A 56174-nucleotide genomic window follows, 5' to 3' on the forward strand; every position below is an offset into this window, starting at 1 on the left:
AATTTGGGCACGATCGGTTTCTTGATGAACAAAAACCGCCAGCCAGAAAAACTGCTGAACCGGATCACCCGGTCCAAGGCGCACACGATCGCCCCCTTGGCAATGGAAGCGGTGACGCAGGACGGCAAAATACATCGCTTCTGCGCGATCAACGAAGTTTCACTGCTGCGCGAGACACGTCAGACCGCGCGGATCGAGGTTATGGTGGACGACAAGGTGCGTATAAAGGAACTGGTGTGCGACGGCGTTCTACTATCGACCCCTGCCGGTTCGACGGCCTACAATCTTTCCGCCGACGGACCGATTCTGCCGCTCGATTCTCAGCTACTTGCCCTTACCCCAATCTCGGCTTTCCGGCCGCGGCGGTGGAAAGGCGCTATTCTTCCTGATCGCAGCCGCGTCACATTCCGTGTGATGGATGCCGACAAGCGCCCTGTTTCAGCCGTGGCCGACCAGCGCGAAATCCGAAACGTAGCTGAAGTCCGGTTGGAAATTGCCCGGGACAACCTTCTTACCTTGTTGTTCGACCCAGGTCATGCACTCGACGAACGCATCGTTTCGGAGCAGTTCGTGGTGTGATTGCAACGGTGCTGCAGAAGCTATCCAAGTTTTTGTAAAACCCCGCTTGCAAAACGGGAATCGCCCCCATATACGCGCGGCCTGCCCCCGCCCAATACCGCTTGGGGGCTGCTCCCCGATAGCTCAGCGGTAGAGTAGGTGACTGTTAATCACTTGGTCGTTGGTTCGAATCCAACTCGGGGAGCCATTTTCCACTAGTTTCTGTTGTTTTTTAGTGTGATAGCCTTGCGCTCGTCACTCGCCCCACATTACGCCCCACAACCCGTAAAGTGGTTGCCGGATGGGCCAAATACGCTTTCCATGGCATCTCGGTTTTCTATCGCTGCTTAAAAATCTTTATGGGTTGGCTACATACCTAGCCGTATCTCTATGCGGTCAAGCCGGTCGTGTGTATTGTCCTTGAAATCGTTGAGGATTTCAGCATTTCCGTTTGCAGTTTCCCTGTCGGAATCCGCATTAGTAAATGCCGTTTCGATGTTAGTGGCATTCAGGGCGGTTTGGGCTTCAAGTTCCTCAACCCGACTGGCCAACGCTTCTAAGCGCTGTCCAAGATCGCTTCCATCCACTGCATCGTCGGCAATATCTATGACCTCGTCGCGAGTGACTACGCCGCCACCTCCGCAACTGCCGAGAAGCAGCGCCATCGCTAGACCTATTTCAATGCGAGCATGTAGCGTTAGATTCATTTCTGCCTCCTTGTGCGAAGGCCTTAGAATCCCATGGTATGGGTTAGGTCAAGCGAAGGTCAATTTACATTACAAGCATAGGCACTTTGGCATGCATCGATCAGATCCCGTTCGCTCCAACGGCAAATTCCATCCAGACATCCGCCACCTCGCGCACTGACATATCCTCAGTAACAACGGGCGGATCGGACAGCTGGAGCGCATCGCGCAACACAGCGGGCATCTCGGGCAGTCGTAGTGTTCCCTCCAGCATCGCAGCATATGCCCCGCCCGGTTCGGTATTTTCTGCTCGGTCGATTATCGCGGCGGTTCTCGTGCGGTGTTTGGCCAGCATGTCGCGCAGATCGTCGGGCAACTCATATTCCCGCCGTGCCATCGATCCAATGGGCAACAACGCCCCGTAAATCCGATCCATGCGGCTATCGATGCTTTTGCGTGCCATGTGTCAGCCCCGCCCCTTGTTCTGTGCGATCAGCAACGCTTCGATCTCGTCCAGGCGGGCGCGCATCTCATCGATCCCTGCCGCCTCTTTGAGCGACTTCACCGCTAGGGCCAGTCTGTTGCTTTCGGTCGGTGTGAGTTCGCCCTGACTGAGCGCATCGGCAATGCCGTTCGGTTCGGCTGGCACATCGATCACACGTTCGGACGGCAAGAAACGGGCGAGCACGAATGTTGCCGCCTTCAAATCGCCTTGCTCCAGCTTCCTCTCTAGCGCCACGAGCGCCTTATTTGTGAGATTGCCTAGCTGCGCCAGAACCTCGCGATTGAACCGATGCGATGCGCCTTTCGGCTTGCCGGGATTGCCGCACCCGAACGTACCGTCCGCATTGCGCCAAGACTCCGATTTTGCCCGTTCTGTTTCGGCAGTCTGTGTCATTGTCTCATTATCCAAATTTCGTGCGACCTCAGACCCACACTATGCGCGCACCGCGTGCGGGATGGGTCAACCAGCAAGCCAGCTTCTGTGTGTCGATCATGCGGCCCGGTGCCCGTGGGAATGCGTTGTGCTCGCGCAACTGGTACGCCCGCCCACGGGTGATATTCAGCGCCGCATAGGCCTCGCCCACTGGCAGCGTAGGCGAGGTCCGCAAATACACCGTCTCGGGCAGATCAAGCCGCCGTGGCATCGGTGCGCCCCATCACCATGTCGAGTGCCTCTTGCGCGCTCAGATCGAACAGCGCCGCCATGAAGGCGACCATGTCCTTGGCCACACTCTCCATAACGCCGATTGCGGCCAGCCGCTTCAAGTGATCGGCGCGATAGCGCGCAGCTTCGGCCATTACCGCATCCATATTCGGGCCAGTCGCAAGCACAGTACCGAGATCGGGAACTGCGGGATTGGTCGCGGCGGCGTTGAACCGCTCCGCCCAATTCAAAAGCCAATACCGCTCGACTGCCTGCTCCCAGATCGGCTCAGGGAACGGCACGCTATTGCCCCGCGCGACCACTGCCGTGAGTGCCGCTAGGTCCGCGCGTTTGATCCAGTCGTCTTGCCCTGCTTCGGACAGGCTGCGCGCACCGTTCACATAGTCGAGCGCAAGCAGCGTATCGACGGTTAAAGCCGGTTCCATCAATGCGGCATCGGCTGCATGGGTCTCGGATTTCGCGAGCCGCATCGCGTCGATCGCGCGGCCCACAGCTGGGGCGACGGCACCTGCGAACGTGCGACGACGAATCTCCGGGATTTTGTCGTGTTGGTACTCGTCGAATAAGGACGAGTCGCGCTCGACCAGATGATCTAGGGTGTTGCGCAATTCAGGCGAGTTTGCGCCGGTCATTTCATCGTGTGAGACGAACCCAACCGACCCGACCGAATAGCGGGGACCATAGGGTGTGTTCTGCTTGGCAATAGATTTCATGTCGTGGCGCTCCTGTCCGTAGTTATCCACAGGGTGAGTCCACTCGGATTCCTCGTCAAGCAGAATCTGCAATATGAGACAAAGTATTTAACACCTCTACTACTTACCAATATGTAAGTTTTTAGGCGATGCTATGGAGCATATGAGTCATTACGTTATTTATCTGACTCGCATTATGGACGTCATTAAATAGCGGCTGGCCCGTTATTTAATGTCGCCGGTCCAAAAAGGGCGTAACGCTCTCCAAACGGAACGAACGGAACATTTTTTCATATGTTTTCCCTTAGAGTCAGGGTGCACCCCTAAACAAGGCCGGGGCGTGGCGAATTTTCCGTCCCGTTCGTTCCGTTCTCGGGCTTCCACCGCAGTCCGGTGATCCAAGCCCCGTCATTGTGCTTGCTGCCAAACCCCTGTCCCCGGATACGCTTCCCGAACTGCACCTTCCCGACGATGTTGCGAACGCCTGAGCGCCGCGCCCAGTTCTCAAAATTCAGATACAGTTCGGCCAGCGTGATCTCGCCCGCCGGGTCCATCTCGCATCGTTCCGCGACGAACGACCGAACCTGATCGGCCTCGCGCCGCCATTCCTCCCGCGCCGTGATGGACGATGCTGGCAATGTGAAGCCGTGCTGCGTTGCGTAAGCGTAGTGTTGAAGCGCGAGATTCAGGATACCGGGCAGTTCGACAATCAGCTTGTCGGCCAGCTGCTCGTCCTGCTCGTGGTCGGCAAATTGGCGATTGAAAGGAACGATCACCGCCCGACGATACAGCCCGTCCGAAAAGTCGCGAGTGTGGGGCATGTGGTTCGTCCCGAACCAGCACGTAGCGAACGCTCGCATATCGAACGGGTCGCGGTTCTTTCGCTCCACGGTGCTGATCTCGCCCGATACGATCGCCTTCAATTCATCGTCAGCAATCACCTTCCCCTCCGGCAGTTCGCTTACGATGTTGGCCAGCTTCATATGCAGATGCGCGCGCTGCCATTTGCTATCGAATTGCGACGGCTTCACGCCCGCCACGTTCTCGCGCCCGACAAGGGCTTCGATCACCCGCAACAGGACAGACTTGCCGTTCGCGCCGTTGCCTATCAGCAGGACGAATTTCTCGTGCCTGGCATGTGCCATGAGAGAGTAACCTATCAGCTGGAGCACGGCGCGAATTTTGTCTGGCGCGTCGTGATCGTCGCGAAACACAGCCCACAGAAATGTCACGAAGCCGGGGGCCTGAGCCGCCGGATCGTACGGTACGGGGATAAGCGTAGTCCGATAATGCTCCCGCCGGTGCGGTCGCTGCATCCACCCCTGATCGGTCAATTCGAGTTCGCCGCTGAGCGTATTCACGACCTCGGGACAGCCGATGTTGAATTGGTGATCGGGCAGGTACGTCTGTTTGCGGATTAGCCCCGTGACGCTTTCGACCAGCGCGTTCGTGATTTTCTCATTGCTAGCACTGAGCGTGGCGATCACCTCTTGCGACACGGCGATGTCCTCGCGCCTTCGCCATACCGTGCCGTCCCATCGCCACAAATGGGACTCGGCAAACAGGATGTTCTCAGGACCGATTGCTTTGATGGTGTTGCGGGCATGGGCGAGATGATCGTCCCCGCGCCGCCTACTCTTTGCCGCCTCACTTCGCAGCGCACCAATCGACATACCCGTCACATTCTTCATGTAGTTCAGGACGGACTCGCATTCGATGGCGGACAGAGTGCCTGCCAGAGCCGCGATATCGCATAAGCGCGCAGATCGTTCGGGCTCCGTCGCCGGAGCCGTGAGCACCGCCGCTTGCAAGGTTGCCACCGTGATCTCGGGTGGCAATTGCGAGACTTGGGGCGCGGGCGCACCTTGCGCACCTTGAATTTGAGTGGTATTCATTTACCGTTCCACTTTGACCCGACCCGTTGCGCAGCGACCCGCGCGACGGGTCATTTTTTATCCAGCGTTGGCGCGTTCCCGAGTGGCAAGCCAATGGTCCACCTCGTCTGCACGCCAACGGGCGCAGCCGGGAGACAGCTTGATAGGTGCGGGGAATTGTGGATCGCTGCGAACGTAACGCCACACTGTGGCGCGTGAAATTGTCAGCTTTTCTGCGACCTGATCGACAGTCTGAAGCATTTTCGTAACCTCGGGACAAATGGCGCACGTGCACCGATTTTGCCGCACCGGTCCGAATGACCGCTAGGGGTTGTAGGTACCCCCGGTTACTCGCGCTAACTGCATAAGTCTGAATCCGAATTGGCTCTAAGGCAAGTGCAAATCGTCGCATTCTTACTTAGGTATAATCGGCCCGGGGTTTGGCACTCTCTATTGAGCGGGGTTCATCGACGGCAAACCACGGCTTCATCGCTTTAGAAGGGTATGTCGTCCACTTCTAAGTCAACATCGAGAGATTGTTCGAAAGTACCTTCTGAGGTCACGACTTCAACTTTGACCCAACCAGACATTCGGTAGGAGTCTTGCAGCTCCTCCCCCGTGAACTTGCTCCATACTTCCTTTTTTCCTCGCACCCTCACCTGTGCCCACATGCCAGGAGCGATGCGAGCGACCGGACTCTTTATGAAATGCCGGACGGAACTGCCCTCGCCTGTCTGAACTGCGGCGCATTCCACACCTTCTAGTTCGTATGTCCAATTAGGTCCGGTTTTAAGATAGATGGCCTCGATTTCCGGGGACTTCCGCTTCGTTTCATTTTTTAACTCAAAAGTTAGGTCGACTTCAGCGTCCGCTCGATATGACCCTTTGATTAAATTCCCGGTCATTCTCGCCAAAGTGATCGAGAAAGACTTAAATTTACGGCTTTCGGCTTCTTTCCGTAGCCACTCAAATTCGTGAGTGAGACTTTCTTTTAACGACTGGATCGACTTGCCATAAACAATATGACGATGATGCTTTAGATCGAAAGGTATGTCGTTTGCATCCTGCGTTAGGAGCGTCACCAGCTTACCCAGTGCGTGAGCGTACCCGACCTCATAGAAGACGTTGGGGTTCCTATCCGTCATGTCAGCAATTATGAAATCGGCGTCCTTTATTTGCCGATAAATTCGCTCAAGCATCGTCTCGGAATATCTTTGCTCATCGACCCTTTCCGCGACGACACCACACTCAGTTGCGGTTTCTTGGATGCCCAACTTGTAGATGTCGGAGAATTCTTTGGAAAACGGCATCAGAACGAAAGCAAAGGGCTTAGGCAAATTTCACCTCACTCAACATTTGTACTGGCAGGCTTATGCCTTGATGGGTGCGATAACTAGTACGTTATCCGCCGTCGCGCGACCCATGCACCAGTCCGACCACGCTTGCATAATAGGACGGCGCTCGTCCAACGCATCGCCGCGATCGTAGGCTTGTTCGGTTTTCGACCCGACCTTGTGAGCAAGTGCCGTTTCGACCAAATCGCGAGGAAACTTGCCCTTCGCCCATGTCTTGAACGATGCGCGCAGCCCATGCGGCACGGCTGGCGATCCCGAGTCCCTGTCGACAAAGCCCGTTTCGTCCTTTTCGTGGATCGTTCGCATCGCCTTGCCGATTGCAGCGTTCGTAAGTTCCTTGTCGCGCGGCGAAGGAAATAACAGGTCAACACCTTCGCGCCGTTCCAGCCCGTCGATCAATGCCAATGCCTCATCGGACAGCGGGATGCGGTGCTCGCGCCGATCCTTTGCCCTGCCCTTCATGCGAGCCGCAGGGATGGTCCAGACCCGCGCGTCGCAGTCAATCTCGCCCCATCTCGCACCCGCTACGTTGTCGACCCGCACGGCAGTCAATGCGAGGAAGCGAAGCGCGACAGCGGCCATCCCGTCCTGCTTGCCCACAGCATCAAACCATGCGGCCATGCGGTCGACAGCGACATGGGGACGGCTTGTGACAGTTGCGCCGCCCTGATCGTCGATCCACTGTTTGAGTGCGCCCTTGGACGCGGGATTAGCGGCGTCCTGCCGATGTCCTGCATCGATCGCCCATGCGAGCACGGATTCGATGCGACCGCGCACCTTTACCGCCGTTGCGTTCTTGTCCTGCCAGATCGGCTCCAGAACCCGCTTGATATCCGGCAACCCGATCTCGTCGACCAGCATCTTACCGATTACGGGGACGGCATAGGTTTCCAGCGTGGTCCGCCATTCCGCGCGCTGCCAATCGTGGCGCAGCTTCGCCATGCGCCCCGTACCCATGTATTTCTCGACCGCCTGAGCGAATGTCAGATCGCGCATTTGCTTTGCGATCAGCGCCGCGCGGGCTTCACGCTTTTCGGCAACAGGATCGCGGCCCTCAGTTCTGATCGCATCGATTGCAGCCCGCGCCTTCTTATGCGCGTCGGCGAGCGTGACGGCGGGATAACTGCCCAAGCCCATGTCTCGGCGCTTCGATCCTACCTTCGCCCGCAATATCCATGATCGTCCGCCGCTTGCCGTGGTTTGCAAACATAATCCTGGCACCGTGCCGACCGGATGTAGGTGTTTGGACTGTTTTCCCTCGGGATGCGACAAACGGGACACTTCAAGGGCGGCGAGCGGTTTTGCTATGATAGGCATCTGCCCCACATAACGCCCCACAAAATAATTGCGACTGATTTCTAAAGTCTAACCACGATTGCGACAGGTTTTTGAGTCGGTCGATTAACGAACGAATTGCGTAAAACTCTGCTTAAATAGCTGTTTTCAATCCACAAAATATCCGGTGCCGACCTTCAACCGGGAACCATCCTCGGGGTCGACAAAGGGCCGGGGGGGTCATTTGACACAGCCTGAAACTCGCCCATGCCTCAAACTCGGGGAGCCATTTTCCTTACATCGCGAACAGCAGTCTCGAGCCCACCCACGCGGTGAGCAGTGCCGTGCCCCAGCGTATCCATCGTTGAGGGATAAATTTGAGCGCCAGCAAGCTTCCGAGCTGACCGCCTATTGCGACCGCGACAATAAGCGGAAGACCTATATCGACTGCCGCCAGAAAACGCCCCTCGCCGCCTTTGATGATCTGACCCGCCAAACCGAATAGCGAGTTGATCAGAATGAACAGGCTGGTGGTTGCAGCGATGGCTCTTGCGCCATCCCAGCGGCAAAGATGGAGGATCGGCGCAAGGAAAATGCCACCACCGATACCGACCAATCCGGCGAGATATCCAAGCGGAGCGGCCACGACGGGCATATAGCGTGACCAGCGATGTGGCTCACCCTCGGCCTTGCCTATTGGCAAAAGCATCGTGGCGGCAGTCAACACCAAGCTCAGCCCCAAAAGTGTGAGGAAGGTACTTTCTCCTATCGGGGTCAGACCACCAAAGAATGCAGCCGGCGCCGCGATAGCAGTTAATGTCAGCGCCCCTTTCCAGGGCGTGATGCCTGCGCGAGCGAAACGGATAGTGCTGCCAGCGACGACCACGATATTGCAGGATAGCGCGATCAGCGGGAGGATGCGAAAGTCCAAGCCCGACAAGGCCAGCAACGCATTATAGGTTGAGCCTCCACCGAAGCCGACGCTCGCGTAGAGTAACGCGGTGACGAAAAAGGCGGCAATGAGCCAGATCATGCTCATGCCGCCTCTATCGTTACATGTGCCGCGTCAAGCGACGCGTCTCAGGCATTGGCGCGGATGGCACCGTGGCAATGCTTGTACTTGTTGCCCGATCCGCAGGGGCACGGCTCGTTGCGGCTGACATTCATATTTGCATACGGGTTTTCGGTGGCGGAACCTCCGGGCCCAACTGCTGCGCGTGCACTTCCCGCGAGAGCGCCGAACAGGGCCGCACGCTGTTCCGAGCCATCGCCATCGTTCGAATCTTCGAGCCCTGTCAGAGGGTCGATATGGCCTGTCAGGAAATCGGGCAAATCTGGCAAGTCCACACGTGGAAGCGGAGCAGGTTCAGCCAATTGGACGGTCAGCAATTTGGCAGTTACATCTTCGCGCAGCTTGTCGAGCATGCTTTCGAATAGCGCGAACGCTTCTTGCTTGTACTCGTTCAGCGGCTGCTTTTGAGCATGGGCGCGCAGACCCACGACCTGACGCAGAGCGTCGAGCGTCGCGAGATGCTCTTTCCACTGGTGATCGAGTTCCTGGAGGAGCAGGCTCTTTTCGACCCGGCGCCAGATCGAAGGATCGGCCTTGGCGATCTTCTCATCCATTCGCCGATCCGCTTCCTCGCGGATGCGCTCCTCGATCAATTCGGGTTCGATATGATTTTCTTCGAGCCAGTCATCCATGGGGAATGACATGCCGAACACGTCTTCGACCTTGGTCTTGAGGCCATCCATGTCCCATTGCTCGGGATAGGATCCCGGCGGGCAATGTTCGCCTACGATCGCGTTGATCGCATCGTGGCGCATGTCCACCACGACATCGTCCACTGCTTCGCTGTCCATGATTTCGGCGCGCTGCTCGTAGATGACCTTGCGCTGGTCGTTCATCACGTCATCGTATTGGACGACCTGCTTGCGGATTTCGTAATTGCGCGCCTCGACCTTTTTCTGGGCGGTTTCGATGGCCTTGGAAAGCCACTTCGAGCCAATCGCTTCACCGTCTTCAAGGTTCGAATTCATCATACGAGCGAAGAGCGTATCGGGGCCAAAGATGCGCAGCAGGTCGTCTTCCAGGCAGAGATAGAACCGGCTGAGGCCTGGATCGCCCTGACGGCCAGAACGTCCACGGAGCTGGTTATCGATGCGGCGACTTTCATGGCGCTCTGTCGCAAGGACGAACAGGCCGCCGGCTTCGAGAACCCGTTCCCGCTCCGCAGCAACTTCTGCCTTAATCCGATCCACTTCCTGCTGACGCTTCGGGTTATCCTCCGCAAGTTCGGAAAGTTCATCGTCGATCCGGAATTCGACATTTCCCCCCAGCTGAATGTCGGTCCCGCGACCGGCCATGTTTGTCGCAATGGTCACCGCCCCGATGCGGCCAGCCTGCGCCACGATGTGCGCTTCGCGTTCGTGCTGGCGGGCGTTCAGGATTTCGTGCTTCACTCCCTCCTTGTCGAGGAAGCTGGAGAGCAGTTCGGACTTCTCGATCGACACCGTACCGACCAGCACTGGCTGTCCGATCTCGTTCTTTTCCTTGATTGCCTTGGCAATCGCCTGGAACTTGTCCTGCGTGTTCTTGTAGAACTCGTCTTCTTCGTCGATGCGCTGGACGGGGACATTGGTCGGGATCTCGACCACGTTCATCTTGTAGATGTCCCAGAATTCCGCCGCTTCAGTGGCTGCCGTACCGGTCATGCCGGAAAGCTTGGGATACATGCGGAAGTAGTTCTGGAACGTGATCGAGGCGAGAGTCTGGTTCTCCGGCTCGATCTTCACATCTTCCTTCGCTTCAACCGCCTGATGCAGACCGTTCGACCACCGGCGGCCCTCCATCATACGGCCGGTAAATTCGTCGATGATGACAACCTTGCCTTCTTCGCCCATGGTACCGTCGGGCTGCATCTTCTTGTCATACTTGACGATGTAGTCGGTATCGCGCTTGAACATGATGTTCGCTTTCAGCGCCTGGTCGAGGTGGTGAACCACCTGTGTATTCTCTACATCGTAGAGGTTGTCGGTTTCGAGAAGGCCGGCTTCCGTCAGCATCTCCTCGATCGCATCGGTACCTTCTTCGGTCCAAGTGATGTTCTTCGTTTTCTCGTCCGCATCGTACCACTCGGGTTCGATCTTCTTCACGATCTCGTCGATCGACACGTAGAGGTCCGATTTGTCCTCCGTCGGACCAGAGATGATCAGCGGAGTCCGCGCTTCGTCGATGAGGATCGAATCCACCTCGTCGACGATGGCGAAATTGAACGGGCGCTGCACCATCTGGCCGCGATCATGCTTCATGTTGTCGCGCAAATAATCGAAACCGAATTCGTTATTGGTCCCGTATGTAATGTCGGCGCCATAGGCATCGCGGCGCTGCATTTCTCCGAGATTGGGGACGATGACACCTACCGTCAGCCCGAGGAAGTTGTGCAACTGGCCCATCCATTCCGCATCGCGGCGGGCGAGATAGTCGTTCACGGTGACGACGTGGACGCCTTTGCCTTCGATGGCATTCAGATAGGTTGCGAGCGTTGCGACAAGAGTCTTGCCCTCGCCCGTGCGCATCTCGGCAATTTCGCCGCGATGAAGCACAACGCCGCCGACCATCTGCACATCGAAATGGCGCATGCCGAGTACGCGAACCGAGGCTTCCCTCACAGTGGCGAAGGCTTCCGGTAGAACGTCGTCCAGCGTCTTGCCGTCCGCCAGTTGCTGGCGGAACTTGTCCGTCTGCGCGCGCAGTTCATCGTCGCTAAACTCCTGTATCTGGGGTTCAAGCGCGTTGATCTGGTCGACGATCTTGCGGATGGAACTGACGTAACGGTCGTTGGACGAGCCGAAAACGGACTTCATGAGCGTATTGAACATGGGTGGGCGAAGACCTTGAATATCTGGGGGATCGTATGCGGAATACCCGCGCACACTCTCGGTGCCGGGCAAGCGTATCTGAATGTGCCGGAAGGGCTATTCGAAAGCGCGGTCGGCGCCCAACATTACCGAAGGAATGTAGACGGTGACGGGTTCCTGCTTCTTGCAGGGCGTCACCTTCTCGCCGCGCAGCTTTTGCTTGCGCTGCTTGTCAGCACAGACGTTCTGCGCGTCGCGGGTTTCAGTTTCTCGGGAGTCCGACGGCTGCTCAACACCCACACCCACAGCGCTATTCACCGCGGCCTGAACAGGCGCGCCAATAGCGGCGAGACCGGTCAGAAGAGCAATCAGGGCGAGTAGTTGGCGCAGCATAATTGCCCCAAGTGATAGCGCACTAATACTAAGGATTAAAGAGCAAAGGCCGTTTTTTCCGCGGCGAGCGGTGCTTGCGGCGCGGCGCGGCGCGGTATAGCGCGCTGTGCATGGATCTGCCCCCCTCCCCTCTCGCCCGCCCCTTTCCCGACCTTCCCGAGATCGACGGCGTGACGCTCCGCGCGGCGCGGGCTCGGTACAAGAACTGGGATCGGTCCGATCTGACTTTTGCCGAACTGGCGGAAGGTACCAGCGTTGCCGGAGTTTTCACCAAATCGGCATGCGCTTCGAGCGAGGTCGAGATGGGCCGCGAGCAGGCCAAGCTTGGCAGGGCGCGCGCACTAATCGTCAATGCAGGCAACTCCAATGCCTTTACCGGTATCCGCGGACGTGAGGCGGTGGAGCAGATCATGGCGCAAGTCGCCGACGCGCTGGAGTGCGAGCCGAGCGAGGTGTTCGTCTCTTCCACCGGCGTCATTGGCGTCCCCCTCCCCAAGGGCAAGGCGCGAGACGGAGTGGCCGCAGTTCTTGAGGCTGAACCCTGCAGTTGGGAAGAAGCCGCAGGGGCCATCGGCACCACCGACACATTCTTGAAAGGATCGACCGCTGCGGCGATGCTGGGGGACCAGCGGGTCGAACTTGCCGGAATCATCAAGGGTAGCGGAATGATCGCGCCCGATATGGCGACCATGCTCGGGTATATTTTCACCGATGCTGCGGTGGAGCCGGTATTCCTGCAGGAAATGCTGTCCAAGGCGAATGAGGAAACCTTTTCCTGTATTACCGTCGATGGCGATACTTCGACGAGTGATACGGTACTCGCCTTCGCCACCGGAAAGGCAGGAAATACAGCGCTTTCCTCTTGGGAGGACGCCGGGGCCGACGCTTTCTATGCCGCCTTGCTCGACCTTTGCCGGGATCTCGCGCGGCTCGTGGTTCGCGACGGGGAAGGCGCGCAGAAGTTCATCGAGATCGCCGTGACCGGCGCGGCTAGCGGCGCGAGCGCGCGGCGCGTCGGGCTCGCGATCGCCAACTCACCGCTAGTGAAGACAGCAATCGCTGGCGGAGATGCCAATTGGGGGCGCGTGGTTATGGCAGTCGGAAAGGCGGGCGAGCCCGCCGACCGGGACCGGCTTTCGATCGGCTTCGGCGGCACCTGGGCAGCGAAGGACGGCCAGCCGCTGGCAGATTACGACGAGGTTCCCGTGGCTGCACATCTCGAAGGCCACGAAATCCGCATCGACGTGGACCTGGGGATTGGCGAAGGCCGTGCCACCGTCTGGACCTGCGATCTGACGCACGGATATATCTCGATCAACGCGGACTATCGTTCGTGAGCAAACTCGACGACGAAATCCTTGCGCTGGTGAAGCGTGTGACCGAGCAGGCGATCCTGCCGCGTTTCCGCAATCTTGCGGAGGGGGAAGTCGAGGACAAGGGCGGCGACGACCCCGTCACGATTGCGGACAAGGAATCGGAATCGCTCCTCCGCGAAGGGCTGTCCCGATTGGACGACGCGATCGGTTTTGTGGGCGAGGAAGCGGCCCATGCCAATCCGACTGTTCTCGAGCGGCTCGATTCTGCCTGCTGGATCGTCGACCCGATCGACGGAACGCGCAATTTTGCCAGCGGCAAGCCGCCCTTCGGGATCATCATCGCGCGTGCCGAAGGCGGCTTGGCCCAGTCGGGCTGGATCTACGATTGCCTGTCGGGCCGCTTCTGCGTTGCGCACAGAGGGGAAGGCGCGAGGGTCGACAGCGAGCAAATCGTTTCCCACGGTTCGGGCAGGAACCCGCCCGTCGCGGCCATTTCGCTGGTCTTCATGGAAGAAGCACGCCGGCAGGCCACCCGCCGGCATATCTCGCCGAATTACGAACTGGTCGACATTCCCTACTGCGCCGCCGAGCAATATCCACGGATCGCGCTGGGTGAAAACGATGTCTCGATCTTTGAGCGCACACTTGCCTGGGACCATGCCGCAGGAGCTTTGTGGCTGGAGGAAGCGGGCGGCAAGGTCGCGCGGCCCGATGGCACACCGTACCGGGTTGACGAATGGAATCGCAAGGGCCTGCTCGGCGCCGCTACGCCTGCACTCTGGGACGAACTGGCTGCGCGCTACGCTGAAATGTGACCTTCTTCTGACAGGGCGGCAGAACCGGTGGCCGGGCGAAACTCTTTTCAATAGCCAGCCAGCGTCCTAACCTACGTTGAAATGACACGAAAGGTCATCCCGTGACCCTTGGCGATGCGATGAATCCCGGCACCGGAACTACCGGTGACGAAACTCCGGTGCGCGATCTGCCCGCTGCGCCGGAAGCGGCAGAGGATCGCTATGTAAACAGGGAGCTGAGCTGGCTCAGCTTCAACCGCCGCGTTCTGGCCGAAAGCGAGAATGCCGATTATCCCCTGCTCGAACGGCTGCGCTTCCTTTCCATTTCCGGGAGCAATCTCGACGAATTCACCACGGTGCGTATCGCGGGTCTGGAGGGACAGCTCCAGCGCGGTATCGAGACTACCGGGATCGATGGCCGCAGCCCCCGGCAGCAGCTCGATGCCATTCGCGAACAGGTCCTCGAACTGGAACACCGCCAGCAGGAAAGCCTAGAGATCCTGCGCGGGCTCTTGGCCGAGGCAGGCATCGTCGTTGCGCTGGTCGAAGAGCTTCCCAAGGGGCAGCAGCAATGGCTGGAAGAATATTTCGAGACAGATATCCTCCCCCTGATCACACCGCAGGCGATCGACCCTTCCCACCCCTTTCCCTTCGTTGCCAGCGGCGGCATGGGCGTCCTCTTCCGCCTGAAGCGCGGCAAGCGGAAGGGCGAACTCGTTGAGATGGTCCTGATCCCGAGCGGAGTGCCGCGCTATGTGCGCGTGCCGGGCGAACAGGCGATATATGTCGCGATCGAGCAGCTCGTCACGCGGTTTGCCGACAGGATGTTCCCCGGCTTCAAGATCCTGGGTGACGGAATTTTCCGGGTGCTGCGCGACAGCGATATCGAGGTGGAGGACGAGGCCGAAGACCTGGTCCGTTTCTACCGCACCGCCATACAGCGACGGCGGCGCGGCCGCGCCGTCCTGCTAGAAATGGATGACGAGTGCGATGCGGCGGCCGAGGCGCTCCTGCGCGATCAGTTCGACGTCGATGCAGCCATGATCGTCAAGACAGGCGGCATGCTGGGCCTGCGCGATCTCGACGCGATCTGCGGGGAGCCGCGTCCCGATCTCAAGTTCTCTCCTTTTTCACCGCGCTATCCCGAACGCGTTCTGGCGCATGACGGCGATGTCTTCACCGCGATCCGCGAGAAGGATATGGTCATCCACCACCCATACGAAAGTTTCGAGGTGGTGGTCGATTTCCTGCATCAGGCCGCGGTCGATCCCAATGTCGTGTCGATCAAGCAGACTCTCTACCGCGCGGGCGACCAATCACCCGTGATCGCCGCGCTGGTCGAGGCGGCGCAGAACGGCAAGGCGGTGACGGCGGTGGTCGAACTAAAGGCGCGCTTCGACGAGGAGCGTAACATCCGCTGGGCCAATGAGCTGGAACGCGCAGGCGTGCAGGTTATCTACGGCTTCACCGAGTGGAAGACCCACGCGAAGGTCAGCCTCGTCGTTCGGCGGGAAGAGGATGGCTACCGCACCTATTGCCACTTCGGCACCGGGAACTATCACCCCGTAAACGCCAAGATCTACACCGATCTGAGCTATTTCACCGCCGATCCGGCACTGGGGCGCGATGCCGCCAAGATGTTCAACTTCATCACCGGCTACATCGAACCCGACGACCTGGAGCATCTTGCCATTTCGCCTATCGGTCTGAGCGAGCGGCTATACGATCTGATCGATGTGGAGATTTCCAATGCCAAGGCGGGCAAGCCTTCAGGCATATGGGTCAAGCTGAATTCCATCACCAATCGGGCCATGATCGACAAGCTCTATGAAGCCAGTCAGGCCGGCGTTGAGGTCCGCATGGTGGTCCGGGGCATCTGCTCGCTGCGGGCCGGAATTCCCGGCCTGAGCGAGAACATCAGCGTGAAATCGGTCATCGGCCGCTTTCTGGAGCATGCCCGCACGTGGGCCTTCGCCAATGGCAAGGAACTACCGAGCCGACAGGCCAAGGTTCTTCTCACCAGCGCCGATGCAATGAGCCGCAATCTTGAACGTCGCGTCGAGGTGCTAGTCCCCGTCACGAACAAGACGGTCCACGATCAATTGCTCAAGCAGGTCATGCTGGCAAACATCCTCGATACCGAACAAAGCTGGCGGCTCGATCCGGACGGTCAGTATCGCCGGATGCGCAAGGGCCAAGGCGGCTTCAACTGCCACGAATACTTCATGTCCAATCCTTCCCTGTCGGGGCGCGGATCGGCGCTCGAAAGTCACGACGTACCCCATCTGACCCTGCCGAGGCGTGAAGCGTGAACAAGTCCAAGACCCGCAGCCCCAAGTGGCAGCGCCGCCTGATCCATCCGCCCCGTGCGGTCATCGACATCGGGTCGAACACCGTCCGCCTCGTGATGTACGAAGGGACCGGACGCGCGCCGGAAACGGTCTGGAATGAAAAGGTAGCGGCACGTCTGGGGCGCGATCTTTCCGAGACCGGCCGCATACCTGACGAAGCGAGCGAAGAGGCACTCGCCGCGCTTGGTCGCTACGCATTGCTGATCCGCGATCGCGGTATCGAGGACGTGCAGACCGTCGCGACGGCGGCAGCGCGAGATGCGGACAATGGCAAGGAATTTCTCGCGAAAGTTGCCGAGCTTGGATTGGCACCACGCATGCTCAGCGGCGAGGAAGAGGCCTGCGCGTCCGCCTATGGAGCCATTGGCGCGTTTCCGGGCGCGGAGGGCATCGTGGCCGACCTCGGCGGCGGTAGTCTCGAACTCGTATCCATCGGCAAGGGCGAATGCCACGATGCAGTGAGCCTGCCATTCGGCACTCTGCGGCTGCCCGCGTTCCGCGCAGCCGAGCGTGATCTGACAGGAACTGTCCATGCAAAATTGGACAAGGTCGGCTGGGCGAAAACCCATTCCGGCCCGCTCTATATGATCGGCGGCACTTGGCGGGCTCTTGCCCACTACGCGATGCAGGCGGCCGATTATCCGCTGACCGACCCTCACGGTTTCTGCCTTTCGGTCGACGATGCGAGACGGCATGCGCAGCAATTGTGCAGCGCGGACCCCGCAACGCTCGAAGCCATTTCCGGTATCAGCGAAATGCGTGCTTCCTATCTTCCCGACGCGGCCGCCTTGCTGTTGCCGCTGCTGGACGAATTGCAGCCGACTGAGCTCATTTTCTCCAGTTGGGGAATCAGGGAAGGCCTGCTCTATTCCCGGCTCAGCGAACTCCAGCGTTCGCTCGATCCTCTGCTGTCGGGCGTCCATGCCTTTGCCGAACCGCGCGATGCGCCGGTAACCGATGCGGCGCGGGTTGCGGGCTGGACGGTCGAACTTGCCAACGGCAAGGGTAAACGCAACGAGCGCCTTCGCTTGGCTGCAGCCCAGCTTGCCGCGGCCCTCCAGCGGGTCGAGCCCAATCTTCGCATCAATCACGCAACCGAATGGGCTCTCGACAAGCGGTGGATCGAGTGTGCTGCGCGAGATCGCGCGATGATTTGTGCCGCACTGTTCGCCAGTCTCGGGCGCACCGAGCTTCCGGCCAAATTGCGTGAACTCGCCGGCGACGAGGACCTGCGCGAGGGGTTGACCTGGGGGCTGAGCTTCCGCCTTGCCCGCCGTCTCGGTGCAGGATCGCGCAATTCACTCGGCAACAGCAGGCTGAGGCTGAAGAAAAAGTCGCTCGTGCTATACCTCGACGAAAGTCGTGCCGCGCTGGCCACTTGGCCGCTAACCAACGAACTCGAGATTCTTGCCGAGTGGATGGATCGCAAACCGAAGATCAAGATCGGCGACTATGATTTCGAGGACGAACTCGAAAGCGAGGAGTGACGGTCAGCCCGCGGTGGCCGGGGCGGCTAGCGGGAAGAAGGGAATTCGCACTTCGAACGGTTCACCGTCTTCGCGGTGGAATGTGTAGAAACCTTCCATCGAACCGAACGGCGTATCGAGTGGACAGCCCGACACGTAATCATGGCTGTCGCCCGGTTTTAGGACGGGCTGTTCACCGACCACGCCATCGCCGTCGACGTGCGCGACCATTCCCGCACCGTCGGTAATCCGCCAGTGTCTGGTCATCAGTTGAACCCGTTCATGCGAGGCGTTCTCGATGCGGATATGGTATACCCAGAACCACTTTTCCGCTTCGGGCTGCGATTGTTCGGGCAGGAAGTTCACCGCGACTCGCACGGTGATGCCATCGGTCATGGCGTTATGCTGGAAGAGTTCCTTGATCACCGCTTCAACCTAATGCCTCCAATCCTGCGCGCAAGAGGACTGCATAGCTTATCCGAACGTATTAAAACCGGTTAACCATGCTGCATCAGTGAATCCTAAGAAGCGCGGTCCATACGGCATCGTGGGAAAGGGGACGCGAAATGTTCTTCGCCTTCGTAAACCGGATAATCGCTGATATTGACGGTGAGGGACGCATCGAACTGATGCTCGCCGCACAGGTCGTGCTTGCCGCCATCGCCCTCTAGGGCGCGAGTCGTAAAGCTCAGGGTTTTCCACCGCTCAGGTAGCTTTCGAGCTGAACGAGCCGCTCCTTGCCGAACCACATTTCCTCTCCGACGAAGAACGTCGGTATCCCGAACGCTCCGCGTTCGACGGCGCGGGAAGTGTTCTCGGCCAACCGCTGCTTCACTGTGTCTGTCTGAGTACGTTCGAGCAGGCCCCGTGCGTCGAAACCTCCATTAGTCAATTCATCCCCAACCGCCGCGACATCCGTGCAATCTATGTTTCTTTCCCAGATGGCGGGCAGCAAGGTGTTGACCAAGGATTGCCGATGTATTTCGTCATCCGAAGCAATCAGCAAACGTTGCACGAGGATTGAGTTGAAGGGCAAGGCAGGATGCATGGAGAATTGGCTCAGTCCGTGCCGATCGAGAAAGCGCGTGAACTCAAGCGCGGCATATTCGACTTTGCCCTTAACCCCCGCATCACGAACCATCGGCGGGGAATTGCCGGTAAGTTTATGCATCCCCCCAAGGAACACCGGCGTGACCAAGAGATTTGCGCCAGTGCGCGCCACGATCTCTTGCAGGGGATACCAGGCGAGATACCCGTTAGGGGCAGCGAAATCGAAGATGAATTCGACAGCCTGGGACATCAGAAACTCTCCTTCCACGGCCTGAGGTCGAGTTCGTGTGTCCACGCATCCCGAGGCTGCTTCCACAGCCGCACGTATTCCGCGGCAATATGCGTTGGCGTCAACAGGCTCTCCTCCGCCAGACGATCTTCCCAGTCCGGATAGAGACCCCGGATGAAGTTCCCGTCCACTGCCCCATCGAGCACGACATGGGCGACGTGGATACCTTGCGGCCCAAGCTCGCGCGCCATTGATTGGGCAAGCGCACGAAGCGCATGTTTCGCGCCCGCGAAAGCCGAAAAGCCCGCCGCGCCGCGCAGGCTGGCCGTTGCGCCGGTGAACAAGATGGTGCCGCGCTGCCTTGGCACCATGGCGCGTGCCGCCTCGCGGCCGGCAAGGAAGCCCGAGAAAGCCGCCATTTCCCAAACTTTTCGATATACCTGAGCACTGGTCTCGCGAATGCCGAACTGCACATTCGCACCGATATTGAACACGACCACCTCTAGCGGGCCGATCTCGCTCTCTATTCGCTCGAACAAGGCCAGCGTCTCGTCTTCGTCGCGCGCATCGACGCCGAAACCGTGGGCCGTGCCGCCTTCAGATTTGATCTCTGCCACCAGAGCTTGAAGCTGGTCTTCATGTCGTGCGCGTCGGGTTGCGCACACGGTCAAGCCCTCGCCAGCAAACGCCTTTGCTATAGACGCGCCTAGGCCGTCACCTGCTCCGACAACAAGGGCTACGCTGCTGCTCACAGGCCAGCCGCCTTCAGCGCCCGGTCGAGATCCTCGCGCAGATCTTCGACATCCTCGAGCCCCACGTTGATACGAAGCAAGCCTTCCGTGACGCCCATCTCGGCCCGCGCCTCTTCGGTCATGGCAGCATGGGTCGTGCTGGCGGGATGGCACATCAGGCTTCGCGCATCGCCGATATTATTCGACAGATCGACCAGTTCGAGCGCGTCGAGAAGAGCGAAGGCACGTTCGCGGCTTTCTACGTCGAGCGCGAAGATCGGGCCGGTGGCGGACATTTGCGCCATCGCCAGCGAATGCTGCGGATGGCTGGGCAGGCCGGGATGGAGAATTCGCGGGACGCGCGGCTCGATGAAGCGACCGAGCTCTACCGCGTTCTCGCTCTGCTTCTGCGCCCGCAGGCCGAGGGTTTCGAGCCCTTTGAGGACCACCCAGGCATTGAACGGCGAGATATTCGGTCCGGTGTTGCGCTGGAAGGGCAGCAGGACCTCGTCGATCCATTCCTGAGAACCGCAGACGGCCCCGGCGAGCACCCTGCCCTGACCGTCCATCAGCTTGGTTGCGGAATAAGCCACCACGTCGGCCCCGAAATCCATCGGCCGTTGCAGCGCACTGGTGGCGAAGGCGTTGTCGACAACGCTTATGATGCCGCGTGATTTGGCGAGGCCGCAGACATGCGCCATGTCGACCACATCCAGCGTGGGATTGGCGGGAGTCTCGAAGAAAAATACCTTGGTGTTCGGGCGGATCGCCGCATCCCAGGCATCATTGTCTGCGCTGTCGACCACGGTGGTCTCGATGCCGAAGCGCGGCAGCAACTGGTCGAGCAGCCAGCGACATGAACCGAATGCCGCGCGTGCACCGACCACATGGTCGCCAACGGACAGCTGGCACAGCAGCGCGGTGGTCATGGCGGCCATCCCGCTCGCCTGAGCGCGGCAGGCCTCTGCGCCTTCCATCAGCGCGATCCGTTCCTCCAGCATCGCCACGGTCGGATTCTGAAGCCGCGAATAGGTCATCCCCTCGGCCTCGCCAGCGAAGCGATCAGCGACCGTCTGCGCATCGTCATAGGTATAGCCCGAAGTGAGGAACAGCGCCTCGCTCGTTTCTCCGTGCTCGCTGCGCCAGGTTCCGCCACGTACGGCCTGCGTTGCGGGGCGCCAGTTGCGGGTGATCGAGCGGTCGGTTCCGGTGGTCTTTTTCATGCGCGGCGGGATAGCACGGACCCGGAGCGCGGCAAGCAAAGGCTGTTGTCAGCCTCGATATGCTCGCTTAATCGCTACAGCCGATGAGCCGCGCGCCCGATCAACCGATTGACCCGATCCGGTGGTGCGCCGCGCTGACCCTCGCCTTCTGGGCGCTGGTCCTGTGGAATCTGGCGATTCCCAGCGGGCCATATTTCGACGAGATACATTACTTGCCCGCTGCGCGGGACCTGCTCGACCTTTCGACCTTCTCGAACCGGGAGCACCCCCTGTTCGGCAAGGAGATAATCGCGGTCGGCATGGCGATCTTCGGCGACAATCCCTGGGGCTGGCGTTTTCTTCCCTCGGCGGCGGGTGCATTGGCGCTGTTTGCCATCATGCGAACTGTCTGGTTCGGCACGCTGGACCGGTTTGCAACTATCGCAGCGGGAATATTGGTGGCGAGTGGATTCCACCTGTTCGTCCATTCCCGCATCGCAATGCTCGATATTTTCATGATCGCGGGACTGGCGGTGGCGGCCTGGCAATTTGCAGCGGCAATGCGCGAGCCTGAAACGGGCCGCAGACGCCTGATCGCCACCGGAATTGCCTTGGGCCTGGCCATGGCTTCGAAGTGGAATGCCCTGGTTATCGCGGCGCTGCCGGGTCTCGCCTTCCTCGTGCTGCGCTGGTTTGCCGGTCGTCGCCGTTTGCTGCTGAGCCGGCGCGGCATGCCGGTCCCGGGAATAACATTGGCAGAGGCATCCGTCTGGCTCGGCGTGCTGCCCCTCGCCGTTTATGCAGCGACCTTCCTGCCCGGCTATTTCTACTCGATAAACCCGATGAGCGAGGGGATCGTGGCGCATCACCGATTAATGCTCGATCTGCAAACGCAGGTTCTTCAGCCCCACCCCTACCAATCGACATGGCCGGAGTGGGTGATGAACTGGCGCGCGATCTGGTACCTTTACGAACCCGTGGACGGGGCACAGCGCGGGGTGATCCTTATCGGCAATCCGTTGACCATGCTGCTCGGCCTGCCTGCGCTTCTGTGGTGCATGTGGCAGGGAATTGCAGCCAGAAGGCCGATGCACGCAGCCGCGGCGCTGCTCTATGCAGTCAGCCTCGGCTTCTGGATGGTCGCCGCCAAACCGGTGCAGTTCTATTACCACTATTTCCTGCCAAGCACCGTGATGCTGGTAGGTCTGGCACTGACCCTGAGCGATTTGCGCGAAGCTGGCTGGAGGCGCGTTGCCACCGGCGTGCTCGTGGCAAGCGTACTCCTGTTCGCGTATTTCTACGAAGTGCTGGCGGCAGAGTCTCTCGCGCGGACGAACAGTTTTCTCACCTGGGCCTGGCTGAGCGGCTGGGTATAGGCCGTCAATATCGTCCCCAGACGAAGCGGCTCGATAGCGCGTAGTTCCATACCGATCCGATCACGATCCCGACCAGCGCGGCAAGAAGCGAGTGGAGGCCGCGGGCATAAAGCAGGCTTGCCACAGCTACATTTGCCAGCGCACCGACCGAGCATGCCGCGACGAAACTGGCCCAGCCGCGCAGCATGTCGCGCGCGCTTTCCAGCCGCCGGTCGCGATAGGTCAGGAAGTTGTTGAGCCAGAAATTGAAGGTCATCGCCCCCAGTGTCGCCATGGCCTGGCTCCACGCGAACTGTGCCCCTGCGACTAACAGGCACAGGTAAAGGATGACGAGGTGTACCAGCACCCCCAGAGCCCCGACTGTCCCGAACAGGGCGAACCGGGTGGGAATGATACGCCCGAACGTCTTGTCGTAGAGACCGGCGAGGAAATCGAGCGCGATGGCGCGATCGAGCTTGCTTTCGCCCGCGCGGCGCGGCGCAAAATTCATCGGAAAGTCGCGCACCTCGAGCGGCCGGTCCGACGTCGCCAGCAGATCGAGGAGTATCTTGAACCCGATGCCCGAAAGCTTCGGCACGAGTGCCAGCGCAGTATCCGTCCTCAAGAGGAAATAGCCACTCATCGGATCCGATAGCTCCACGCCGGTCAGCTTCCTTGCCAACCTATTGGCGATGCCCGACAGCTTTTCCCGCTCGGGGCTTGCCCAGTCCTTCGTACTCGCGCCTTCCGCGAAACGGCTTGCGACCGAGACATCGACTTCGCCGGACTTCACCGCCTCCAGCATCGGCGCGAGCAGCGCGGGATCATGCTGGTGGTCCGCATCCATGACGGCAACGAAGGGCGCGGCGGTGGCGCAGAACCCTTCGATGGCGGCGCTTGAAAGACCGCGCCTGCCGATCCGCTGGATCACGCGGATTCGATTGTCGCTGCGCGCAAGACGGCGTGCCTCCTCGGCCGTCCCGTCTGCCGAATTGTCGTCGACGATGAGCACTTCCCAGCCGTGGGCGCCGAGTGCATTTTCGATCCGTTCAACCAACGGAGCAAGGTTGTCCCGCTCGTTCAGGGTGGGAAGGATGATCGCAAGGTCGAGCGCCATGTTCGCGGACTGGCGCGGATCACCCGGGAATTCAAGACACTGCGGCAAGCGCCCCAAGGACAGCATCACCGATCTCACCGGTAGAAGCGGTTCCCCCCAGGTCCGCGCCGCGCACATCGCTGGCCACCACCTGCGCCACGGCACGTTCGATCCGGCCCGCATCGCTCTCCCGCCCGAGCGAGTGGCGCAGCAGCATGGCCAGACTGAGGATCGCAGCGACGGGGTTGGCCTTTCCTTCCCCGGCAATATCAGGCGCACTGCCGTGAATTGGCTCATAAAGGCCGAACGTGCCGAATTCGGTCCGCCGTTCGCCGAGACTGGCACTGGCGAGCAGGCCGATGGAGCCGACACATGCGCTCGCCTGGTCGGAAAGGATGTCGCCGAAAAGGTTTCCGGTCAGGATCACGTCGAACTGGCCGGGACTGCGCACCATCTGCATGGCGGCATTGTCGACATACATGTGATCGAGCTGGACGTCGGGGTATTCGCGCGCGACCTCGATCACCGTCTCGCGCCAGATGCGGCTGGTTTCCAGCACGTTCGCCTTGTCCACGCTGGTCAGGCGCTTCCGCCGCTTCTGCGCGGCCTGGAATCCGATATGGGCGATGCGCCGCACCTCGGTTTCGTTGTAAGACATGGCGTCCCACCCCTCGCGTCCGCCCTCGCCGGCACGCTCGCCCTTCTCGCCGAAATAGACATCGCCGTTCAGTTCGCGCACCACGAGCAGGTCGATCCCGCGTGCCACTTCGGGTTTGAGCGATGACATATCCTCGAGCCCGGGATAGCCCGCCGCAGGCCGCAAATTGGCGAACAGCCCCAGTTCGCTGCGCAGGCTCAGGATCGCCTGTTCAGGCCGGTGCTCGCGCGGCAATTCGTCGCACGCGGGATCGCCTACCGCACCGAACAGCGCCGCATCGGCGGCGCGGGCCATCTCCAGCGTCTCCTGCGGCAGCGGCATACCGTGCCGGCGGTAGGCAATGCCTCCGACATCGCCCTCGAACAGGGAAAGCTGCGGCAGGGAAAGCGCCTCGAGTACGCGCTTCGCCTCGGCGATAACTTCGGGGCCGATCCCGTCGCCGGGAAAAATCGCAATCTTCATTCAGGCCATCCGTTCGAGCCGCTGCATCAGGAGAGACCTAGCGGCTAGAACGTCGGCGCGGGTGTCGGCAAGCAGATAGCGGGCGATCGGGGCCTCGCTGGCGCGCAGAATTTCCAGAGCTTGCTCAAGCCCCGCTATCTCCGGCTTTGCGCCGCCATATCCCATTTCGCGCAGCAACAGCACTTCGTAAGATGCGAGCGCCGGTGCCCAGCCCCGCGCCGACGGGGCATTGCAGATCGCGTCGAGCAGCGCGGAGACGGCCCGGTACAGGCTGGGATACGGATTGCGTTCCGGAAGGGCGCTTGCAGTGAGCGCACAGGTCCACGCAATGGCGGCAGCAGGCAGCGGCTCGGTCAGCCAGGGTCCGCGGCTCTGCGAAAGTTCCAGCCGGGCGAAGGGTAGTTGGCTGTCAGATTTGGCGCGTATCTCGGCTTCGACCAGATTGCCGGGAATGACGACCGGGCGCAGCTGCCGCCCGCGGCCGCCCGCGACATAGGCTGCCACCATCCCGCTTTCCTCGGTGAAAAGTCGCGCGATAATCGCCGTCTCACCGTGAGGGCGGGCAGCTATCAATATGGCGGGTGCGCGTAAGTGCATGGCCTTGCCCTAGCGAAAGCCGGTGCGCGGCGGAACGGTCAGTTTGACTGCGCTTCCTTCGACGCCATTACCGCCATCGGCTCCGGGCGCCCCATCGACCAGTTCTGCTGCATCCGGACTTGCGGGTTGGGCGCGCACCAGATCTCTCCGGTTGCGGTAATGGCCGTCACCCAGAGCAGGTTATGCTCTTGCCCGTAATCGATAACGGCAAGCGCATATCCGTCACCGCGTCCAAGGACATGGAGCGGAATGGGAGGGTTGAGCTGAGTAAGCATGAGCGACGCCTTTCAAAGCTGCGACGCTCGAATGGGGAACGGGTTCCCCATTCATCATCAGGCCTTCTGCTTGGCTTCCAGCGCAGCAACGCGAACGGCGAGATCCTCTGCCTGTTCGCGCGCCTTGGCCGCCATCGTCTTGACCGCGTCGAATTCTTCGCGGGTGACGAAATCCATCCCGCCGAACGCCTCCTTCGCCCGTTCGCGCGCGGTTTCACGTGCTTCGCGGGTCATGCCGGCAAGCGTACCGGCCGCCGAATTGGCGAGTTTCACGAAATCGGCGATCATGGGGTTCTGGCTCTGCATGGGAGCTATCTAGGCGCGCTGGGATGGTACTTCAATTGCCGATCCGCACCCGCTCGACCGCGTCGCCGCGGCCCGCGTCTTCCGCGTCGGGATTGAGCCGCAGGAATTCGTAATTGAGCAGCGCGGCGAAGCTGACCCAGGCAAGATAGGGCAGCAGGAGTAGCGCGGCGAGTTTTCTCACCTTCCAGAACTGCGCGATCACTGCCAGCAGGGTCAGCACGATCAGCACAATGACGACCAGTGCGATGGTGATCTGCTGCATGGAAAAGAACACGGGCGTCCATGCGAGGTTGAACACGAAATGGACCGCAAACATCCACAGCGCTGCCGTGCGTCCGCGCGCGCCCCATGCAGAAGCGATAATGGCGACCGAGAGGCCGATCATCACGTAGAGGATCGTCCAGACGATACCGAACCACTTGGGCTCGGGAAAGATCGAGGGCTTCTCTAGCGCCTGGAACCACGCGCTATCCGAGCCAGTCCCGAGCTGCCCCGCAAGGAAACCGAGCAGCACGCATAGCGGCACGGCAAAAAGCGCCCAGCGAATGAAACTGGCGCGGAGCTGTCCGCGCGAAGCCAGCATGTTCATTGCGTAAAGTCCCTCAAGCGCCCCGAATCGTTATGCTTCCTTGTGACGCCGCGCGGCGTTCTGCGCAATCGCGCTCGATCGGCCTGCACTCCGTTACACCTCAGACCTTCACGATGCCCTTGGCAACGAGGCTGCGGACCGTGTCTTCCAGCGTCTGTTGTGCGGGGATGAAGGTGAAACCCAGCTTCTCTTCGGTGTGCCTTCCCGACACGTCGCGGACATTGCCGAGCTCGCCCTTGATCTGGCGCATCTCGGACATGAAGTGGGCGAGGAATTTCGCCAGCCAATCCGGCATTCGGCGTGTCGGAACCTTGCCGGCGTATTCCGGCACACGTGCGCGGATCGTATCGGCCATCTCGCTGATCCACATGAATTTCTGCGAGGTCGGGAAGCGTTCGCCGCGGACGGTGTCGGCGGGAGCTTCGAGCGCGCGAATGTGCGCCTCGGCAACGTCGCGCACGTCGGTGATGCAGATGCCCATGTTCGGGATCAGCGGGATCGAGCCGTCGACGATCTTCTTCACCATTTCGACGCTGGTGGACATGTCGTCGTCATAGACCGGACCGAAGACGGCGACCGGGTTGATCGAGCAATATGCCATGTCCGGCGCGTTCATCGCCACCCAGTCGCGCGCGGCGCGTTCGGCGACGGTCTTGGACTGGATATAGGGAGGCGGCTTCTTCGTCAGGTCGGTCCAGTCGGTGTAGTCGAAATGGTTCTTGTGTGGTTGCCCATAGGCGATAGCCGCTGCAGAACTGGTGTGAATGAAGCGCTTGATACCGGCACTGAACGCATGCTCTAGCGCTCGAAGCGTTCCATCCCGGGCCGGAATGATGAGATCGTCCGCGTTCTTCGGAACGTCGAGCGGGAACGGTGATGCCACATGCATTACCGCATCGCATCCGGCATTCGCCTCTGCCCAGCCATCATCCGAAAGAAGGTCGGCGGAAAAGACTTTCAGCCGTTCTCCCGCATCGGGCCAACGCCTGCGCAGTTTCGCTTCGCTCTTCGCGGCATCCCGCACCGTGGTATGGACGGTGTATTCTCTGGCGAGGAGCTGGTCGATGATCTCCCCGCCAATGTAGCCGGTGCCGCCGGTTACCAGTATCGTGCCTGTCATGCTGCGCTCCCACCTGTGTTTGGCGGTAGCCTAGACATCTAGCGCATCAGGACAAGTTCTTCGGCCATGGTCGGGTGGATCGCGGTGGTGGCATCGAAATCGGCCTTGGTCAGCCCGGCCTTCACCGCGATTGCGGCGGCCTGCATCATCTCCGGCGCTTCCGGCGCGATCATGTGGATGCCGACGATCTTTCCGCTGTCGCCATCGCAAACCATCTTCATCAGGCTGCGTTCGTTGCGGCCCGCCAAGACGTTCTTCATCGGGCGGAAGTCGGACAGGTAGACCTTCACGCTGCCGAGCTTGTTCTTGGCTTCGCCCTCGGTCATGCCGACTGCCGCGATCGGCGGGTGGCTGAAGACTGCGCTGGGGATGCAGCTATGGTCGACCGCGACCGGACCGCCCTTGCCGAATACCGTATCGGCGAAGGCCTGCCCCTCGCGGATGGCGACGGGGGTGAGCTGCACGCGGTCGGTCACGTCGCCGACGGCATAGATGTGATCGACGCTGGTCTTCGAGAAGCGGTCCACCTTGATTTCGCCATTCTCACCCATATCGACCCCGGCCTTCTTGAGGCCGAGATTTTCGGTGTTGGGAATGCGCCCGACGGCAAACAACACGAGGTCGGCTTTCTCCTCGCCGCAATCCGACAGCTTCACGAAGTAGCCGCCATCCTTGCACGGCTTGATGTATTCGAAAGTCGTGTTGAAGCGGAACTTGATCCCCTTGGTCGTCGAGATCTGGAGCAGCCGGTCGCGGACCGCCTCGTCATAGCTGCGCAAGAGGCGGTCGCCGCGATTCACCACGTGAACATCGCAGCCGAATTCGTTGAAAATCCCTGCGAACTCATTTGCGATGTAACCACCACCCGCGATGATGATCTTCTTCGGAAGTTCGTCGAGATGGAATGCTTCGTTGGAACTGATCGCGTGTTCCGCGCCCTGGCATTCGGGCATGCGCGGACGCGCGCCCGTGGCGATCAGGATGGTCTTCGCGGTGACCTTCTTACCGCTGGCGAGTGTCACTTCATGCGGACCGGTGATTTCCGCACGTTCCTTGAAGATGGTGACATCGTGATTTTCGAGCGTGTCGGTGTAAGCCGCCTCGATCCGCGTCACATCATCGAGGACGTTGTCTCGCAGCACCTTCCAGTCGAACTTCTTCTCGCCGATTTCCCAGCCGAAACGGCGGCAATCCTCGAGGTCCTCGGCAAAATGCGCGCCGTAGACGAGCATCTTCTTCGGCACGCAGCCGCGGATGACGCAGGTCCCGCCGACACGGTGTTCCTCTGCAATCGCGACCTTCGCACCATGGGCCGCCGAGACGCGGCTCGCGCGCACGCCGCCGGACCCGGCACCGATGGTGAAAAGATCGTAATCGAATTTGTCAGCCATACGGCGCTCCTGTCAGCGTGAGCGCGCGATATGGCGAGTAGGAGTTACAAGGGCAACCGCTTGCAGGATCAGCCCTGGCTGCGGCGCCGGTTGCGACTGCGGTTGCGGTTGCCGCCGGCACGGGCGCCCTGCGGCTTGCCCTCGCCCTGGCCAGCGCCCGCACCTGCAGGCCGGCCCTTGCGCGCCGGGTGCTTCTGCTTGGGCTTCCTGGCCGCCGCATCGCCCGTGGGACGGACCCGGGGACGTGCCAGCTTGGGCTTCTGTTCGCGCTTGGTCGGACCAACGCCTTCCACCACGGCGCGGAAATTGTCGGGAAGCGGCAGACGTTCGAATTCCGCGTCGGTCTTCTTGCGAATATCCTTGAGGTAATCGCGTTCGTCCTCGGCGCAGAAGGCAATGGCCACCCCGTCACGGCCCGCACGCGCGGTGCGCCCGATGCGGTGAACATACTGTTCGGGCACGTTCGGCAGCTCGTAATTGAGCACGTGGCTGACGCCGGGGATGTCGATCCCGCGCGCCGCGACGTCGGTCGCGACCAGGATCGGGGTCTTCGCCCGCTTGAACTCGTCCAGCGCGCGCTCGCGCTGCGGCTGGCTCTTGTTGCCGTGGATGGCGTTGGCGGGGATGCCGCTCTGGCTGAGCTTCTTCACGATCCGGTCGCAGCCATGCTTGGTCCGCGCGAAGATGAGCACACGCTCGAACTTGCCGGGGACTGCATGGCGTTCGGACAGCATCATCTCGAGCAGCGTCTGCTTCTCGTCCTGCTGGACCATGAAGAGATACTGGTCGATCCGCTCGGCCGTGGTGCTTTCAGGGGTAACGCTGACCTTGACCGGGTTCCGGCAATATTTGCCGACCAGTTCCTGGATCTGCTTGGGCATGGTGGCGCTGAAGAACAGCGTCTGGCGGTTGTCCGGTACGAGTTCGCTGATCCGGCGCAGGGCGTGGATGAAGCCGAGGTCGAGCATCTGGTCCGCTTCGTCGAGGACGAGGATTTCGACCTTGTCGAGCGTGAACGCCTTCTGGTCGATCAGGTCGAGCAGGCGGCCCGGCGTGGCGACGAGGATGTCGGTGCCGCGATGCAGCTTGTTACGGTCCTTGTTGACCGAAGTACCGCCGACGATGCTGTGCACCTTCAGACCGGCAAGTGCGCCATAGTCCTTGGCGGCTTCGGCAATCTGCCCGGCCAGTTCGCGCGTCGGTGCAAGCACCAGCATGCGGCAGGATTTGAACGGTGTCTGGTTTTCGGCATCGCGCAACCGGTCGATGCTCGGGAGCATGAACGCGGCGGTCTTGCCGGTACCCGTCTGGGCGATGCCCATCAGGTCGCGCCCTTCGAGAACGGGAGGAATGGCCTGCGCCTGGATCGGCGTCGGCGTGGTATAGCCCTTCATGTCGAGGGCCTGGAGCACGGGCTGCGAAAGTCCGAGATCGGTAAACTGTGTCATGTTTGAGTGTTTAGCTCGCATAATATGCGGCGCGCAGAGTCACAGCTCGCGCGGCGCGGGTGTCAAACGACCCGCGTGAAAAGGGAAGTCTTTGGAAAATTGACCGAGGCGCGGCCGGGGCGATGGATGTCTGCCAATCGCCACTTCACGCTGGCTAGCGCGCTTCGATGGCCGTCATGTGGATGCTGCAGTGCAAAAAGTCAATCCTCGGATCAGTCGGCAGTCACTTATCGAACTTACGCGTGTCAGACCAGTAACCCAATTGAGCAATAAGATTTCTGTTCTCGAGGAGCAAAATGGTCTGGATGGTCTCTGACGAAGCTTCGATATTCACGAATACATTGAAGACGCTGTCAAGAAGGCCGTCCTCGCAATGACCCAGTTCGATCGCGTCACCCTTGAGCATGTCGCTACATTGCCACGGACCCAATTCGCGCCAATACATACCGCCGTATGCTTCCCGAGCCTTGGGACTGTCACCGATCATCGAGAAGCCCTCGACATTCAGCAGCCGATACAAGGCTTCCGTTACATCCTTGGGCCCGTCGAACGTTTGCGTGCCCACCGTATTCGCAAGTGCCAGGCTGATCGTAGGATGCGCAGATTTGCGGGCCTCTACCAACTCGCCCTTAGCAATGGCCGCAAAAAAACGACCGGGAACATCAAGGGATAAATATGCTGGCGGCGAGCATGCTGAAAGGCCGCTCGACGCAAGTGCCGTTACCACAGCACTTGCAGCGAAAAGTTCTCTTCGAGAAACAGTCATTTGATTTAACTAGCCTAAAGTCGCCGCTTTCAACAGCCCCTCCGTACTCGCGTCGAACTCATCCCCGCCCTGTTCGATCGCTTTCGCCATCTGCTTGCCCAGTTCGACGCCGAACTGGTCGAAGGGGTTGATCCCCATCAGTACGGCATTGGCGAAGGTGCGGTGTTCGTGGAAGGCGATCAGTGCGCCCAGCGTGGCGGCATCGAGATCGTCGCACAGGATCGTGGCGGAGGGTCGATCGCCCGGATAATTGCGCGCCGGGTCCTCTCCCTTCTTGCCCGCCATCAACGCCGCTCCTTGCGCGAAGCAGTTCATCAGCAGGATGCGGTGATGCGCCGGGTCCAGAGCGTCGCCCGGGGCGATGCTGGCGATGAAATCGACCGGGATCAAATGCGTGCCCTGATGCAGGAGCTGGAACACGGCATGCTGCGCATCGGTGCCCACTCCGCCCCATGTGACCGGCGCGGTCGGGCCGTCGACCGGCTGCATGTCCGCAGTCACGCGTTTGCCGTTGCTCTCCATCTCCAGCTGCTGGAGATAGTTCGGAAACAGGCCCAGCCGCTCGTCATAGGCGAAGACCGCGCGCGTCTGGCACCCGCGCACCCGGGTGTAGTAGAGATCGGCGAAGGCCGCGCGCAGGACGAGGTTTTCGGCCACCTCCGCGTCGCGGAAATGCGCATCGACCGCTGCTGCACCGGCCAGCATTTCGCGGAAATCGTCCATCCCCACCGCCATGGCGATGGGAAAGCCGATGCTGGACCAGATCGAATACCGCCCGCCGACGCTTTCCTGGAAGGGCAGGATGCGCGTCTCGTCGACGCCCCATTCCACCGCGCCTTCGGGATTGGCAGTGAGCGCCACCACCCGGCCGCCCGGATCGGAGACGCCGTTGTCGGCCAGCCATTTGAGCGCGCTTTGCGCATTGGTCATCGTCTCGATGGTGGTGAAGGTCTTGCTTGCCACCGCGATCAGCGTCTTGGCCGGATCGCATTTCGCAAAGGCCGCTTCCAGCGCCACGCCATCGATGTTGGACACGACATGCACGTCGCAGCGGGCAAAGTCGCGGCTCAGCGCGTCGACACCCAGCGCCGGCCCCAGCGCGCTGCCGCCAATGCCGATATGGATCAGATGCTCGATCTCGCCGAGCGTGCCCTGGTGGATCGCTTCGACCAGCATACCCATGCGGTCGATCAGCGCGGCGGCTTCTTCCACCTTCGCCGCGTCACCCACGCCGCGCAGGGTGGCATGGTCGGCGGCGCGGCCTTCGGTCGGATTGACCACCTCGCCCGCGAACAGCTTGCGCCGCTGGCCTGCAAAATCCATCGCCTCGGCCAGTTCGGCGAATTTCGCCAGAACCGCGCGGTCGAGATGGGTCTTCGACCAGTCGAACAGGATGCCGCCCGGTGCCATCAGGTCCTCTGCGGTATCGCCGGCCAGTTCGATCCTGCCCGAAAGCATCACCACCCGCTCCGCCCCGCCCGGCTCGTCCGTGCCCTCGCCGCCATCGCGCTCGGCGCTGAACAGCTCAAGCAAGGTAGGCTGCGGCAGGCTGGCGAGATCGGTCCAGATAGCGGCGGCAGATTTGTTCATGACGGGCAAAAATCCTTTGATGGTCGCGCCTGTGCGACTAGGGCTTTCGGCGATGAATGAGAACCCCCGCCATATACAGCCGGATCCCGATATCGATCCGGCGGAAACCGCCGCAACCGACACACCGCAGGAAGAGCAGGAAAGCTGGGGCGATTTCCTCAAGTTCGTCCTGAAGCTGGTGGCCGTGGTGCTGATCTTCCGCAGCTTCTTCTTCTCGCCCTTCACCATCCCCAGCGAAAGCATGCTGCCCGGCCTGCGCAACGGCGATTATCTCGTCGCGGCGAAATGGTCCTATGGCTATTCCAGCCTGTCCCTGCCGTTCGAGGCGCCGCTGATCCCGGGACGCATCTTCGCCGACCTGCCCGAGCGGGGCGACGTGGTGATCTTCAAGCATCCGGTCGACGGCACCGACTACGTGAAACGCGCGATCGGCCTGCCGGGCGATACCGTCGCCGTACGGGGCGGAACGGTCTATCTCAACGGTGAACCCCTGCCGCAGGAGCGCGGCGGTTATGTCGACATCCCGATGAGCGCGAATACCAGCTGCCGCTCCGACGGCGGCACGATCGTCGGCGAAAGCACCTGCCGCTATCGCCAGGTCATCGAGACGCTGCCCTCCGGCAAGAGCTATGCCACGATCGATTTCGGACGTTCCATGCAGGACGATTTCGAACCGGTCGTGGTGCCGCAGGGCAAGATCTTCGTAATGGGCGACAATCGCGACAATTCGCTCGACAGCCGCTTCCCGGCGACACCCGGGGGAGGCGTGGGACTTGTCGATGCGGACATGCTGGTGGCGCGCGCCAGTATGGTTCTCTGGTCGACCGATGGCAGCGCCGAGTGGCTGCTGCCCTGGACGTGGTTCACCGCGGCCCGCTGGGACCGGATCGGCAGCGACATATGACCGGTCTCAAGCCCGAAACGCGCGGCTGGCTGGAGGCGACCGGATTCACGGTCGGCGACGATGCCCTCTGGCTGGCCGCCCTCACCCATGGCAGCATGGGCGAGAAGGACGATTACGAGCGGCTCGAATTCCTCGGTGACCGCGTGCTTGGCCTGTCCATCGCGCACTGGCTTTACGAACGGAGCGAAGCGCCCGAGGGCAAGCTGGCCCAGCGACTCAATGCCATCGTCAGCCGCGAGATGTGCGCCACCGTGGCCCGCGGGATCGGCCTGTCCGAACATATGCGCATTTCGAAGCAGGCCCGCGCGGATGGCGGTACGGATAGCGACAATATCCTGGGCGACGTGATGGAATCGCTGCTCGGCGCGCAGTTTCTCGACAATGGCTTTGCCGCGGCGCGCGATCTGGTCCACCAGCTCTGGCGCCCGGCGCTGGAAAGCGGCGCAGGCGAAAGCAAGCACCCCAAGAGCGCCTTGCAGGAATGGGCCGCGGGCAACCGCCGCAAGCCGCCAGAATACGAAGTGGTCGAACGGTCGGGCCCCGATCACGCGGCGCAGTTCACGGTCCGGGTAAAGGTCCACAAGGTCGGCGAAGCCACCGCCACCGCCAACAGCAAGGGCGAAGCCGAAAAGGCCGCAGCCAAGGAATTCATGGAGAAGTTCGGATGACCGAACAGAAAACACACTGCGGCCTCGTCGCCGTGATCGGCGCCCCCAACGCGGGCAAGTCCACGCTGGTGAACCAGCTGGTCGGCCAGAAGGTCGCCATCACATCCGCCAAGGCGCAGACCACCCGCGCCCGCATGCTGGGCATTGCCCTGCACGGCGATACGCAGATGATCCTCGTCGACACGCCCGGAATCTTCGCTCCCAAGCGCCGGCTCGACCGCGCGATGGTCAGCGCCGCATGGGAAGGCGCGGAAAGTGCCGATGCCGTGCTGTTGCTGGTCGATCCGATCAAGCAGCGGCGGCACGAGCTGGAACCTCTGGTCGAGGCTCTGAAGGACCGGCCAGAGCGCAAGATCCTCGTGCTCAACAAGGTGGACATAGCGAAGAAGGAGCCCTTGCTCGCGCTGGCGCAGGAGCTGGGCGAGAAGATTGAGTTCTCGGAAGTCTATTTCGTCTCCGCGCTCACCGGCGACGGCGTGCCCGAGATGAAGCAGGCGCTTGCCGATCTGATGCCGGAAGGTCCGTGGATGTATCCCGAAGACCAGGTCTCCGACGTCAGCGAACGGCTGCTGGCCACCGAGATCACCCGCGAGCAGCTCTACCAGCAGCTGCACGAGGAACTGCCCTACGACAGCGCCGTGCGGCCCGAGAAATACATCCAGCGCAAGGACGGCAGCGTCGAAATCCACCAGCAGATCGTCGTGATGCGCGACAATCAGCGGATGATCGTGCTCGGCAAGGGCGGCAGCCGCATCAAGTCGATCGGCCAGGCCGCACGCGAGGAGCTGAGCGAATTATTGGGTCAGAAGGTCCACCTCTTCCTCCACGTCAAGACCGACGAACGCTGGAGCGAAGACAAGGAAATGTTCGAGGAAATGGGCCTCGACTGGACGCGTTGAGGCTCTCGCGGCGATGGGTTGGTCCGACACCCTGAGCCATCTTGGCGCGGCACTTGCCGTTGGCCTGATGATCGGGCTGGAGCGCGGCTGGAAGCTGCGCGGAGCCCAAGATGGCCAGCGAGTTGCGGGTATCCGGACCTTCACCCTGCTTGCGATTACCGCTGGTCTCTCCGGTCTGCTTGCTCTCTCGGGTTATGAAATCGTCGCCGGTGTGCTCGTCGCCGGAGCGGCGGCGATAGTGGCGATCGGCTACTCCCGTGCGGTTGCCGCCGACGGCCGGCCCGATGCCACATCCGCGATTGCCGCGATGGTGACTTTGGGCCTTGGCTTCATTGCCGGGTCGGGCGAGGCGATGCTGGCCGTGGCAGGGGGAGCAGTGGTCACGCTGCTCCTCGCGCTGCGCAACGAGGTCCATCGCTGGGTCGGGGCATTGGACGAAGACGATATCAAGGCGTTTGCGCGCTATGCGGTCATTGCGCTCGCGGTGTTTCCGTTTCTGCCCGAGGGCCGCTTCGGTCCATACGACGCCTGGGAGCCGCGCAATCTGTGGCTCGTGGTAGTCATCGTCACGGGCTTCTCCTTCGCCGGCTACGTCGCCAACCGCCTGTTCGGTACTCGCCACGGAACGATTGCGACCGCCGTCATTGGCGGAGCTTACAGTTCGACGGCTGTAACCCATTCCTTCGCCCAGAAAATCGGTGCGGAGAGCGGAGGCGGTGCGGAGAACGCGGGAATCGCGCTGGCTAGCGCAGTGATGTATCTGCGGGTTGTCGTGCTTGTTGCGATCCTGGCAACAAGCCTTCTCCCCCATTTCGTGATCGTCGTCGCACCAGCGCTGATCGTCGGCTTTGCCGCGGCCTGGTGGCTCTATCGCAAGGCTCCTTCGACGACGGGTCCCGCACCGCCGGGCAATCCCATCGCATTGGTGCCGGCGCTCACCTTCGTAATCTTCGTGGCCACCGCCGCCGTCGCGGCGCGCTGGGCCCAAGGCGAATTCGGCGAGCAGGGCATCGCCGTGCTCCTGCTGCTGATGGGCAGCATGGACGTCGATGCAGCAATCGTGACCGCAGGCGGATTGGAACCCGGCACCATCGCACCCGGCCTCGCAGCATTGGCCATAGCGGGCACGATCCTCGCCAACATGGCTGTCAAACTGGGCATAACGCTCGCCTACGGGAAGCGCGAGGCCCGCCCAGCCGCCTTGGCGCTAGGAGCCAGCATGGTCGCTTTGGGAGCGAGCATTTTGATCGGCTACGCGCGGCTCTAACCCCGCCACCTACCTTTTCTTCACCTTGGGAATCTTCGCATTGGGGGTGCCGTCGGTGACATAGGGGCCATAGCGCCCCGGCATGACCTTGATCTCGTCGCCGCTAGTCGGATGTTCACCCACGCGAGGAGCTGAGCGAGCTGTTAGGTCAGAAGGTCCACCTCTTCCTCCACGTCAAGACCGACGAAGGCTGGAGTGAAGACAAGGAAATATTCAAGGAAATGGGGCTGGAGTGGAAGGCTTAGCCTGATGGTTGTTCCACTGCGAATTCTACGCTGACCTCGCTTACATATGAAACCGGGGTTCCTTCTTTCCCGGTCTCGATTGCAAATCGATCGTCCTGAAAGAAGGTGCATGCCGCTTCGGAGTAGGCCGAACGATCACCGTTCTTCTCAGCGCAGGCTTCGACCAAGCCATCGCGACCAATCTGCATCGCAAGCGAGATCTGCTTCCGGCTTCCATCTTCTGGAGGCAGAGACTTCACCGCAAGCTGGTATTGCGCGTTCGCTTTCAGATTGGAAACTTCTTCGCCAAGTTCCGTATCAGGGAGCACCAGCTTGATCTCATCCCGGCGCTTTCCGTAAGTAGGTTCGCCATTGGCATCGACGGCTGGGCGCATTTTCGTCCGCCGATGCATTGTGCAGACCTGCTTTGCCAGCCGTTCATTTCCAGCAGAAGCGACTATGTCGCACCGCTGAACATTACCCTTTGGATCGACGAAAAGCTCGAAATAAACGAAGGTCGATTGCTCTGCGCGTAACGCCCACGTCGGGTAATCGCTCAAAATTTCACGTGACGAGCGCTCAGGCAATTGCGGCGCAGCGAGCACTACTGTGGCGGTCGCGAGGATGAACGAAAACACAGTCATTTCATAGGACTACCACGACCGGAAGCGCAGTCAATCCCGGACGAAATCGAAGGGCACGGCGTTCAATAATCGAATTCACCGCTTCTTCATGATCTCGATCTTGTTCTTCTTGGCGAAGTCCTTGGTCGATTCCTCGCTGCGGCCGATGGCCTTGGCGATTTCCTTCAGGCCCTTGCCCTTGCCGGCCAGCGTGCGGAGCTGGCCGGCCTCGTCGGACTTCCAGGGTTGCTTGTGGCGCTCGAAACGTTCCTTCGCCATCAATCTGCGTCCTTCTTGGCCGGAGCCTTCGTCTTGGCCGGAGCCTTCTTCTTGGCCGGAGCCTTCTTCTTCGCAGCGGTTTTCTTCTTCGGCGCCGCCTTCTTCTTGGCCTTTTTCTTCGCCGGGCCCTTGGCTGCGCGGGCGTCGATGAGTTCGATAGCCTGCGCTTCGGTCACGTCCTCGGGCTTAACGTCCTTGGGGATCGTCGCATTGGTGGTGCCGTCGGTGACATAGGGGCCATAGCGCCCCGGCATGACCTTGATCTCGCCGCCGCTGGTCGGGTGTTCGCCCAGCGTCTTGATCGGCTCGGCCTTACCGCGCCCGCCGCCCTTGCGGTTGGCCGCTTCGGCCAGCAGCGAAACGGCCGCGTTCATGCCCGTGTCGAACACGTCGCGGGTGCTGGTCAGCTTGGCGTATTTGCCATCATGACGGAGATAGGGGCCATAGCGGCCGATATTCGCCTCGATCTCCTGGCCCGTTTCGGGATGCGTGCCGACGATACGCGGCAGGCTGAGCAGCTTGAGTGCCCATTCGAGATCAAAGTCGTCGAGGTCCTTGGGAATGCTGGCGCGCTTGGCATCCTTGCCCTCACCCAGCTGGATGTAGGGACCGAAACGGCCCGTCTTTCGCTCGACCGGGAGGCCCGTTTCCGGATCCTCGCCCATCGCGCCGTCTTTCGCACCTTCATCCCCGTCGCTTCCGGGCTTGGCGAACTGGCGGGTGAACTTGCATTCGGGATAATTGGCACAGGCGACGAACGCCCCGTAGCGCCCACCGCGAAGCGCCAGCCGTCCCCCATCGCGCCCTTCCGTTTCGCACAGCGGGCAATGGCGCGGGTCCTTGCCGTCGGCGCGTTCGGGGAAGAGATAGTCGGATAGAAACTCGTCCAGCACCTCGGTCACTTCCGAAGGCTTCTTCTCCATTACCTCTTCGGTCTTGGGTTTGAAGTCCTTCCAGAATTCGGCGAGCAGCTTCTTCCATTGCTCTTCACCTGCGGAAACCTCGTCGAGCTCGTCTTCCATCCCGGCGGTGAAATCGAAGGACACGTAACGCTCGAAGAACCGTTCGAGAAATGCCGTCAGCAAGCGCCCCGATTCCTCTGCAAAGAAACGGTTTTTCTCCATCCGGACATAGTCGCGATCGCGCAGGGTCTGGAGGGTGGAGGCATAGGTCGACGGGCGCCCGATGCCGAGTTCCTCCAGCCGTTTCACGAGGCTAGCTTCGCTGAAACGCGGGGGCGGCTGCGTGAAATGCTGGTTCGCCTCGACCACCTTTTTGAGCGGGCTGTCGCCCTTGCTCACATTCGGCAGCAGGCCGTCCTCGTCATCTTCCGAAGGCTCGTCGCGGCCTTCCTGATAGACCGCGAAATAGCCGGGGAATTTGACCACCTGGCCAGTCGCGCGCAGCTCGTGCTTACCCGTTCCGTCGCGCAGGGTGATCGTGGTGCGTTCGAGATTGGCCGAGGCCATCTGGCTCGCCATCGCGCGTTTGAAGACGAGGTCGTAGAGCTTCGCTTCATCCCCGCTGCCCGCGCGGTCCTTCCTGAAATCGGTCGGGCGGATCGCCTCATGGGCTTCCTGCGCGTTCTTGGCCTTGGTCGAATAGAACCGCGGCTTGTCGGGGAGGTAATAGGCGTCGTAGCGGTCGGCGATGGCCTTGCGGCAGGCATCGATGGCGCTGCCATCCATCTGCACACCGTCGGTACGCATGTAGGTGATATGCCCCGCCTCGTAGAGCGACTGGGCAAGGCGCATCGTGTGGCTGGCCGAATAGCCGAGCTTACGCGATGCTTCCTGCTGCAAAGTCGAGGTAGTGAACGGCGGCGCGGGGCTGCGCTTCAAGGGCTTGGTCTCGATGTCCTCAACCGTGAAACGCGCATCTTCGACCGCCTTCTTCGCGGCCTTGGCGCTGCCTTCATCGCCCAGCGTCAGTTTCTGCAGCTTCTTGCCGTCATATTTGACCAGCCGCGCGTCGAACTGCGTCCCGTCCTGCTCCAGCCTGGCGAGGACCGACCAGTATTCGTCAGCCTTGAAATGTTCGATTTCGATTTCGCGGTCCACGATAAGGCGCAGCGCAACCGACTGTACGCGGCCCGCGCTCTTCGCGCCCGGCAGGCGGCGCCACAGCACCGGCGAGAGCGTGAAGCCGTAGAGGTAGTCTAGCGCGCGCCGGGCGAGATACGCGTCGATCAAATCCTGGTCGAGCTCGCGCGGGGCCTTCATCGCATCGGTGACGGCAGCCTTGGTAATCGCGTTGAAAGTGACGCGGTCGACCTTCTCGGGCAGCGCCTTTCGCTTGGCGAGCAATTCACGCACATGCCAGCTGATGGCTTCCCCTTCGCGGTCGGGGTCGGTCGCGAGAACGAGGCGCGTCGCCTTCTTGGCATTATCGCTGATTTCCTTGAAGCGGCTCTGCTTGTCCCGATAAAGCTCCCAGTCCATCGCGAAGTCTTCGTCCGGGCGGACGCTGCCGTCCTTGGGCGGCAGGTCGCGGACGTGACCGTATGAGGCGAGGACCTTGAAGTCCTTGCCGAGGTATTTCTCGATTGTCTTCGCCTTCGCGGGCGATTCTACGATGACCAGTTGCATGAGGTGTGAGGCAGTCCCTTACGTGTGTACGTGCGTATACGCGCGAAAATGGGGATCGGCCTCACATAGCGTCAAGCATCTTCGTTCGCTTTCGACCGGCGTGCGAAATCGGGCGGCAGGATGCACTTGCCTGCATCATACTGCCCCACCGCACGGATCACCTCGTTCTTTTCCGGTTCGATGCGGCGGCCGGAGATTTGGCTGTCGATCACGCGGCGCAGCAGTTGGTCGAGCCGGGTGACGAGATAGCAATCGATCGCCGGCTCGGCATGCGGGTTGCCGATCCCGCTGTCGTCCGTGAGGAAGGTGTAACGCGACTGGGTGGCCGCGGCCATCGCCCGCATGACGTATTCGGCCACATCGGCAACGCCGGAAGCACCGACCGGGACCACGTGCACGCGCTCCGAGCGCAGATGCTCGGCAGCGAGCCAGGTTAATGGGATGTCTTCGTCGTGCGGCGGAGCATCGCCAACCAGCAACAGCGATTTCACGGCATCCTCCCGCCATTCGAGCTTCGCGGCGCGGACGAGTGCATCCTGCATCGCTTCCTCGTAATCCCCCCCGCCATTGGCATGCTGGGCGGCAAGCCGGGTCTGCGCCCGCGCGACATCGCTGTCGAAATCGAAAGTCTGGGTGACGAAATCGTCCCCCTCGTCGCGGTAGAAACTGAAGGCGACGCGGATATCGATGTCCCTGTGCCGCGTTTCGAGCGAGTCGATGATCGAGCGCAGTTCCGCTTGCAGGAAGCGAAGTTCGTCGCTCATCGAACCGGTCACGTCGACGACCAGCGCAAGGTCCAGCTTGCGCACCGGTGTGGCAGCATCGTCGCTGCGGATGGTGACGCTTTGCGCGCCCGGGGCATCGGCAAGGCGCAGCATGCGCCACTCGCTGTCGCCTGCCCGGACCCAAACCGTATCGCTCAATCGGTCGAGGCCGGGAAAGAACACCGCGCTGCCATCGGCCACAGAATTGAGGGTGATCGAATTTCCATCCTCGCAGCGCAGCTCGATCGGCATGAAGGGAACGGCCCGGCCGCGGCTATCGCGCGCCTCGACACGCAGGATGCGCGAGGTGTCGAGTACCGGCATCGCCCGCACCCGCTGGCCGAGATCGGATTTGCGGACGTAATCGGCGTAGAGTTCGGGGTTGAGGAGGTCGTCATGCTCGCCGGCCGTCAGCAACCCGCTTTGCGGACGCGGCTGCGGCGGACGCGGTGGATAGGGGGGCGGCGGGTAGCCGGGCATGGAACGGCTGACGTCTGATGTGGCAGATCCTTCCTCGCGCCCGATGCGGCTGCCGGTGACTACGACGGCGCCCGCATCGCCCTCACCAGCGGACACCGGCGGCGGTGGAGGAGGTGGGGGCGGCGGCGGAGGCGCGCTCGGCATGGCACTTTCCGCGGCGATATCCGCGGTCGGAGCGGCAGCCATCGCTGGCGGAGGGGGAGTGCGGCGCGGTTGCTGCTGACTGACCGCGGCCTCCCGGCCCAAATCGGGCAGCGGGGCAGGCGTGTGGCAATAGGTCCCGGCGTTGCGGCCCGATGGCGCAGCCACCGGCGCAACATCGTTCTGCGCCTGCAACACTGCTGGTCCCGGCGCCAGCAGGGACAGGCAACAGGCTCCGGCTATCAGCTTCTTCATCTCGACTCTCCCCAGATCGGCCTCATGATATTTTGTAACATGAAATTACCGGCCGAAGATGAACGGTTGCTGACAAGCGGCCAATGTCAGGATGACAGGCTGACCTTCCCGGCGGCGTGACGTTCCAGACGCCCTGCGATTTCCAGTTCGAGCAAGGCGAGTTGTACCGCAGCGGCGCCTTGCCCCGACTGACGGACGAGTTCGTCAACAGAGACCGGCGCTGTCGTCAACAGGCTGGCGATATCCGCCGGTTCGGCGTCAGCGAGATCCTCCGGTGTATACTCGAATTGGGAGACGGGTTCGCGGAACGTCGAGCGCGGAGCGCCTTCGAAACTCGACAGCAGTTCGGCGACATCCTCGGGCGATTGTACCAAGACAGCGCCCTCGCGGATAAAACAAGCTACAGTTGCACAACTGGCTTAACTAACTGATAATAAGCCGCTTTCCTGATCTCCCGTTCTGTGAGTGGCGCAAGTATAATCTGAAAGCTGCCTTTCAGCTTAAGCCTCCATTCCCCCATAAGCAGAATCTCGAAGCGACCCAGGGTGCAGTCACAATGGGTTGCAAATGAAATCGCCGTAACCAGTCGTGATCGAGTTATGGGCAGACTGATGGCAAATCTCAACGTTTATCAGATTAGATCGTCGTAGGATCACGTGTTTACGGCTTTGCGACACTCGGTTATCTGCAACTTATGAGCGATTGTGGGTGCGGACCAACCGAAGTCGAAACGAAAGAGCAGCGCCGTGCCTTGTGGATCGCATTGATCTTAAACGGCATCATGTTCATCGTCGAAGTCACGGCGGGCATTATCGCTCAGTCGACTGGCCTGATCGCAGACGGCTTGGACATGCTAACCGACGCAAGCGCATACGCAATTGCATTGGCAGCAATTGGGCGAAGCGCGAACTTCAAGGCCAAGGCCGCAACGCTGAGCGGTAGCTTGCTCATGCTCGTCGGAATCGGAGTTCTTGCGGATGTCGTCCGACGTGCAATTGTCGGGACAACGCCCGAAGGCAGTTGGATGATCGCTATCGCGCTGGTCGCGTTGGTTGTGAACGTTGTTGTTCTTCGCCTGCTGAGTAAGCAGCGGCGGGACGAGGTTCACATTCGCGCGGCATGGATCTTTACGCGCGCGGACATCGTAGCTAACTCTGCCGTCATTGCTTCAGGCGTTGCGGTTCTGCTTACCAGTATCGGCTATTTCGACCTGGTTGTTGGCGCAGCGATAGGATTGTACGTTGTCAAGGAAGCGCTCGAAATTCTTCGTAAAGCGAAGAAAGCTCGGATAGAGAGCGAGTAAGGATAATTTCTCGCTCAACGGCGGTTTTCCGGAACCTCGTTTTCAAAAGCTGCCATACCGCTTCCCACCCCAATCTCGGACATTGCTCTAAACAAGCGCGCTGCCTAAAAGCTGCCGCTAGCGCAAAAATCTGTCGTTCACAGATAAGTGTGATTTAAGTACAGTAGCTTAAGTGTAAAGCTAGACCGCCAACGAGTTCATAAAGCTAGTTACAGTTGCACAATCGCTCACAAGGCATTGAATTATTTGTATTTTGAGCTACGGCGTGTTTGATGCGAACGAAAAAGATGCCCAAAAGCTGCCATTCCGCTTCCGACGCCATAGCGGACATGTGTCTATTGCTGTAAACTGCATTGATGATGAATGCTGGCGACATCCCCTTTATAGCAGCTGTCATCGCGGTCGCCGTATTGGTGACCGTAGGGGCATTCCTTGTTCTACGATTGTTGAAGGTAGGACCGATTACACTAAGGCTTTTGAGTTCGATGACTTTTCCTGCGCTGCTCGTAGCATTGATCATCTACGTCAATGTCTGGAACCCCGACCCGCACGGTTGGATAATGGTGGCGCTGAGTTTTCTGGCCTTCGCAAGCCTGCCCTTCACCATCTTAACGACCGCACTTCTGACACGTCGTTTTGCCTAAGGTGCTGCTCGTAGTCTCTAGATCCGTTTCCCACCCTAAAATCGGCCATTCCCCTCACCTCGCGCAATTCCTAAAAGCTGCCACAAGCGGGCAAAGCTGCCGCTCACAGATAATTGTTCTTAGAATACAATGATTTAAGCGTAGATTGGAATCGGCAACAATCACATCAGGTGATTGCAACCATGGCTGCGCGCCTCCAGCGGGCTGCCGGGGATCGCCATGACCTCCCTGCCCGCTTCGCCGGCAAGCCGCGCGGTGATCAGGCTGCCCGACTTGACTGCGGCCTCGACCACCAGCGTACCTGACGCCAGCCCCGCGATGATGCGGTTGCGGCTGGGGAAGTGGCTGCCGCGCGGTTCGGTTCCCGGCGGTTGTTCGGCCAGCAGAAGACCTTCCTGCGCGATCCGCTCCTGAAGCTCGGAGTGCTGAGGTGGGTAGGCGATGTCGATCCCGCTGGCGATCACCCCGATGGTCTGCGGGAAAGCACCCTCGTGAGCCGCCCCGTCGATCCCGCGCGCAAGGCCGGACACGACGGTGAAGCCGGCTTCCGAAAGCCCCTTGGCAAACTCTCGCGCAAGCTTGACCGCCGCAGCGCTCGCATTGCGCGCACCGACCAAGGCGACGCAGGGCTGAGAGGCAAGCGACATGTCCCCCCGCCATGTCAGGATCGGCGGCGCGCCGTCCATCTCGCCCAGCAAGCGCGGATAGTCGGGCTGGTCGTGGAAGAGATATTTCGCGCTTGCCCTGCGCAAGGCCTCGACTTCCCGCTCGATCCGGTCCTCTGGCGCTGCGCGATATTGCCGTCCGCCCTTCTTGCCGAGATCGGGAAGCGCGGACAACGCCTCTGCTGCCGTGCCGAAGCGCGCCAGCAGCATAGCGTAACTGACAGGCCCGATATTGGGCAAGCGCAGCAGGCGGATGCGGGCAAACGCCTCTTCCTGCGTGAGTTTTGCTGCGACCGGATGGGCGGCTTCGTTCACCCCTTCGAACCGACCTTGGGTTCGGTACCTGCTACCAGACGCTTGATATTCTCGCGGTGCAGCCAGATCACCAGCACGGCAATGATCGCGAGAACTTTCAGCAAGGCAGTCCAGCCAAATACCGCCGCGGCGACTGCAGCGGCCACCACCGCGGCCATTCCCGCGAGCGAGCTTATTCGCGTGATTGCCAGGACGGCAATCCAGACCACCGCATAGATTGCACCCAATTGCCACGCGAGCCCGAAGCATACCCCGGCATTTGTTGCCACGCCCTTCCCGCCCTTGAAGCCGAGCCAGACCGGGAAGCAGTGTCCGATAACTGCAAATACTGCCGCCCAGCCCACATCCTGCGGAAAATATCGATAGGCGAGCAGAACCGGAACCAGACCCTTCGCGAGGTCGAGCAGCAAGGTTGCCCCTGCCAGTCCCTTGCTTCCCGTTCGCAGCACGTTGGTCGCGCCGATATTGCCGCTGCCTTGCTGGCGGATGTCGCCCTTACCCGCGAGTTTCGCGAGGATCAGGCCGAAGGGGATCGAGCCGAAGGCATAGCCGAGCAGCGCGGCCCAGAGCACGTTGATGCTTAAATCGGTCCCGATATCCATTTCTTTTTCCTAACCGTTCGCCCTGAGCTTGTCGAAGGGCCGTACTTCCTTTTAAGACCGTTTTGGAAGAAAAAGCAGGGCTTCGACAAGCTCAGCCCGAAGGGAAATTGAGCTTTGGACAAGAAATCTCCCATCCTGCTGTTCGATTCCGGTGTCGGCGGGCTCACGGTTTTGGGCGAGCTGCGCAAGCTCTTGCCCGATGCTCCTGTGATCTACGCTGCCGACATGGCCGGGCTGCCCTATGGCGCCAAGAGCGAGGCCGAGGTCGCCGCACGCGTTTCCGGCCTGCTCGGACGAATGGCCGAACGCTATCAGCCGCGCCTGATCTGCATCGCCTGCAACACCGCGAGCACGATTGCGCTGGGCATGGTGCGCGATGTGCTAGAGACGCCGATCGTCGGCACCGTCCCAGCGATCAAGCCAGCAGCAAGCATCACGCGGACCGGGACATTCGGCCTGCTTGGCACGGAAGCGACCATGCGCCAGGCCTATGTGGACGAGCTCGAACGCGAGTTCGCCTCGGGCAAGCGCCTCCTGCGCCTCGGCGCAAACGGACTTGTCGCCATCGCAGAGGCGAAACTGCGCGGGGAAGAGGTCAGCATCGGAGCGGTCGCGGACGAGGTGAAGGCCCTGGTCCTCCAGCCCGGCGGGCGCGAACTCGATACCGTCGTGCTTGCCTGCACCCATTTCCCCTTGCTCGAACCCGAACTGCGCGAAGCGATGGGCAAGGACATCACTTTCGTCCATGGCGCGCAGGGAATTGCGCAACGGATCGCCTACTTGACGAAAGGCCAGGAGTTCACCCGTGCAAGGCCCGATTTCGCGGTGACAACCGGGGAGCTGGAAGACTTCGAGAAGCTCGACCGGGCATTCGCGAACTACGGAATCGAGATTCTCGAAAAGTTCTGATGATTTGCGAGTCGTTCGCAAAGATCGCGGTGGCAAATCGCCGAAGGTTTCCTTATGTGCAGCGCCATATTTTGCCGCAGACGGGCGGCGCTGTGACGGGTAATCCCGCGTGAACTACGACCAGATATTCGACGAAGCGATCGGACGGCTCCATGCAGAGGGCCGTTACCGCGTGTTCATCGACATCATGCGCAACAAGGGTGCCTATCCCAATGCGCGCTGCTTCCACGGCCACAACGGCCCGAAGCCGATCACCGTGTGGTGTTCGAACGACTATCTCGCCATGGGCCAGCACCCCAAGGTGATCGAGGCGATGGAGACTGCGCTGCACGATGTCGGCGCAGGCTCCGGCGGCACGCGCAATATTGGCGGAAACACGCACTTCCATGTCGAACTGGAACGCGAACTGGCCGATCTTCACGGCAAGGACGGCGCGCTGCTGTTCACCAGCGGCTATGTCTCGAACGATGCCACGCTGTCGACGCTGGCCAAGCTGCTGCCCGGCTGCGTGATCTTTTCGGACGAATTGAACCACGCCAGCATGATCGCCGGCATTCGCAACTCGGGCTGCGAAAAGCGCGTCTTCCGCCACAACGATCTCGAGCATCTCGAACAGCTTCTCGAGGCCGAGGATCCAGACACGCCCAAGCTGATCGCGTTCGAGAGCGTGTATTCGATGGATGGCGACATCGCCCCGATCCACGCGATCTGCGACCTTGCGGAGAAGTACAACGCGCTGACCTATGTCGACGAAGTCCACGCTGTCGGCATGTACGGAAAGCGCGGCGGCGGCATTTCGGAACGCGATGAAGCGGCGCACCGCATCGACATCATCGAAGGCACGCTGGGCAAGGCGTTCGGCGTGATGGGCGGTTACATCGCAGCCGATACGCGCGTCATCGACTGCATCCGCAGCTATGCGCCGGGCTTCATCTTCACCACTTCGCTCAGCCCCGTCCTGGTCGCGGGCGTGCTCGCCGCGGTGAAGCACCTCAAGAGTTCTTCCGAAGAACGGGACGCGCAGCAGGCGGCGGCCGCATTGCTGAAGGGCAAGATGCGCGATGCCGGCTTGCCGGTGATGAATTCGGTCACGCACATCGTCCCGCTGATGGTGGGCGATCCGGTCCGCGCGAAGAAGATCAGCGATATTCTGCTCGCCGAATACGGCGTCTACGTCCAGCCGATCAACTTCCCCACCGTGCCGCGCGGTACCGAACGCCTGCGCTTCACCCCCGGGCCTTCCCATACCGAAACCATGATGGACGAACTGGTCGCCGCGCTGGTCGAAATCTGGGACCGGATGGAGCTGGACCTCGCCAGGGCTGCATAGGTTCAAACGCGATGACGAAGGCAGCCGACCCTGACTTTCGCCACGCCACCCCGCCTGAAATCAAGGCACTGCTCGACACCGATCAGGCGCTGACCGAGAAGTGGCAGGCACTGACGCCGCTAGCGCGGAACGAGTGGATCTGCTGGACGATCTCGGCAAAGCAGGAGGCCACCCGCGCGAAGCGGCGTGCGCGTCTCCACGAAGAAGTGCTCGACGGTAAAAAGCGCCCCTGCTGCTGGCCGGGCTGTCCGCACAGGCGCGAATCCGCCCGCAAGTGGGTCGAAGCCTGAGACGCGGCATCTGTTTTGCCTGTTACGGCTTCCTAAATAGGCGCAATGCGATTACAGCCGTCATTCCTCTCCCGCGATAACGGACCGCTCTACGGCGTGAGCGCCATCCTGCTTGCTGCCTTCATCGCCCTGGCAGTGCTTGGGGGACCGAAGGGCTCGGCGACATCCCGGATCACTGACCCATCGCTCGGCGAAACCACGAGGAATGAGCCCTTGCCGGCCACCGCCGATCTCCCTGCCGCGGCAGACGACACGGTCGTACTCTCGCGCCTTTCCCCGGACGAAGCGCGGGCTCGCAATGCGGTGATCGAATTCGCTGCCGTCGGACCCGGCAACCCGCGCCCCTTTGCCTTCCGTGGTTCCTCCGCGGACAGGATACGCGCACGCGACTGTCTTGCTTTGGCTGGCATGGCAGAGGCCGGTGGCGGCGACGGCGACCAGCGTGCGGTCATGCAGGTCATCCTCAACCGCGTGCGCCACCCGGCCTTTTCCAATTCGGTATGCGGCGTGGTCTTCGAAGGATCTCAGCGCCCGACCGGGTGTCAGTTCAGCTTCACCTGTGACGGCTCCCTTGCACGCAGGTATAGTGAGAGTCTCTGGGACGCATCGCGGCAGCGAGCGGAAGAAATGCTTGGCGGGGCCACCTATGCGCCAGTCGGCAACAGCACCCATTTCCATGCCGATTATGTCTATCCTTGGTGGAGCGACGAGCTCGACAAGGTGGCCAAGGTCGGCCCGCACATCTTCTTCCGTTGGCGCGGGTTCTGGGGAACTGTGCGGGCCCTTTCCGCCCGCTACAGTGGCGGTGAACCGGATCCGATGGCGCTACGGGCAACCGCCGTGGCAGTGGCAGCGGCCAACCCTCTTCCCACCTTGCTCGAAAGCGGGACTGCAGTGCGCAGCATCACGCAGGAAAAACTGGCGGGCGCCCCGGCGGCTGGTGCCGACGCAGAAGTTTCGCGTTCACCGGGAGCGGGCGTCCATTTCGTGCTGATCTCGCCCACCGATGCCCCGTCCGAACTTGTCGATCGTGCACGAGAGCTTTGTTCGGGCGAAGGCTATTGCCGGGTGCAGGGGTGGACCGATGCTGCCAACATTCCTGCCAAGCTGCCGCTCTCGGAAGACGCCCGGCGCACACTGCGTTTCAGCTTTGTGGCGGGAGCCGCCGGCGGAAGCGAAGCAACATTCTTCGATTGCCGTATGTTCGCCGCATCGGCCACCGGCACCTGCCTGCCGAACGCGAGGCCGTAACGGATTTTGCCGGGGTCGCCGACTGCGCTAATCCTCTCCCCCACCCAAGGAGAGAATATGAGCGGCAGCCCTGACCAGCCCTATGACGAAATCGTGCGAAGCCGCCGCAGCATTCGCGGCTATCTGGACAAACCCGTCCCGCGCGAATTGATCGAGGAAGTGCTGGCGCTCGCAATGCGTTCGCCCACATCGATGAATACGCAGCCCTGGCATTTCCATGTCATCACCGGCGAGCCGCTGGATCAGATCCGCAGGGGCAATACCGAGCGGATTCTTGCAGGTGAGCCGGACAGCCGCGAGTTCCGCCGGGGCGAACCCTTTGCCGGCGTGCACCGCGAGCGGCAGATCGGTGTCGCCAAACAGCTCTTCGAAGCGATGGGAATTGCGCGTGAAGACAAGGAGGCCCGTCAGGACTGGGTGCTGCGCGGCTTCCGCCAGTTCGACGCACCGGTCTGCGTAATCGTCACATATGACCGCGAACTCTCCGGCAGCGACGATACCGCGTTCGATTGCGGGGCGGTCACAACCTCTCTCGTCAACGCCGCCTGGTCCCGCGGGCTTGGCTGCGTGATCAACAGCCAAGGCATCATGCAAAGCCCCGTCGTCCGCGAACATGCCGGGATCCCCGACGACCAGGTAATCATGAAAGCCGTCGCCATGGGCTGGCCGGACGAGAGCTTTCCTGCCAATGCCGTGATCAGCAAGCGCAAGAATGTCGACCAGGCAGCGCGGTTCGTGGGGTTTGAATGAGCGATAGACTGATCGATTTCGGCGACGGCTTCTGGTCCGTGCGTGGAAGTTTCCGCATCGGCGGGCTGTTCGATATCGGTACGCAATGTGCCCTTGTCCGGCTCGCGTCAGGCAATTTCGTCTTTCTCGACAGCTATCCGCTTGATGACGAGATCCGTGCGCGGGTCGACGCGCTGACCGATGGCGGTGCCAAGGTCGAGGCGATCCTCAACCTGCACCCCTTTCACACGGTCCACTGCGAATGGATGCATGAGGCTTTCCCGAACGCGGTTCTCTACGGCACTGCCCGGCACCATGAAGTTCTTCCCGACCTGCCGTGGTCCGACACCCGCTGCGAACAGGACGAGCTAGCGCAGAAATATTCGGCTGACTTCGATTTTTCCGTGCCCGCTGGAGTGCCGCTGGTTTGCGAAGACGACAGCGTGCATTTCTCCTCCATCCTTGCCTTTCACCCGGCGAGCGGGACGATCCATGTCGACGATACCTTCGTCTATCTGCGCAAGGGCTTTCCGCTCTCGCTGCTTCCCTTCACCGATCGCTTCGGGTTTCACCCCACGCTAGCCAAGGCGTTGCATCCGCAAGGCGGAGCAGCTGACGAATTCCGCGAATGGGCGATCAAACTCGGTGTCGAATGGGCCGAGGCCCGCCGGATCGCCGCCGCACACAATGCGGTTCTCACGCTCGACCGGAAGAAGCTGCCCGACCTGATCGGCGAAGCCTTAGGGCGGGTGGCTCCGGTGCTCGAAAAGCATCGCGCCAAACACAGCTGATATCAGCAGGGTTCGCATCGAATTTTTCGAGTCGTCTGTTCTGCCTATTTTCGGCAGATCAGCCCCGCGTCTGGCCGAAGAAGGCCGAATAGTTTTTCCGCTCGCAGCCGCCCGGTAACGGCCTGACCACCACCGGTTACCCCCATGCGGCGAATGCATTTTGCATTAACTCAAAATTCATGTGCAGAGCGCGAAGCGGCCCTCCCCATTGCCCGGAAATCCCCCCTCCCGGCAGCAAGCGGAGAGTATTATGAAGAAGAACATTCTCTTGATCGCCAGCGGCTCGTTCATGGCGCTGCACGGCGTATCTGCAGCGGCGCAGGAAACGCCCCCGGCTGACACCACCGTCGAGACCGAGACCACCACAGCCACGCCGACGGCCAATGGCAAAGGCGCGGTCGTCACGCGCGAAAAGACCACCACGACCACTACGACGGATATGGGCGAGGTCGAGACCGAGATCGATTCCATGCAGTCGGTCGAAGCGCCCTCCGGGAATAGCACGACGGTCGAGCGCACCACGGACGCGGATGGCAAGACCACCACGACGGTCGATCATTCCAAGATGGATCATTCGGGTCACAAAAAGGACGATAGCGAAGAGACTGACGACGAGCCGGAAGCCAACTGAGCTTCCAGCAACAACTAGGGACGCCTTTCTCTCCCTCCCCCAACAGGCGTTCCGGCCGGACCTCTCACCGGCTAGCGGCCCGCGCAGAAATGTGCGGGCCGCTTTCGCGTCAGCACCGGATAGGAAATGGCGAGGAGCCGGAGCTCAGCGCAGGCTCACCACATTGTCCGCCGCAGGACGTGCACGGCTGCCATCGTAGAGGCTCGCCATCGGTTCGTCGGTCACGATGATCCGTTCGGCAGCACCGAAACCGTTGAAATCGGTTTTCATCGCCGCACCGTAGGCACCGAGCATACCAATCTCGACATAATCACCCGCCTGGATATCTTCGGGCAGGGCAAAAGGACCGGGCATGTAATCGGCATCGTCGCAGGTCGGGCCGTAGAACGCGAAATCCATCGCGGGCTTGATGAGATCGTCTTCCAGCGCACGGACGGGGAATTTCCAGTCCACATGCGCGGCATCGAACAGCGCACCATAGGCCCCGTCGTTGATGTAGAGTTCCTCTCCGCGGCGCTTCTCCACCTTTACTACCAGGCTGCTGTATTCGGCGCACAGCGCACGGCCGGGTTCGCACCACAGTTCAGCGTTATAGGCGATCGGCAGTGCGTAGAAGTGCTGGTGGATGATCTTGAAGTAATCTTCCAGCGGCGGCGGCTCCATCCCCGGATAGACGCTGGGGAAGCCCCCACCCACGTCGATCATGTCGATGACCACCGAAGCTTCGGCAATGGCCGCGCGTGTACGGTCCAGGGCCTGGACATAGGCAAAGGGGCTCATCGCCTGGCTGCCGACGTGGAAGCACACGCCGAGCCAGTCCGCATACTGGCGGCTTTCCTGCAGCAGCGCCGGTCCTTCGGTGAGATCGCAGCCGAATTTGCTGGCAAGGCTCAGCGCCGCGTGTTCCGACGATACGCGCAGACGCACGCAGAGGCGCAGGTCGGTTGCCTCGCTGCCGTCATCGGCACGGGTAGCATCGACGATCTTGGCCAGCTCCTCGCTCGAATCGAGGCTGAATGTCTTCACGCCGTGTTTGAAATAGGCCTCGCGGATCGCGCCCGGCGATTTGACCGGATGCATGAAGCACAGCGTCGCCTCGGGCAGCACCGAACGCACCATGCGCACTTCGGCGATGGAAGCGACATCGTAATGCGTCACACCATTATCCCACAGGATCTGCACGAGATCGGGCGAGGGATTGGCCTTCACCGCATAGAGCGACTTGCCCGGAAATTTCTCCACGAAGAAACGGGCAGCGCGCGCCGCGGCATGCGGGCGGTTGAGAATAATGGGTTCGTCGGGCGCGAGCGCGCGAACTACGGACCGGGCGTCAGGAAAATGCTGCAACTCAAGGGACCCCCTAAACGGTCCTTGCGGACCATGAAACGACAAGCTGCCTTGCGGTTAGGAAGTCCCCTTGGGGCAGCGGGAGCGGCGCATATAAATTGTCGGTCATGAAACGCAAGTGAATATGTGACTCGAAATCCGCAAGTTTGCGCGGGTCGCAAAGAGCCTGAGTTGCGGCGGGACGCACCTAGCTCAACCGGTCGCGGAAGGTCTCGTACCCGAATTCCTTCACCAGCTCGAGCTGGTCGGTGTCGCTGTCCCACATCCAGATGCTCGGCAATTGCACGCCGTTGAAGGTGTTGGTCTTCACCATGGAATAATGCGCCTGGTCGAGGAAGGCGACGCGCTTGCCGATCTCTGCGCCGCCGGGGATTCGGTAATCGCCGATCACATCGCCGGCGAGGCAGGAAGGGCCGCCGATGCGCACCTCCGGGGTGCCATGGTCGACGGCCTCACCCAGCATCGCCGGGCGATAGGGTGCCTCGATCACGTCGGGCATGTGGCAAGTGGCGGAGATATCGGCGACAGCGACGGGCACGCCGTTGAATCCGGTATCGAGGATCGTGCCGATGAGGATGCCTGCATCGAGCGCGACCGCCTCGCCGGGCTCGAGATAGATCTCCGCGCCCGTATCTTCCTTCGCATCGCGCAGGAATTCGATCAGTTCCTCGCGCTGGTAATCGGCGCGGGTGATATGATGGCCCCCGCCCATGTTGATCCATTTGAGCTGGCCGAACCACGGTTCGATCGCGTCGAATACGCGGTCCCATGTCCTCAGCAGCGGCTCGAGGTCCTGCTCGCACAGATTATGGAAATGGATGCCCTCGACATGCTCCATAATCTCGGGCGTCAGCTGGTCGATCGGAAAGCCGAGACGGCTGCCGGGACTGGACGGGTCGTAACGCGGCACCTCGCCGGTCGGCACCTGCGGATTGATGCGCAGGCCGGTGCCGAAATCCTGCCCGCTCGCCCGCGCATTCTCGAGGATCAGCGCGGCGCGTTGCATCTGGCCCGGCGAATTGAAGATCACATGGTCTGACAGGCGGCAGACCTCTTCCAGTTCCTCGGGCTTGTAGGCGGCGGAATAGGTGGCGATCTCGCCATCGTAATACTCGCTCGCCAGCCGCGCTTCCCACAGGCCCGATGTGCACACGCCGTCCAAATATTCGCCAATGATCGGCGCCGCGCTCCACATGGAAAAAGCCTTGAGTGCGGACAGCACCTTGATGTCCGCCTCGTCCCGGATCTCGGCCAGCACCTGGCAATTGGCGCGCAGCTTGGCTGCGTCCACCACGAAGGCGGGGCTGTCGACACGGGTGAGATCGAATTGGGCGAAGGCGCCCGGATCGCCGGCTTTGGTTTCCATGGCCGCGCATCTAGGGCGGCTCGGCCCCGAGCGAAAGGGTCAAGTCAGTCTTCGGTGACGACTCCGGCGCTCGCCAGCTCGAACTTCACCACGCGGCTGGACCGGTTATCGACAACATAGACGCTGCCGTCCCGCCCCACGGCGACATCATGCCCGAGGCTCACCCCGGTGCGCGGGTCGAGGCCGATATCGAAGACACGCTCCAGCGCGCCGTCCGAGCGGTAGAGGCGGCCGATAGCGCCGAAACGGTCGAGCATGTCGCGGCCCTCCACTACCAGCACGTAACCGCTGCCGATCGGCTTGACGGCATAGGGATGGCCAGTCTGACCAGCTCGAAATTCGTCCAGCGGTTCGCCCTCGAGAGATAGCACCTGCACCCGCGCATTCTCGCGGTCGGCGACATAGATACGCTCGTCATCCGCCGCGATACCGTGCGGCAGGTCGAATTCACCTGCACCGTCGCCCGCTTCGCCCCATTGCTCGAGAAAATTGCCCTCGCGGTCGAACACGGCGATGCGGCCGTTGGTATAGCCATCGGCAACCAGCACCCGGCCTTGCGAAAAGGCGACGTCGGTGGGGCGGCCAAAATGGCTCTCATCCTCGCCGGCCACGCCGCGTTCTCCCAGCACCAGTTCCTGGGTGCCGTCATGGCTGAAACGGAAGACCTGCTCGCGCCCCACATCGGTGATCCAGACATTGTCGTCCTCGTCGACCGAAAGCCCGTGCGGCATGACGAAGTCGCCCGCGCCCCACTTGCCCAGCAATTTGCCATTGGCGGCAAACATGAAGACGGTCGGATCGGCGATGGGCTCGGCCGGGAACGGCTCTTCCCACTCACGGCCCGCCCGATGAAGCACGAAGATATGGCCGTGGCTGTCCACATCGACAGCCGAAGGCTCGCCGAAAACAGCGCTTTCCGGAATATCCGGCCAGCCCTCGACTACCTCGACTGCGGGAGCTTCCTCGCGAGCAGGATTGCCCCCGCTGCAGGAAGCCAGGATCAATCCCGCCGCAAGGACGAGCGACCTAGAAATCGACCGGGCCATCCAGTTCCTTGACCTGCCACGGAAGGCCGTGATCGTTCAGCATGTCCATGAACGGATCGGGGTCCATTTCTTCCATGTTGAAGACGCCGTCACCTTCCCACTTGCCGGTGACCATCATGGCCGATCCGATCATCGCGGGCACGCCGGTGGTGTAGGAAACAGCCTGGTTGCCGGTTTCCTCGTAAGCCGCCTCATGGCTGCAGATATTGTTGATGTAGAAGGTCTTCTCGCCCGATCCGTCGAGCGCCTCACCCGTGGCGATCACGCCGATATTGGTGTTGCCCTTGGTCGTTTCGCCCAGCGTTTCGGGCTTGGGCAGCACTGCGGCGAGGAACTGGAGCGGGATGATGTCCTTGCCCTGATAGCGCACCGGATCGATGCGGGTCATGCCGACGTTCTGCAGCACGGTCAGGTGCTTGATGTATTCATCCCCGAAGGTCATCCAGAAGCGCGCACGCTCCATCTCCGGGTTGAACTTGGCGAGGCTTTCCAGCTCTTCGTGATACATCATGTACATGTTCTTGGGCCCGACGGCTTCGAAGTCGAATTCGACCTTCTTGCCCATTGCCGGGGTTTCGACGAACTCGCCGTTTTCCCAGTGACGTGCAGGCGCGGTCACTTCGCGGATGTTGATTTCCGGGTTGAAGTTGGTGGCAAAGGCCTGGCCGTGATCGCCGCCGTTGCAGTCGAGAATGTCGAGCTGGCGGATGGTCTTCAGCTTGTGCTTCTTCAGCCACATGGTGAAGACGCTGGTCACGCCGGGATCGAAGCCCGAACCCAGCAGCGCCATGAGGCCTGCTTCCTTGAAGCGGTCATGATAGGCCCACTGCCAGTGGTATTCGAACTTGGCCTCGTCCTTGGGTTCGTAATTCGCCGTATCGAGATAACTTACGCCCGCTTCGAGGCAGGCGTCCATTATGGGCAGGTCCTGATAGGGAAGCGCGAGATTGACGACGAGGCTCGGCTGCACCTTCCTGATAAGGTTCACCATCGCGGGCACTTCTTCCGCGTCGATCTCGTAGGTCGCCACGTCGACACCGGTGCGCTCTTTCACGCTCTTGGCGATCGTATCGCACTTGCTCTTGGTGCGGCTGGCGAGATGGATATCGGTGAAGATATCTTTGTTCATCGCCATCTTGTGAACGCAGACCGAGCTGACGCCGCCCGCACCGATGACCAGAACTGTCGACATGGATGAAACCTCTTTCC

General features: G+C 61.0%; 56 protein-coding genes, 1 tRNA gene and 3 pseudogenes (1 of these 60 running past the window's edge). 21 read left to right on the top strand and 39 right to left on the bottom strand.

Annotated elements, in window-relative coordinates; genetic code table 11:
- Positions 1 to 579: the 3' portion of an NAD kinase gene (locus GRI69_RS01140; protein WP_160726487.1), read on the top strand. It extends 204 nt beyond the left edge of the window; only the last 579 of its 783 coding nucleotides appear in the window; its start codon lies beyond the left edge, outside the window; the stop codon is at positions 577 to 579.
- A 112-nt stretch (positions 580 to 691) separates the two neighbouring features.
- Positions 692 to 766 (top strand) — tRNA-Asn (locus GRI69_RS01145).
- A gap of 160 nt (positions 767 to 926) precedes the next feature.
- Here GRI69_RS01145 and GRI69_RS01150 read toward each other — a convergent pair.
- From GRI69_RS01150 to GRI69_RS01205, 12 genes are all read right to left on the bottom strand, one after another.
- Positions 927 to 1265: a hypothetical protein gene (locus tag GRI69_RS01150; RefSeq protein ID WP_160726488.1), complete on the bottom strand. Its 339-nt coding sequence runs from the start codon at positions 1263 to 1265 to the stop codon at positions 927 to 929.
- Positions 1266 to 1365: 100 nt separating this feature from the next.
- Positions 1366 to 1707 (bottom strand): hypothetical protein, encoded by a 342-nt coding sequence (locus GRI69_RS01155; RefSeq protein WP_160726489.1) that lies wholly within the window; start codon positions 1705 to 1707, stop codon positions 1366 to 1368.
- 3 nt (positions 1708 to 1710) lie between these two features.
- A complete protein-coding gene (locus GRI69_RS01160) occupies positions 1711 to 2142 on the bottom strand; it encodes a hypothetical protein (protein ID WP_160726490.1) in 432 nt (143 codons plus the stop codon).
- Positions 2143 to 2170: 28 nt separating this feature from the next.
- On the bottom strand, positions 2171 to 2392 hold the full coding sequence (locus GRI69_RS01165; protein WP_160726491.1) for a hypothetical protein: 222 nt from the start codon (positions 2390 to 2392) through the stop codon (positions 2171 to 2173).
- Positions 2376 to 3125 (bottom strand): hypothetical protein, encoded by a 750-nt coding sequence (locus GRI69_RS01170; protein ID WP_160726492.1) that lies wholly within the window; start codon positions 3123 to 3125, stop codon positions 2376 to 2378. The genes GRI69_RS01165 and GRI69_RS01170 overlap by 17 nt, the downstream gene beginning before the upstream one ends.
- Before the next feature lie 302 nt (positions 3126 to 3427).
- Entirely contained in the window at positions 3428 to 4999 is a 1572-nt protein-coding gene (locus GRI69_RS01175; protein ID WP_160726493.1) for a DNA primase family protein, read from the bottom strand.
- Between the two features lie 57 nt (positions 5000 to 5056).
- Complete coding sequence (locus tag GRI69_RS16375; RefSeq protein ID WP_160726494.1) at positions 5057 to 5239, bottom strand: helix-turn-helix transcriptional regulator; 183 nt, start codon at positions 5237 to 5239, stop codon at positions 5057 to 5059.
- A 233-nt stretch (positions 5240 to 5472) separates the two neighbouring features.
- Positions 5473 to 6315, bottom strand: coding sequence for a TIR domain-containing protein (locus tag GRI69_RS01185; RefSeq protein ID WP_160726495.1), 843 nt, complete (start codon positions 6313 to 6315; stop codon positions 5473 to 5475).
- 33 nt (positions 6316 to 6348) lie between these two features.
- Positions 6349 to 7650 (bottom strand): tyrosine-type recombinase/integrase, encoded by a 1302-nt coding sequence (locus GRI69_RS01190; protein WP_237452878.1) that lies wholly within the window; start codon positions 7648 to 7650, stop codon positions 6349 to 6351.
- Between the two features lie 253 nt (positions 7651 to 7903).
- The gene (locus GRI69_RS01195; RefSeq protein ID WP_160726497.1) at positions 7904 to 8641 is read right to left on the bottom strand and encodes a sulfite exporter TauE/SafE family protein; all 738 of its coding nucleotides are present in this window, start codon (positions 8639 to 8641) and stop codon (positions 7904 to 7906) included.
- A gap of 47 nt (positions 8642 to 8688) precedes the next feature.
- Positions 8689 to 11490, bottom strand: a complete 2802-nt coding sequence (gene secA / locus GRI69_RS01200) for a preprotein translocase subunit SecA (RefSeq protein WP_160726498.1) — start codon at positions 11488 to 11490, stop codon at positions 8689 to 8691.
- A 96-nt stretch (positions 11491 to 11586) separates the two neighbouring features.
- A complete protein-coding gene (locus GRI69_RS01205; RefSeq protein ID WP_160726499.1) occupies positions 11587 to 11862 on the bottom strand; it encodes a hypothetical protein in 276 nt (91 codons plus the stop codon).
- A 110-nt stretch (positions 11863 to 11972) separates the two neighbouring features.
- On the opposite strand from GRI69_RS01205, the gene argJ reads away from it, so the two are divergent.
- The 4 genes from argJ (at position 11973) to GRI69_RS01225 (ending at position 17810) form a co-directional block, all read left to right on the top strand.
- On the top strand, positions 11973 to 13199 hold the full coding sequence (gene argJ / locus GRI69_RS01210) for a bifunctional glutamate N-acetyltransferase/amino-acid acetyltransferase ArgJ (protein ID WP_160726500.1): 1227 nt from the start codon (positions 11973 to 11975) through the stop codon (positions 13197 to 13199).
- On the top strand, positions 13196 to 13993 hold the full coding sequence (locus tag GRI69_RS01215) for an inositol monophosphatase family protein (protein ID WP_160726501.1): 798 nt from the start codon (positions 13196 to 13198) through the stop codon (positions 13991 to 13993). The genes argJ and GRI69_RS01215 overlap by 4 nt, the downstream gene beginning before the upstream one ends.
- Positions 13994 to 14112: 119 nt before the next feature.
- Entirely contained in the window at positions 14113 to 16284 is a 2172-nt protein-coding gene (locus GRI69_RS01220) for an RNA degradosome polyphosphate kinase (protein ID WP_237452920.1), read from the top strand.
- Positions 16281 to 17810 carry a Ppx/GppA phosphatase family protein gene (locus GRI69_RS01225; RefSeq protein WP_337191005.1) on the top strand — a complete coding sequence of 510 codons (1530 nt, stop codon included), beginning with the start codon at positions 16281 to 16283 and terminating at the stop codon, positions 17808 to 17810. The genes GRI69_RS01220 and GRI69_RS01225 overlap by 4 nt, the downstream gene beginning before the upstream one ends.
- A gap of 3 nt (positions 17811 to 17813) precedes the next feature.
- Here the strand turns inward: GRI69_RS01225 and apaG are convergent, their stop codons facing one another.
- The 4 genes from apaG to GRI69_RS01245 all read right to left on the bottom strand — a co-directional run bounded on the left by apaG (position 17814) and on the right by GRI69_RS01245 (position 21022).
- Positions 17814 to 18212, bottom strand: a complete 399-nt coding sequence (gene apaG / locus GRI69_RS01230; RefSeq protein ID WP_160726998.1) for a Co2+/Mg2+ efflux protein ApaG — start codon at positions 18210 to 18212, stop codon at positions 17814 to 17816.
- A 265-nt stretch (positions 18213 to 18477) separates the two neighbouring features.
- On the bottom strand, positions 18478 to 19089 hold the full coding sequence (locus tag GRI69_RS01235; protein WP_160726502.1) for a 2-hydroxychromene-2-carboxylate isomerase: 612 nt from the start codon (positions 19087 to 19089) through the stop codon (positions 18478 to 18480).
- Entirely contained in the window at positions 19089 to 19820 is a 732-nt protein-coding gene (locus GRI69_RS01240) for an SDR family NAD(P)-dependent oxidoreductase (RefSeq protein WP_160726503.1), read from the bottom strand. Before GRI69_RS01240 ends, GRI69_RS01235 begins: the two co-directional genes overlap by 1 nt.
- Complete coding sequence (locus GRI69_RS01245) at positions 19817 to 21022, bottom strand: trans-sulfuration enzyme family protein (protein ID WP_160726504.1); 1206 nt, start codon at positions 21020 to 21022, stop codon at positions 19817 to 19819. Before GRI69_RS01245 ends, GRI69_RS01240 begins: the two co-directional genes overlap by 4 nt.
- 83 nt (positions 21023 to 21105) lie before the next feature.
- Here GRI69_RS01245 and GRI69_RS01250 point away from each other — a divergent pair, with 83 nt between their 5' ends.
- Positions 21106 to 22377, top strand: a complete 1272-nt coding sequence (locus GRI69_RS01250; RefSeq protein ID WP_160726505.1) for a phospholipid carrier-dependent glycosyltransferase — start codon at positions 21106 to 21108, stop codon at positions 22375 to 22377.
- 4 nt (positions 22378 to 22381) lie between these two features.
- Here the strand turns inward: GRI69_RS01250 and GRI69_RS01255 are convergent, their stop codons facing one another.
- The 11 genes from GRI69_RS01255 to pgi form a co-directional block, all read right to left on the bottom strand.
- Positions 22382 to 23473, bottom strand: coding sequence for a glycosyltransferase family 2 protein (locus GRI69_RS01255; protein WP_160726506.1), 1092 nt, complete (start codon positions 23471 to 23473; stop codon positions 22382 to 22384).
- A gap of 31 nt (positions 23474 to 23504) precedes the next feature.
- The gene (gene leuB / locus GRI69_RS01260) at positions 23505 to 24572 is read right to left on the bottom strand and encodes a 3-isopropylmalate dehydrogenase (RefSeq protein ID WP_160726507.1); all 1068 of its coding nucleotides are present in this window, start codon (positions 24570 to 24572) and stop codon (positions 23505 to 23507) included.
- Complete coding sequence (gene recO / locus GRI69_RS01265) at positions 24573 to 25169, bottom strand: DNA repair protein RecO (RefSeq protein WP_160726508.1); 597 nt, start codon at positions 25167 to 25169, stop codon at positions 24573 to 24575.
- 38 nt (positions 25170 to 25207) lie between these two features.
- Positions 25208 to 25444: a hypothetical protein gene (locus GRI69_RS01270; protein ID WP_160726509.1), complete on the bottom strand. Its 237-nt coding sequence runs from the start codon at positions 25442 to 25444 to the stop codon at positions 25208 to 25210.
- 57 nt (positions 25445 to 25501) lie between these two features.
- Positions 25502 to 25750: an accessory factor UbiK family protein gene (locus GRI69_RS01275; RefSeq protein ID WP_160726510.1), complete on the bottom strand. Its 249-nt coding sequence runs from the start codon at positions 25748 to 25750 to the stop codon at positions 25502 to 25504.
- Positions 25751 to 25781: 31 nt separating this feature from the next.
- Positions 25782 to 26339 carry a TspO/MBR family protein gene (locus tag GRI69_RS01280; RefSeq protein ID WP_160726511.1) on the bottom strand — a complete coding sequence of 186 codons (558 nt, stop codon included), beginning with the start codon at positions 26337 to 26339 and terminating at the stop codon, positions 25782 to 25784.
- Positions 26340 to 26439: 100 nt separating this feature from the next.
- Positions 26440 to 27459 (bottom strand): NAD-dependent epimerase/dehydratase family protein, encoded by a 1020-nt coding sequence (locus tag GRI69_RS01285; protein ID WP_160726512.1) that lies wholly within the window; start codon positions 27457 to 27459, stop codon positions 26440 to 26442.
- Between the two features lie 38 nt (positions 27460 to 27497).
- Entirely contained in the window at positions 27498 to 28850 is a 1353-nt protein-coding gene (gorA, locus tag GRI69_RS01290; RefSeq protein ID WP_160726513.1) for a glutathione-disulfide reductase, read from the bottom strand.
- A gap of 68 nt (positions 28851 to 28918) precedes the next feature.
- A complete protein-coding gene (locus tag GRI69_RS01295; protein ID WP_160726514.1) occupies positions 28919 to 30298 on the bottom strand; it encodes a DEAD/DEAH box helicase in 1380 nt (459 codons plus the stop codon).
- A 223-nt stretch (positions 30299 to 30521) separates the two neighbouring features.
- Positions 30522 to 31064, bottom strand: a complete 543-nt coding sequence (locus GRI69_RS01300) for a hypothetical protein (protein WP_160726515.1) — start codon at positions 31062 to 31064, stop codon at positions 30522 to 30524.
- Between the two features lie 9 nt (positions 31065 to 31073).
- Positions 31074 to 32654 (bottom strand): glucose-6-phosphate isomerase, encoded by a 1581-nt coding sequence (pgi, locus tag GRI69_RS01305; RefSeq protein WP_160726516.1) that lies wholly within the window; start codon positions 32652 to 32654, stop codon positions 31074 to 31076.
- A gap of 52 nt (positions 32655 to 32706) precedes the next feature.
- Here pgi and lepB point away from each other — a divergent pair, with 52 nt between their 5' ends.
- The 4 genes from lepB to GRI69_RS01325 are packed head-to-tail and all read left to right on the top strand — an operon-like array spanning position 32707 to position 36392.
- On the top strand, positions 32707 to 33558 hold the full coding sequence (gene lepB / locus GRI69_RS01310) for a signal peptidase I (RefSeq protein ID WP_160726517.1): 852 nt from the start codon (positions 32707 to 32709) through the stop codon (positions 33556 to 33558).
- Positions 33555 to 34226 (top strand): ribonuclease III, encoded by a 672-nt coding sequence (gene rnc / locus GRI69_RS01315; protein ID WP_160726518.1) that lies wholly within the window; start codon positions 33555 to 33557, stop codon positions 34224 to 34226. Before lepB ends, rnc begins: the two co-directional genes overlap by 4 nt.
- Positions 34223 to 35125 (top strand): GTPase Era, encoded by a 903-nt coding sequence (gene era / locus GRI69_RS01320; RefSeq protein WP_160726519.1) that lies wholly within the window; start codon positions 34223 to 34225, stop codon positions 35123 to 35125. The genes rnc and era overlap by 4 nt, the downstream gene beginning before the upstream one ends.
- 13 nt (positions 35126 to 35138) lie before the next feature.
- A complete protein-coding gene (locus GRI69_RS01325; RefSeq protein WP_160726520.1) occupies positions 35139 to 36392 on the top strand; it encodes an MgtC/SapB family protein in 1254 nt (417 codons plus the stop codon).
- A gap of 24 nt (positions 36393 to 36416) precedes the next feature.
- Here the strand turns inward: GRI69_RS01325 and GRI69_RS16225 are convergent.
- Positions 36417 to 36515 (bottom strand): annotated as a pseudogene (locus GRI69_RS16225) (topoisomerase C-terminal repeat-containing protein); the annotation flags it as partial.
- On the opposite strand from GRI69_RS16225, the pseudogene GRI69_RS15965 reads away from it, so the two are divergent.
- Positions 36515 to 36637, top strand: a pseudogene (locus GRI69_RS15965) (GTPase Era); the annotation flags it as partial. The pseudogenes GRI69_RS16225 and GRI69_RS15965 overlap by 1 nt on opposite strands.
- On the opposite strand, the gene GRI69_RS01335 reads toward GRI69_RS15965, so the two are convergent.
- From GRI69_RS01335 to GRI69_RS01355, 5 genes are all read right to left on the bottom strand, one after another.
- Positions 36634 to 37221, bottom strand: coding sequence for an energy transducer TonB (locus tag GRI69_RS01335; RefSeq protein ID WP_160726522.1), 588 nt, complete (start codon positions 37219 to 37221; stop codon positions 36634 to 36636). The pseudogene GRI69_RS15965 and the gene GRI69_RS01335 sit on opposite strands and share 4 nt — an antisense overlap.
- A 114-nt stretch (positions 37222 to 37335) precedes the next feature.
- Positions 37336 to 37518: a hypothetical protein gene (locus tag GRI69_RS01340; protein WP_160726523.1), complete on the bottom strand. Its 183-nt coding sequence runs from the start codon at positions 37516 to 37518 to the stop codon at positions 37336 to 37338.
- On the bottom strand, positions 37518 to 40106 hold the full coding sequence (topA, locus tag GRI69_RS01345) for a type I DNA topoisomerase (RefSeq protein ID WP_160726524.1): 2589 nt from the start codon (positions 40104 to 40106) through the stop codon (positions 37518 to 37520). The genes GRI69_RS01340 and topA overlap by 1 nt, the downstream gene beginning before the upstream one ends.
- 71 nt (positions 40107 to 40177) lie before the next feature.
- A complete protein-coding gene (locus GRI69_RS01350; protein ID WP_160726525.1) occupies positions 40178 to 41746 on the bottom strand; it encodes a vWA domain-containing protein in 1569 nt (522 codons plus the stop codon).
- Positions 41747 to 41832: 86 nt separating this feature from the next.
- Entirely contained in the window at positions 41833 to 42120 is a 288-nt protein-coding gene (locus GRI69_RS01355; RefSeq protein WP_337191006.1) for a DprA-like winged helix domain-containing protein, read from the bottom strand.
- 320 nt (positions 42121 to 42440) lie between these two features.
- Here GRI69_RS01355 and GRI69_RS01360 point away from each other — a divergent pair, with 320 nt between their 5' ends.
- Entirely contained in the window at positions 42441 to 43049 is a 609-nt protein-coding gene (locus GRI69_RS01360) for a cation diffusion facilitator family transporter (RefSeq protein ID WP_160726526.1), read from the top strand.
- 485 nt (positions 43050 to 43534) lie between these two features.
- Positions 43535 to 43693: a hypothetical protein gene (locus GRI69_RS15970; protein ID WP_237452881.1), complete on the top strand. Its 159-nt coding sequence runs from the start codon at positions 43535 to 43537 to the stop codon at positions 43691 to 43693.
- 164 nt (positions 43694 to 43857) lie between these two features.
- On the opposite strand, the pseudogene dprA reads toward GRI69_RS15970, so the two are convergent.
- Both dprA and plsY read right to left on the bottom strand, forming a co-directional pair.
- Positions 43858 to 44673, bottom strand: a pseudogene (gene dprA, locus GRI69_RS01370) (DNA-processing protein DprA); the annotation flags it as partial.
- Positions 44670 to 45275: a glycerol-3-phosphate 1-O-acyltransferase PlsY gene (gene plsY / locus GRI69_RS01375; RefSeq protein ID WP_160726528.1), complete on the bottom strand. Its 606-nt coding sequence runs from the start codon at positions 45273 to 45275 to the stop codon at positions 44670 to 44672. The gene plsY and the pseudogene dprA, both read right to left, overlap by 4 nt.
- A gap of 114 nt (positions 45276 to 45389) precedes the next feature.
- Here plsY and murI point away from each other — a divergent pair, with 114 nt between their 5' ends.
- The 7 genes from murI (at position 45390) to GRI69_RS01410 (ending at position 51206) form a co-directional block, all read left to right on the top strand.
- The gene (gene murI, locus GRI69_RS01380; protein ID WP_160726529.1) at positions 45390 to 46184 is read left to right on the top strand and encodes a glutamate racemase; all 795 of its coding nucleotides are present in this window, start codon (positions 45390 to 45392) and stop codon (positions 46182 to 46184) included.
- A gap of 109 nt (positions 46185 to 46293) precedes the next feature.
- Complete coding sequence (gene hemA / locus GRI69_RS01385) at positions 46294 to 47514, top strand: 5-aminolevulinate synthase (RefSeq protein WP_160726530.1); 1221 nt, start codon at positions 46294 to 46296, stop codon at positions 47512 to 47514.
- 11 nt (positions 47515 to 47525) lie between these two features.
- Entirely contained in the window at positions 47526 to 47804 is a 279-nt protein-coding gene (locus GRI69_RS01390; protein WP_160726531.1) for a YdeI/OmpD-associated family protein, read from the top strand.
- 45 nt (positions 47805 to 47849) lie between these two features.
- Entirely contained in the window at positions 47850 to 49055 is a 1206-nt protein-coding gene (locus tag GRI69_RS01395; RefSeq protein WP_160726532.1) for a cell wall hydrolase, read from the top strand.
- A 57-nt stretch (positions 49056 to 49112) separates the two neighbouring features.
- Positions 49113 to 49805, top strand: coding sequence for a nitroreductase (locus tag GRI69_RS01400; protein WP_160726533.1), 693 nt, complete (start codon positions 49113 to 49115; stop codon positions 49803 to 49805).
- Positions 49802 to 50575 carry a hypothetical protein gene (locus tag GRI69_RS01405; RefSeq protein WP_160726534.1) on the top strand — a complete coding sequence of 258 codons (774 nt, stop codon included), beginning with the start codon at positions 49802 to 49804 and terminating at the stop codon, positions 50573 to 50575. Before GRI69_RS01400 ends, GRI69_RS01405 begins: the two co-directional genes overlap by 4 nt.
- A 250-nt stretch (positions 50576 to 50825) precedes the next feature.
- On the top strand, positions 50826 to 51206 hold the full coding sequence (locus GRI69_RS01410; RefSeq protein ID WP_160726535.1) for a hypothetical protein: 381 nt from the start codon (positions 50826 to 50828) through the stop codon (positions 51204 to 51206).
- A 144-nt stretch (positions 51207 to 51350) separates the two neighbouring features.
- On the opposite strand, the gene GRI69_RS01415 is transcribed toward GRI69_RS01410, so the two are convergent.
- From GRI69_RS01415 to GRI69_RS01430, 4 genes are all read right to left on the bottom strand, one after another.
- The gene (locus GRI69_RS01415) at positions 51351 to 52553 is read right to left on the bottom strand and encodes a type III PLP-dependent enzyme (RefSeq protein WP_160726536.1); all 1203 of its coding nucleotides are present in this window, start codon (positions 52551 to 52553) and stop codon (positions 51351 to 51353) included.
- A 187-nt stretch (positions 52554 to 52740) separates the two neighbouring features.
- Positions 52741 to 53919: a carboxynorspermidine decarboxylase gene (locus tag GRI69_RS01420; RefSeq protein WP_160726537.1), complete on the bottom strand. Its 1179-nt coding sequence runs from the start codon at positions 53917 to 53919 to the stop codon at positions 52741 to 52743.
- 44 nt (positions 53920 to 53963) lie between these two features.
- A complete protein-coding gene (locus tag GRI69_RS01425; RefSeq protein WP_202391775.1) occupies positions 53964 to 54965 on the bottom strand; it encodes a peptidyl-alpha-hydroxyglycine alpha-amidating lyase family protein in 1002 nt (333 codons plus the stop codon).
- A complete protein-coding gene (locus tag GRI69_RS01430; RefSeq protein ID WP_160726538.1) occupies positions 54946 to 56157 on the bottom strand; it encodes a saccharopine dehydrogenase family protein in 1212 nt (403 codons plus the stop codon). Before GRI69_RS01430 ends, GRI69_RS01425 begins: the two co-directional genes overlap by 20 nt.
- Between the last annotated feature and the right edge of the window lie 17 nt (positions 56158 to 56174).

The organism is Qipengyuania vulgaris (genome assembly GCF_009827325.1).
Classification (GTDB): Bacteria; Pseudomonadota; Alphaproteobacteria; order Sphingomonadales; family Sphingomonadaceae; genus Qipengyuania; species Qipengyuania vulgaris.

What these genes read in the sequence shown, in the direction of transcription:
- GRI69_RS01150 (WP_160726488.1), bottom strand. Translation starts at nt 1,265, where the DNA reads ATGAATCTAACGCTACATGCTCGCATTGAAATAGGTCTAGCGATGGCG.
- GRI69_RS01155 (WP_160726489.1), bottom strand. Translation starts at nt 1,707, where the DNA reads ATGGCACGCAAAAGCATCGATAGCCGCATGGATCGGATTTACGGGGCG.
- GRI69_RS01160 (WP_160726490.1), bottom strand. Translation starts at nt 2,142, where the DNA reads ATGACACAGACTGCCGAAACAGAACGGGCAAAATCGGAGTCTTGGCGC.
- GRI69_RS01165 (WP_160726491.1), bottom strand. Translation starts at nt 2,392, where the DNA reads ATGCCACGGCGGCTTGATCTGCCCGAGACGGTGTATTTGCGGACCTCG.
- GRI69_RS01170 (WP_160726492.1), bottom strand. Translation starts at nt 3,125, where the DNA reads ATGAAATCTATTGCCAAGCAGAACACACCCTATGGTCCCCGCTATTCG.
- GRI69_RS01175 (WP_160726493.1), bottom strand. Translation starts at nt 4,999, where the DNA reads ATGAATACCACTCAAATTCAAGGTGCGCAAGGTGCGCCCGCGCCCCAA.
- GRI69_RS16375 (WP_160726494.1), bottom strand. Translation starts at nt 5,239, where the DNA reads ATGCTTCAGACTGTCGATCAGGTCGCAGAAAAGCTGACAATTTCACGC.
- GRI69_RS01190 (WP_237452878.1), bottom strand. Translation starts at nt 7,650, where the DNA reads ATGCCTATCATAGCAAAACCGCTCGCCGCCCTTGAAGTGTCCCGTTTG.
- GRI69_RS01195 (WP_160726497.1), bottom strand. Translation starts at nt 8,641, where the DNA reads ATGATCTGGCTCATTGCCGCCTTTTTCGTCACCGCGTTACTCTACGCG.
- secA (WP_160726498.1), bottom strand. Translation starts at nt 11,490, where the DNA reads ATGTTCAATACGCTCATGAAGTCCGTTTTCGGCTCGTCCAACGACCGT.
- GRI69_RS01205 (WP_160726499.1), bottom strand. Translation starts at nt 11,862, where the DNA reads ATGCTGCGCCAACTACTCGCCCTGATTGCTCTTCTGACCGGTCTCGCC.
- argJ (WP_160726500.1), top strand. Translation starts at nt 11,973, where the DNA reads ATGGATCTGCCCCCCTCCCCTCTCGCCCGCCCCTTTCCCGACCTTCCC.
- GRI69_RS01220 (WP_237452920.1), top strand. Translation starts at nt 14,113, where the DNA reads ATGAATCCCGGCACCGGAACTACCGGTGACGAAACTCCGGTGCGCGAT.
- GRI69_RS01235 (WP_160726502.1), bottom strand. Translation starts at nt 19,089, where the DNA reads ATGTCCCAGGCTGTCGAATTCATCTTCGATTTCGCTGCCCCTAACGGG.
- GRI69_RS01245 (WP_160726504.1), bottom strand. Translation starts at nt 21,022, where the DNA reads ATGAAAAAGACCACCGGAACCGACCGCTCGATCACCCGCAACTGGCGC.
- GRI69_RS01250 (WP_160726505.1), top strand. Translation starts at nt 21,106, where the DNA reads ATGAGCCGCGCGCCCGATCAACCGATTGACCCGATCCGGTGGTGCGCC.
- GRI69_RS01255 (WP_160726506.1), bottom strand. Translation starts at nt 23,473, where the DNA reads ATGGCGCTCGACCTTGCGATCATCCTTCCCACCCTGAACGAGCGGGAC.
- leuB (WP_160726507.1), bottom strand. Translation starts at nt 24,572, where the DNA reads ATGAAGATTGCGATTTTTCCCGGCGACGGGATCGGCCCCGAAGTTATC.
- recO (WP_160726508.1), bottom strand. Translation starts at nt 25,169, where the DNA reads ATGCACTTACGCGCACCCGCCATATTGATAGCTGCCCGCCCTCACGGT.
- GRI69_RS01270 (WP_160726509.1), bottom strand. Translation starts at nt 25,444, where the DNA reads ATGCTTACTCAGCTCAACCCTCCCATTCCGCTCCATGTCCTTGGACGC.
- GRI69_RS01275 (WP_160726510.1), bottom strand. Translation starts at nt 25,750, where the DNA reads ATGCAGAGCCAGAACCCCATGATCGCCGATTTCGTGAAACTCGCCAAT.
- GRI69_RS01280 (WP_160726511.1), bottom strand. Translation starts at nt 26,339, where the DNA reads ATGAACATGCTGGCTTCGCGCGGACAGCTCCGCGCCAGTTTCATTCGC.
- GRI69_RS01285 (WP_160726512.1), bottom strand. Translation starts at nt 27,459, where the DNA reads ATGACAGGCACGATACTGGTAACCGGCGGCACCGGCTACATTGGCGGG.
- gorA (WP_160726513.1), bottom strand. Translation starts at nt 28,850, where the DNA reads ATGGCTGACAAATTCGATTACGATCTTTTCACCATCGGTGCCGGGTCC.
- GRI69_RS01295 (WP_160726514.1), bottom strand. Translation starts at nt 30,298, where the DNA reads ATGACACAGTTTACCGATCTCGGACTTTCGCAGCCCGTGCTCCAGGCC.
- GRI69_RS01300 (WP_160726515.1), bottom strand. Translation starts at nt 31,064, where the DNA reads ATGACTGTTTCTCGAAGAGAACTTTTCGCTGCAAGTGCTGTGGTAACG.
- pgi (WP_160726516.1), bottom strand. Translation starts at nt 32,654, where the DNA reads ATGAACAAATCTGCCGCCGCTATCTGGACCGATCTCGCCAGCCTGCCG.
- lepB (WP_160726517.1), top strand. Translation starts at nt 32,707, where the DNA reads ATGAATGAGAACCCCCGCCATATACAGCCGGATCCCGATATCGATCCG.
- rnc (WP_160726518.1), top strand. Translation starts at nt 33,555, where the DNA reads ATGACCGGTCTCAAGCCCGAAACGCGCGGCTGGCTGGAGGCGACCGGA.
- era (WP_160726519.1), top strand. Translation starts at nt 34,223, where the DNA reads ATGACCGAACAGAAAACACACTGCGGCCTCGTCGCCGTGATCGGCGCC.
- GRI69_RS01325 (WP_160726520.1), top strand. Translation starts at nt 35,139, where the DNA reads ATGGGTTGGTCCGACACCCTGAGCCATCTTGGCGCGGCACTTGCCGTT.
- GRI69_RS01340 (WP_160726523.1), bottom strand. Translation starts at nt 37,518, where the DNA reads ATGGCGAAGGAACGTTTCGAGCGCCACAAGCAACCCTGGAAGTCCGAC.
- topA (WP_160726524.1), bottom strand. Translation starts at nt 40,106, where the DNA reads ATGCAACTGGTCATCGTAGAATCGCCCGCGAAGGCGAAGACAATCGAG.
- GRI69_RS01350 (WP_160726525.1), bottom strand. Translation starts at nt 41,746, where the DNA reads ATGAAGAAGCTGATAGCCGGAGCCTGTTGCCTGTCCCTGCTGGCGCCG.
- GRI69_RS01360 (WP_160726526.1), top strand. Translation starts at nt 42,441, where the DNA reads ATGAGCGATTGTGGGTGCGGACCAACCGAAGTCGAAACGAAAGAGCAG.
- GRI69_RS15970 (WP_237452881.1), top strand. Translation starts at nt 43,535, where the DNA reads ATGACTTTTCCTGCGCTGCTCGTAGCATTGATCATCTACGTCAATGTC.
- plsY (WP_160726528.1), bottom strand. Translation starts at nt 45,275, where the DNA reads ATGGATATCGGGACCGATTTAAGCATCAACGTGCTCTGGGCCGCGCTG.
- GRI69_RS01390 (WP_160726531.1), top strand. Translation starts at nt 47,526, where the DNA reads ATGACGAAGGCAGCCGACCCTGACTTTCGCCACGCCACCCCGCCTGAA.
- GRI69_RS01395 (WP_160726532.1), top strand. Translation starts at nt 47,850, where the DNA reads ATGCGATTACAGCCGTCATTCCTCTCCCGCGATAACGGACCGCTCTAC.
- GRI69_RS01400 (WP_160726533.1), top strand. Translation starts at nt 49,113, where the DNA reads ATGAGCGGCAGCCCTGACCAGCCCTATGACGAAATCGTGCGAAGCCGC.
- GRI69_RS01405 (WP_160726534.1), top strand. Translation starts at nt 49,802, where the DNA reads ATGAGCGATAGACTGATCGATTTCGGCGACGGCTTCTGGTCCGTGCGT.
- GRI69_RS01410 (WP_160726535.1), top strand. Translation starts at nt 50,826, where the DNA reads ATGAAGAAGAACATTCTCTTGATCGCCAGCGGCTCGTTCATGGCGCTG.
- GRI69_RS01420 (WP_160726537.1), bottom strand. Translation starts at nt 53,919, where the DNA reads ATGGAAACCAAAGCCGGCGATCCGGGCGCCTTCGCCCAATTCGATCTC.
- GRI69_RS01425 (WP_202391775.1), bottom strand. Translation starts at nt 54,965, where the DNA reads ATGGCCCGGTCGATTTCTAGGTCGCTCGTCCTTGCGGCGGGATTGATC.
- GRI69_RS01430 (WP_160726538.1), bottom strand. Translation starts at nt 56,157, where the DNA reads ATGTCGACAGTTCTGGTCATCGGTGCGGGCGGCGTCAGCTCGGTCTGC.